Source organism: Paenibacillus jilunlii (assembly GCF_900102965.1).
GTDB lineage: Bacteria > Bacillota > Bacilli > Paenibacillales > Paenibacillaceae > Paenibacillus_AQ > Paenibacillus_AQ jilunlii.
Genome location: NZ_FNGM01000001.1, coordinates 289,096 through 346,612, shown reverse-complemented (window position 1 = coordinate 346,612; position 57,517 = coordinate 289,096). Strand labels below are relative to the sequence as shown.

Sequence of the window (57,517 nt, the reverse complement as noted above, 5' to 3'; positions counted from 1 at the left end):
GCCGTCAGGCAGCTTGCGTTCACACAGCCATTCCTCATAGCGTCCGGCCAGCGCTGTGAAATCAGCCTCAGCCTGCTCTAGTTCTGCCGCGAGTGCAAGTTCCTGCCCCGTAAGCGAGTCCAGCTCAACCCGGCAGGCCTCCCGTTCGGCAGCCAGTTTTTCCACGCGCTGCCGCCATGCGTTCCAGGCGTCCATGAGCCTGCGCAGCTCTTTCATGCCGGCCTCCAGCCCGCTGGCGTCAGGGCTTACGCCTCCCGCCGGCCGCTGCCGCTGCCCCGGCCGGCCAAGCCCGCTCTCCGGCTCCGCGCCGGAGAGCAGCAGCCCCCGCAGCCGCCGCATCTCCGCTGCGGCTGCATCGCCCTCCCCGCCGTGCCCCGGCGGGGCCGCGTCCGCCCTGCGCTCCGCGCGCAGGGCCACCCACAGGGCCAGGTCCGCTGCGGCCAGCAGGCCGAGCGCGGCCCAGGCGCTGACCGGCGGTGCGCCGGTCAAGCGCAGCGCTGGCGGCAGCAGCAGCGTAAGCGCTGCGCCCGCCAGCAGGAGGCGCCGGTAGCGCTGCGAGCGGCGCCCGGCACTGCCGGTGCCGCTGCCTGCGGCACCGCGGCCGCGCAGCGGCTCTCCGCCGAGCTGCGCTTCGCGCCAGCGCTCGGCAGCCAGCTGCAGCTCGTCCCAGAGCTGCAGCAGCTCGCGCGGGCTGCGCGCAGCTAAGCCCGCGAAGTCGGCGGCACCGGCGGCGTGCTCGCGCGCCAGGGCCCGGTCTGCCGCCTGCAGCGCAGCGGCGGCAGAGGCCAGGCGGGAGCGCAGCGCCTGCCGCTCCGCTTCCCGGGCCTCCATGCGGCGGTCATACGCGCTGAAGCCCGCCGCGAAGCGCCGTGCGGCTTCCCGGTCTGCCGCCGTAGCGGAGAAGCCCGCCAGCTCGGCCATGCCCCAGCCTGCCCCAATGCCGCGCAGAATGCGTTCCAGATGCACTTGCAGCGCATCAAGCTCAGCCGCAAGGCGCTCTGCTTCGGCTTTTTTGTCTTCATAGCTGCTGCGCCGGCGGTCCAGAGCTTCGAGATGCGGTCCTTGAGCTTGAAGCCGTTCATCCGGCGGATGCTTTGCCAGTTCAGCGGCAAGCTCGTTGTGCTGCCTCTTAAGACGGAATACCAACCCTTCGGCATTCTGCACTTCTGCCTCCAGAGTCCGCCAGCGGGCGGCTCCATGCTCAGGAAAAGAAGCGATCACCGGAAGCTCCGCCAGCTCCAGCTTGGCTTCGCTCCATTTCAGCCATAGCTCGCGGATCTCCTGGGCTTTGCGCAAGTGAACGAGTCTGCCGGCAGCAATCCGCCGGCGGTCCTCCAGCTGCTCTAGCTGCAGCTCTACAGTTTCCAAAGCCGCAAGATTCTGGTTATACCGGGGCAGATAGGAGCGGCTTTCGGCCACCTCCCTCTCCAGCTTCTCAATCGACTGCAGGATTCTGGCTGCTTCCTGCACCTTCCCGCGCGGCTTGTAGAGCTTCTCCGCGTCCTGCTGCAGCCGCCGCTCGGCCCGCATTATCTCACCGCCGCCCCCCATGCCGGCATGGAACAGATAGCTGCTCATTTCCTCGGACTGCAGCGCGCCAAGCTCCTGCAGCTCATCCAGTGAGACAGCAAACAGCTGGCGGAACATACTGCGGGAAATGCCGCCAAGCAAACGCCGCTCCAGCTCCGTCTGGCTGGCTTCTTCGATTCTTCCGTCGGGATAACTAACCGTAATGTGCAGCTTTTCGCTTCTGCCCGGTGTCTCTCCGCCTGTCATATACCGGCGGATTCTCCACAGTCCGCCTGCGCTGTCACGCGCGGCAAGCATTCCGCCATGCTGTCCCCCTTGCGCAGGCTCATAGCGTTCCAGGGGATTCATTCTGCCCGGAATGCCGAAGAGCATAGCGCGTATGAACTGCAAGGTAGTGCTTTTACCGGCTTCATTGCGGCCATAGAGCAGGCTTACCCCGCTGTCCAGCTTCATTTCACGGTTATGCAGGCGGCCATATCCGCCAATCTGCAGCTCCTCTATTTTCACCCGGCATCTCCCCGTTCCCACCGGATAGGCTTCACCGCCTGAGTCCGTGCCTTTTGTTCTGTGTCGTGCTGTAACTCTTCGTCGTTCTTTTTCTGCATTATGCTTTCGGCCTCTGAGACAGGAGACATACTTAGCCCATCCGTCAGCATTCCGGCATCTATCTGGAGCTGTTCTTGGCGTATATTTTCTCCCATCCGGTTTTCTCCCCCGGCCGGCATGGTTTCAGCATGCTCATCCAGCCCTGCAAGCAGGGTAATTCCAAGCTCGGCTGCATTTCTCAGCCAGCCCAGCTTCTCCTCCGGTGAGACAGAAGCAAGGATCCTGCGCAGCTCACGGCTCTCCAGCAGCGGCTTGAGCGCACTGTCCATCAGTTCCTCGAATTCGGCAGAAGAATGTTCACTCCGCCCGGCCAGACGCAGCATTTCGCCAAGAAAGCTGTCCTCCTGAACCAGACGCCCGCGGTCAATGGCCAGTCCTGTTTCCAGTGCGAAGCCTTCGGTCCAGACCAGACCTGCGTACTCTTTGCGTTCTGCGCGCAGGGCCTCCCGCCGCTGCAATTCAGCGAGCAGATCCTCTGCTGCCCCCTTCCCGGCCAGCGCTTTATGCACAGGGCCTCGTCCGGTCAGCCGGAAGCGCACCACCGACATCAGCTCCGGATACTCGTCCCTGACCTCCTCCACGGCCTGTTCCACGGCCCCGGTCCACTGCGCTTCATCCGCCAAGCCGTCAATGGAGAGTTCACGGACATGCCAGCGGACCCCATCCAATTCGTGAAAATGGAGTGCTGCCTGACCTTCCCCGTTCACATCCACGACATAGCATCCTTTGGGGCCTGTCTCTTTGACACTGCGTCCCTGGATGTTCCCCGGATATACAATCGGCGGCTGCTCATTCAGAATACTGCGTTTATGTATATGACCCAATGCCCAATAGTCGTATCCGCGCCCGATCAGATCTTTGCGGCTGCAGGGAGAATAAGTCTCATGCTGGGGATCTCCGTCTACGTTCCCGTGCAAAAGAGCAATATGATACAAATCGCTTCCCGGTCTGCGTGTAAATTGCAAAGCTGTATTCTCTGTCACCTTGGCGCTAGGATAGGAAATTCCGCTGACTACAGCAACCTCCTGACCATCACTGCGGCGCCGCGCAATAGCTTGTCCTGGTTCACTGCCGCCGAATACGGTCACATGCCCCGGAGGCTCGGTGCTGAGGCGGGGCCCGTCCAGCGGATCATGATTGCCATGAATCAGGAACACTGCAATGCCGTGTCTCCCCAGCTCCTGAAGCGCGTCCTGAAAGCGCAGCTGCCCTTGCAGTGAAGCGTCTGAGATATCGTAGACATCCCCGCTGATGACCACAAAATCAACCTCTTCCTGAACCGCTACGCCAACAAGCCGCCCGAGGGCGGCGAAGGTGGACTCCCTTAAATAGGAGCGTATAGCCTGCGGGAGCTGCGCCAGTCCGGCAAAACGGCTGTCCAGATGCAGATCTGCGGCATGCAGAAAACGAAAAGGAATCATAGCCTCACCCTTTCGTTCCCGGCTGATACTGCAGATAGGTTTTTTTGAGCTCATTGGCTACACGTGTTAATGAATACAAGCTTTTCGCTTTATCCCAGGCCGAACGGGACAGCTCGTAGCGGTATCCGGGATCGCTGATCACTTTTTCCAGAGCATCCGCGAGTGCCACCTCATTATCCGGATCAACCAACAGGCCGTTTACTCCGTCTTCAATCTGCTCCGGAATTCCGCCTACATTGGTGCCTACCAGCGCCAGACAGCTGAGCGCCGCCTCCGCAAACACCGATCCGAAGGCTTCCGCGCGGGAGGGCAGCACAAAAATATCAAAGAACGGCATAAATTCTTCCGGATGCAGCGTATAGCCGTAAAAAATCGTTTCATTATAAATGCCCAGATTCTGTGCCAGCTGCTCCAGTTCTGCACGGGAAGGACCATCACCGATAATATGCAGCACATATTCATGATTGCGTTTTTTCAGCTCGGCGCAGGCTTTGAACAATGTGTCTATTCCTTTGGCCGGTACCAGGCGGGTTACCGTTACCAGCTGCGGGATGTCGTTGTCATGCGGCACCGGCTTAAATCTTTTCTCATCAAAACCATTCGGAATCACTCCGATTCTGTCAGGCTGGTCAATGTATGGGGCCAAGTAATCGGCAAAAGACCGTGACACCGTCATGAGCCGGTCGCTGACATGCTCCAGTTCGCGGTAAATCGAGACGAGAAATTTATGCTCCAGTCCGCCTTCAAGGATGGCTCCATTCAGAATCAGCTCGCGTTCATAGCTGGAGTGCAGCGTTTGAATCAGAGGAACCCCGGGATAGATTTTTTTCATTGCCAGTCCGGCAATCGGATGATGGGCATGGATCAGATCATAGTTTTTGCTCATGCGCAGCTTGGTCCACCATATATAATCTTTGTAGGTCTGAATATATTTTTGTACAACAGGACTTTCGCCGTAGAGGGTCCAGTCAAAGGTTTCAAAACTGACCTCTTCCCGCCCCTTGCCCCGGATGCGCTTGGGCAGCCAGAACAAATCCATGTCCCAGCGGCTTGAACGGAAGCGTTCCTGCAGATACGGAATCATAGAAGATACACCACCGGGTTGCTCCGGCGGGAAGAATAGCGCTTGCAGCAAATTCATAAGGCATTCCCCTTTACAATTGCCATTTACGATGAGACCCGGCAATTATGATATAGTTGTATATATGTACATTTACAGATACGCTTAGTTCCCACACCTTAATTTTATCGGTATCCACCTGAAACAGCAACTAATAAGAACTTTTTAGATTTTGACAAGAGGAGAAATGATGTATGAATGAAGAACGGCTCCCCGCCGCTTATACTGCCGCCATTAGAGAGATGCTGGGGCAGGAGGCGGACGCTTTTCTGGAGAGCTACACTGCCCGGCGGACCCAGGGACTGCGGTTCAATACGCTCAAAAGCAACTCGCTTTCAGGCCGCGCAGCGGCTGAACACGCAGCAGATCTATTCCCCCTGACGCCAGTGCCCTGGTGCCCTTCGGGATATTATTATGAGGAACCCGCCCGGCCGGGACGGCATGCTTATCATACCGCCGGATTATATTATATTCAGGAGCCCTCCGCAATGTCCGCAGCCGAACTGCTGGCCCCCCGCCCCGGTGAGACCGTGCTTGATCTTGCAGCAGCTCCCGGCGGCAAAACTACCCATATCGCCGCACTGATGCAGGGACAAGGACTGCTCGTTTCCAATGAGATTCACCCGGAACGGGCTAAGATTCTGGCGGAGAATGTCGAACGTCTCGGCATCTCCCACGCTGTTGTAACCTGCGCATCTCCGGGTGAGCTGTCCCGCCGTTTTCCGCAGGTTTTTGACCGGATTATGCTGGATGCGCCCTGTTCGGGCGAAGGAATGTTCCGCAAAGACCCTGCCGCCATCGGCGAATGGTCTGTGGAGCATGTAGAGATATGTGCGGCAAGACAATGGGATATTCTCCAGGATGCCTATATTATGCTGAAACCGGGGGGCAGCCTGGCCTACTCTACCTGTACTTTTAACCGCAAGGAGAATGAGGAGACTATATCACGGTTTCTGGACAATTACCCTGATATGGAGCTGATTGCTGAGAAGCGCTTGTGGCCTCATCTGGAAAAAGGCGAAGGCCATTTCGTCGCTTTGCTCCGCAGGGCTGCCACTGAAGACGGGGCGCCCAGCCGCAGTAAACGCAGCAGCGGGCGCGGAAAGACCAGCCGCAAGCCGGCTTCCACCGCCCGCGATGCCTACCAGCAATTTATGAGCTGGGCCTCCGGAGAGCTGCCGGGATTTACCGGGCAAGGCGTGCCTCTGCTCTTTGGAGAATCCCTGTACCTGCTGCCGGAAGCGTTCAATGCCAGCTTGCATACAGGCCTCTTGGAAGGGCTGAAGGTCCCCCGTGCGGGACTGCACATTGCCCATCTGAAGAAAAACCGCATTGAACCCGCACACGCCCTCGCTATGGCTCTCCAGCCGGAACAGGCGGCACGCAGCTACGATCTGGCGGCAGACAGTCCGGATATTCAGGCTTGGCTGCGCGGCGAGAGTCTTCCAGTTCCGCCCGATCTGCACGGTTGGACATTAGTTACCGTAGACGGACTTCCTGTCAGCTGGGGCAAAGCCAGCTCCGGGCAGCTAAAAAACCATCTGCCCAAAGGGCTGCGGATTCTCAAAGCCCATACTGACGGGCAATAGGCAGCTGAACAGCCCCTCACGCGCATATTGCGGTTCATTTAAGCATAATATAAATCAAGCGACCCTACACCCTCTTTAAGGGGGTGTAAGATCGCTTTTTTCTGCTGTGAATAAACAGCCCTCGGCTATTCAACAAAGGCAATTCTGCCGTTAGTTCCGGGCAAACCAGTACTCGGCGCTTCAGCAACAGCATTTCTGCCGTTGTTTCTACTCGTTCCCGCCTTCGGCGCTCCGATTAAAAAGTTTGCGTAAGGAGAGCACTTATCTTCTTGGCTGTTCGTTAGCTCGTTAAGTGGAAAAAGTAGGAGAAAAGTATCACTAATTTGCTTGAGCATCGAGCAACCCGACAAGCTAAGTGGAAAAAGGTACACTAAATCAGCCCGTTTCGCTCCATAGCAGGGAATATTGCCGAATTAAGTTTCCTTTTTCCACTTAAACCTCACAATTGTTGATTTCTGAGGAATTTAAGTTCCCTTTTTCCACTTGGCTTGCCACCACAGGGCTCCAACTATGGCACTTCTGCCATTGTTTCTGCACAAACCCAACCCACGGCGCTCCAATTATGGTACCTTCTGCCGTTGTTTCTGCATATACCAGCCCACAGGGCTTCAACAACGGCGTTTCTGCCGTCGTTTCCGGGCAAACCGACGTTCAGGTCCATATTCGTCCTTTAGTCGAACCAAAGAAAAAGACCCTTATCCCCTTACACATCCTATCACAACAGAAAAAACTCATAATTTCCTCAATAACTCAAAAATCCGGCAGGAGTCATTCCCGCCGGATTTATCCGCTTCATATCAAATTTAAAGAGGCCTCAACCAGAAGATCCGGACAGGAATATCCATCAGGACAAGCAGTACTTCACCAATGCGTCGCGCACGCCATGAGCATTGTTGCTGCCCGTGACCGCATCCGCTGCCGCCTTGACCTCCAGGGGTGAGTTGTCCATGGCAATGCCAAGGCCGGCGTAGGTCAGCATGGATATGTCATTATAATAATTCCCAATGGACAGAACCTCTTCCTGCGCAATCCCCAGCTGGGAAGCCAGATTCATCAGCGCATTGCCTTTGGAAGCATCCGGATGCATGAAATCAACGAAAAACTCCCCGCTGCGCACAATATTATATTGATGCGTCCAGGTGCTCCATTCGCGCTGGGCCTCGTCCAGAATATCCGATTTAGTGAATACCGTAAATTTGACAACCGGTTCGCGGAAATCCTCCCAAGCCGGGAGCGATGCAGGCGTAATCCGGAAATGTTCGTACATATACGTCGCTTCTTGGGTCAGGTTGGCCACATTGTCCACATACATGTCAAAAGCAGTATTCACATCATAATGAATATCACGCGCACGGCAGTAATCAATATAAGGGTCCAGTCCGCGGGCATCCAGCCCGTAGATATGCAGCACCTCACGGTCCTCCACCCGAACTGTAGCCGCTCCATTGTGTCCCAGCACATATCCGGCCAGCCCCATCTCCTCCATGAAAGGAATCGAATTCTGCGGACTGCGGCCTGTGCACAAGACGATTTGCCCGCCCTGCCGGGTTACCTCGGCAATGGCCTCCCTATTTTCCGGGCTTAGCTTGTGGTCGTCATTCAGCAGTGTCCCGTCCACATCCAGTGCAATCAGCTTGTATTTCATACCCCACCATCCTTGTCTTTCTTTATCTGTGTATATTTCATTTCATTGTATCTAAAATCTGTTAACCGGAGCAGCTGCTTTAATCAACCTGGGATAAAAATCCGGCTGTTCATCCTCTTAAGCTTCAGCCTTCCCTCCGCCCAGCAGCTTTAGCTCTTCGGCCGTCAGCTCCCGGCAGGCCCCGGGAGCCAGACGCTCATCCAGCTTCAGCGCGCCCATGGAGACTCTTTTTAGGAAAACTACTTTTTTGCCTACCGCCAAAAACATCCGCTTCACCTGATGGAATTTCCCCTCGGTAATTGTCAGTGAAATCTGCGACAGGGTCTTGCTTCCGCGTTCTCTGCCCAAAATGGTGAGCTGTGCAGGCAATGTCACATAACCATCCTCCAGCTCAATCCCGGCGGCAAAAGCAGCCACATCTGCGGCATCCACCTCGCCCTCAACCGTAGCCTCGTACGTCTTCGGTACATGCTTTCGGGGAGAGAGCAGCTCATGGGCCAGTTGTCCGTCATTGGTCAGCAGCAGTAAACCGACCGTATCCTTATCCAGCCTTCCGACCGGAAACGGTTCGAACTGTGCATATTCCGGCTTGAGCAGATCCAGCACTGTACGGTCCCGCTTGTCTTCTGTAGCAGACAATACGCCCGGCGGCTTATTCATCATCAGGTAGATGAACTCACGATAGACCACCGGCTCGCCGCTAACCTCGATTGTGTCGGCATAGGGATTAACATGGAAGCCGCTATCTTTGATTACGGCACCGTTCACAGTAATGAGTCCCTGCTTGGCCTGTTTGCGGATATCACTGCGCGAGCCTATCCCCATGTGGGACAGCACTTTATCGATCCGTTGTTTTTTGGAAGAATTTCCTGTTGCACTCATCCCTACGTCCACCTCCAGCCTGCGGGATATTCATTCTTCAGCATACCGTCCTGCCACTTGCCCCAGCCTGCGCTGTAACCGTCGATACAGACCAGCACATAACCCTTCGGAGAGCTGCCGGATCGTACCGATAAGCGTTCCGCAGGGATCGAGAGTGTCTCGCCCTTCAGATAGGAGACAGCTTCACCGCTGTTGCCCGGCAATGAAAGGCTGCGGATACTTTCGGCAGGATGCAGCGCAGTAGCAAGCGGATGTCCGGGAATGAACCGGCCGCTGCGGATATGCCCGGCATACCAGCCGGGACGAATTGTCTTCAGCCCGTCCAGCGCAGCCTTCGGCAGCGGCGAGATGTACAGATGGTCACCGAACAGCACCGGATAACCGGTAGGCTGCCAGCCCAGCTGTTCTTCGGCGAATACGGAATATGCAGCTAGTGCCGCTTCTTCTCCCATACCCTGAGACTGGCGTCCCGGAGCAGCGCCGCCGGATTTGTTCGCCGCGCGGCCTCCTTTACCCCCGCGTCCGCCGTCCGCTCTCGCAGCAGCGGCCTTGGTTGAGGATTGCGCCTTGCCCCCTTTGTTCCGCGGGGAAACAGGCAAGGCCTTGTCCCTCCCGTTCAGCTTCAGAACAGCGGCCTCTTCCGGAGAGGCACTGCTTCCGTCATGGCGCAATACGGCCATAAAGTGCCCCTCGCCCTTAACTTTATGCGGCCACAGCCGGGCTGCTCCCGGCAGCCCGCCAAGGCCTGGCGCAAATGATCCGGTTCCACCAACAGGAATAAGCGAAAACTCCGGATGGCTGGCTAAAAACTCCCCGATTATGCCTTCATTCTCTTCCATAGCAAAGGTGCACGTGGAGTAGACGAGCGCTCCTCCCGGCTTCAGCGCTGCTGCGGCTGAAGCCAGAATTTCACGCTGCATCGCCGCATATTTCAGCGGCGTGTCCGGCTCCCACTGCTTGACCATATCTTCATCCTTGCGGAACATGCCTTCGCCCGAGCAAGGCGCATCGATCAGGATGCGGTCAAAAAATCCGGGAAAAGCCGCAGCAATCCGCCCGGGGCTTTCATTCAGCACGATGCCGTTGCGGACACCGTACAGCTCCAGATTCTTCGCCAGTGCCTTGGTCCGGTCCGGATGCAGGTCATTGCTGACCAGCAGCCCCTCACCCTGCAGCTTGGCGGCAATCTGTGTGGATTTGCCGCCCGGAGCCGCACATAAGTCAAGCACCCGGTCGCCGGGCTGCACACCAAGCAGTTCCACCGGCGCCATGGCGCTGGGCTCCTGAATATAATACATTCCGGCATGGTAATACGGATGTTTGCCGGGTCTTGCCCCTGCTTCCGTATAGAACCCGGACGGGCACCAAGGAATGGGTGCAAGTGTAAAGGGGGAGAGTGCAAGCAGCTCCTCCACAGAAATTTTTAAAGTGTTGGCACGGATGCCGCCATAAGGAGTCTCTTGGTACGACTCCGCAAATTGCTCATAATCCGATCCCAGCATGTCCTCCATGCGCTGCATAAAAGTGCCGGGCAGCTCAACTGCCATGATGCCTTCCTCCAATAATCAAGGAACACCCCTGCGGGTGCTCCTGTGATAGCCTTGCTATTCATTATGCCTTATTTGCGGCGGGATGACTCCGGCCGCTGCGGACCGCGGCGCTGAGGGTGGCTGGGAACGATATCCCGGCCCGCAGCAGCCACTTCCTCTGCAAGCTCCGGGTCCAGCAGCTCAATCGTCAGATCATAATACCCGAACGGCTGCTCCGCGTAGGTTTCCAGCTTCCGCGCGTAATCACCAGCCTCGCCGGCCAGCTTGGCAAGATTAATGCCCAGGGTATCCGCAGGATACCGCTGCAGCACCTCATACGCCCGGTTCAGCATAATCAAGGCGCCGCGCACGTTGTTATTGCGGAAATGATACAGTCCTACCGCTGTCTGCAGCAGCGCCTTGTAGAGCGGGTCCTTGTCCCGGGCCAGCCACAGCTCTTCAAGCACCTCATGGCATTCAAAATAATCCCGGTCCCGGTTGAAATAGACCAGGTATGCCAGATACAGCCGTTCATAGGCCATCCGGCAGACTATCCTTTTTGGCATTCGACAGCAGTTCGCGCACATGTTCCAGCAATTCCTTCATTGCGTCCATATCCTGCGCCTGCCAGATCTGATTGAAGCGCTCCTGGCTCTCAATCGCTTCATTGACCAGGTGGTAGAAGTACAACTGGTGAATTGCCTTCAGCAGTTGGGTTGTTGTATTCGAATTTTCCTCAAAGGTTTTCTGGGCCTCCAGGATTTCTTCGCGGATGCTGGACATTTCGCTGTCCAGAATGGAGGCGGCTTCCGCAGCCGTCTTCAGACGCAGCCGCATTTCGTCGGGCAGACTTTCCCGGTATTTGTAGTTCAGGGAATGCTCGATGGTTGCCCAGAAGTTCATAGCGAGCGTGCGGATTTGAATCTCGGCGAGCACGATCTTTTGCCCCAGGGCCGTCTGCACCGGATATTTAATAATCATATGGAAGCTGCGGTAGCCGCTTTCCTTATAGTTGGTGATGTAATCCTTCTCATAGAGGACCTCCAGATCCTTGCGGGCACGGATATATTCCGCCACTCTGCGGATATCCTCGACGAACTGGCACATGATGCGGATGCCGGCAATATCCTCGATTCCCGTTTCCAGATCCTCCATTTTTACATTTAAGCGCTGGGCCTTCTCCAAAATGCTTGACAGCCGCTTGACGCGTCCGGTTACGAACTCAATCGGTGTGTATTCTTCTCTTTTTTTAAGCTCCGAGCGCATCGTTTTGAATTTAACCTTCAATTCCTCCACAGTTTGTTCATATGGAAGCAAAAATGTTCCCCAGTCCCTGACGTCCATCGCCTTCGTCCTCCTGTCCATTCATCCTTCAGTGATGATCAGCGCCCACCGCTTCTAGGATATGAGAGAATCCGTCCCGCCGCAGCAGCTTCCGTAATCCGGCATGCACTTTGCGGTTAACCTCTGGTCCTTCATAGATGAGAGCTGTATAAATTTCGACCAGACTCGCGCCTGCCCGGATCTTGTCATATGCGTCCTGGCCGGTAAAAATACCGCCTGAACCGATAATCGGCAGCTTGCCGCCCGTCTGGCGGTAAATCCTGCTGATAATTTCAGTCGAACGGTCGCGCAGCGGTTTCCCGCTTAGGCCGCCTGTCTCGCCTGCCTTGTCACTCCGCAGCCCTTCACGGCTGAGCGTGGTATTGGTGGCAATCACACCGTCCATTCCGGCCTCAGCGATCGTATGTACCATATATTCCAGTTCGCCGTCACTGACGTCAGGTGCGATTTTGACCAGCAGGCTTTTGGCAGCGCCGCTCTGCTTATGCTGAAGCTCCATTTCCTCCTTGACCTGCGCCAGAAGGTTCGACAACTCGCTGCCGTGCTGAAGACTGCGCAGATCCGGCGTATTCGGCGAGCTGATATTAACCACAAAAAAATCACCGTACGGATAAAGCGTACGGATACACTGGCGGTAATCCTCATGCGCGGATTCATTCGGCGTCGTTTTGTTGCGTCCGATGTTCACAGCCACCGGAATTCTGCGTTTCTTAATCGCCTTCAGCCGTCCCGCCATGGCTTCGGCGCCTTTATTATTGAAGCCCATCCGGTTGATCAGCGCTTCGTCCGGCAGCAGCCGGAACAACCGCGGACTGTCATTGCCCGGCTGGCCCTTCGGTGTGACAGTGCCCACTTCCATAAAACCAAAGCCGATGGAAGAGAACCCGCCCACCGCTTCAGCGTTCTTATCAAGGCCTGCCGCAAGTCCCACCGGAGTCGGGAAATGCAGGCCGAACAGATCCACCGCAAGGTCGGCTGTTTCGGGAACGCCGTACATAAGCCGCATAGCCGCACTCCCGCCAGGCACCAGATCTGATTTGTTCAGTCCGCCTATGACGAGATGGTGCGCTTTCTCCGGGTCCATTTTAAAGAAAATAGGTTTGCCTAAATGTCGATACAGCACCGTTCTCGCTCCTTCAAGGGAACCCTTAAGTGATGTCAGGTGAATCCCCGATTCTGTAGGTTTCTTCTTAATTTTAGCCGTTTCCGGGGGAAAAGAAAAGTTTTTTACCGGGCGGTGCTTCCCGGTGAAACCCAGAGTATAGTATTTTTCTTGTAAACGCATTACAATGTAAGGGTAATCAACGATAAAGAGAGAAAGAAGGATGGCCAATATGTCTACAAAGCGCAAACCCCCGACACTGCAGCAGAAGAAAGAAGAAGTCAACCGCAAAGCAATCCTATGGATCAGTGTCAGTCTGGTGCTTCTGATTCTTCTAATTATTGTGTTGTTTATTGTTGCCGGAAATTAATTGAGCCAATGGTAGACTTTGTTGGGGTTGGTCTGATCCAGCGGTGTGCGTGACGGGTAACGCTCCCCGGGCAGCAGCAGTTCGTCAGGCAGAACCCCTTTACTAATTTGGACCTTCGTCCCCATCGGCACCATTGCGAACAGCTCCTCCACATCCTCGCGTTTCATCCGGATACAGCCCAGTGACTCATCCTTGCCGATGCTGTCCGGCTCATTCGTGCCATGAATGGCATAATTGGTATCCGAGAGTTGCATGCCGCGGCTGCCGAACTCCCCATTGTCATGCCCGTTCGGATTGACCACCTTGTCAGAGATCACAAACTCCCCTTCCGGCGTCTTCCCGCCCCCAAGGCCAACCGCATAGTTCCTTAGAATGATATTGCCGCTGGTAACTGCCAGGCGGTGATTTTGTTTATCCACAATAATGGCAAGCGGCTGGCTAAAAAAGGGCGGCTGCCCCTTGCTCCGGTTGGCCGTATCTTCCACACTGCCGTTTCCTCCAGCTGCAGCTGTACCGTCTGGTGACGCAGCCGGGGAAGGCTGCGCCGAAGCCTGGAGCGGCTGCTGGGCAGAGGCCGCGCGTAAGGCGGCGAACTCCTGTTTCATGAGCGGCGTTGTTCCGCCCAGAATATTCCCCGGAAAAGGCCGGGTCAGCTCCTTCAGCGATTCCGGCGGCTTACCCTTGCTGCTGTTGTAGGAATGTATCGCACTCCATAGCGCTGCCAGCTCTTCCTGCTTCTCCTGCCAGAGCTCCGCCTGCTTCTTCAGCCCGCCGGCTTCCGGCGGTTCGCAGGCACAGACAGCCGGATTATAAGACTGGTAGACAATCTTCCCCTTGCGGCTCTGCTCCAATGTAGCCACAAGCGGCAGGTGCTTCTTCCAGATGAGCCATCGCCCTGACTTTTTCATGGCCAGCACAGCGGTTTGGGAAGGCGCCTTCTGGCTCTTCAGGATTGCAGCCAATGCCTGGCCTGCTGAAGCTGCATCTTCACCGGCTGCCGTAAACGCCAAGACATCCGGGACCGAAGGTGCCTCTTCATCAGCCGGCTCTGCTGCGACAGGCTCTTCGAGATCCCCGGCAGCAGCCTCCGGGACTGAAAACCCGGATTTGTCCAAATTCACACCAGGGGCTACTGCCGACGGGATCAGCATGAGCAGCAGGAGGAGCAGCACCAGCAATCCCCGGCGCAGCCTCAGCCTGGACTCATGCCGCTGCCGATTTTCCCGGATCAGCCCTTCCTCATATTCCCGGAGCATTTCCGCCGGTACCTTGCTGTGCTCAAAAGCTTCATACACTTCACCTGCCTGGTTGAAGCAGTAATTCGCTTTTCCATGCTGTCCGTTCTTATAATATTCCTTACCAAGCAAGTACCATGCCATCTTGTTATCGGGATGCATCTGAACATAGACTTTGAGATGCTGCGAGTTTTTCATCGGGGCCTCCGCGGATTGTGGAATACTCAATCTTTATATTTTATATCGGCACGCTCATGAAAAAAAGACATCCCCAGCCGCATTTATCGCAGCAAAAGGAATGTCTTTATGGAAATATAAGGATTAGAAATAAGGTTTACCTCATTTCTAATCCTTATATTTTGCGCAGATACGAATAACCCGGAGGTTTAGCCTTCTTTGTTAAAAGGTGCGTCTGCAATTTTGATGGAGTCCGTAGGACATCCGTCGGCAGAGTCCTGCAGATCATCGAACAAGTCGTCGGGAATCGCGGTCACCCCGTGGTTGCCGTCGTTTTCGTAGATCACTTCCGCCAAACCTTCATCATCATAATCAAAAATATCAGGGGCCGTTGCGCCACAAGCACCGCATGCGATGCAGGTATCTTTTTCGACCCAAGTGTATTTAGCCATTTCTTCTCTGCCTCCCGTTGAACAATACAGACCTGTTGCAGCAGCCTGTTATTTTGTCATATTAATATAAATAGAAAACAATTTCAATGGATTTTCAGTTCGTTTCCAATTTTGACGCATCTTGCGGATTGGCAATCAGCCGATGGGATAGGACTTAAATCACTCCTCCGCAGGGCCCGTCTTGTGAAGATTATCCTTTTGCAGGGAGGTTCCCCGCTCCTTGTGGTTGCGCAGGCGCGCCGAATGGCTGTCGCTCAGCATACCGGCCGTAAGGACTGCGTTCTCGCCGAACTTATTGCGCAGCATGTCCATCGTTTGGTTAAGCGACTCCTTCTTGGGCTGGCGTTCATAATTGAACAGATCCAGCTGGATGGCAGAGTCCTCTTTGGCGGTCAGCCCTTGCAGCGTAACGCCCAGCAGCCGAACCGGTTTGTCACCCTTCCAGTGCCGGGCGAACTGGTCACATGCCGTCTTGTAAATATCCTCGGCGCTCTCCGTAGGCGTCTCCAGCTGGCGCGAGCGCGTGATCGTCTTCATATCCGGCGTACGGATGGTGAGCTGTACCCCAGACGCCACCAATCCCTGCTTCCGCAGGCGCCGGGCCACCTGATCGCTCAGATTCAGCAGAATCGGCCTTGCTTCAGCCAGCCCGACGACATCGCTCGGAAGTGTCGTGGTATGCCCGATGGACTTGCTCTGCTCCCTTTCCGGATTCACCACGCCATGATCAATGCCGTTCCCTGCCCGCTTCAGCCAGGAACCCATCACCCCGAAATGCTCCACGAGCATCCGTTCATCCGCTGCCGCCAGCTGTCCGATGCTGTAGATGCCGAGCTTCCGGAGCTTCTCTGCGGTTTTGCTTCCGATCCCGAACATCTCGTTGCAAGGCTTGTCCCATAGAATATCCGGCACGTCGCGCAGCCGCAGGATAGAGATGCCATTCGGCTTCTTCAGATCGGAAGCGATCTTCGCCAGCAGCTTATTGGGGGCGATACCGATGGAGCATGGCAGCCCAAGCTCTTCCATAATGCGCCGCTGAATACCTTCGGCAATCTCCAGCGGGGTCCCGAATTGGCGTGAACCGGTAATATCCAGATAACATTCATCTATCGAGACAGCTTCCAGCAGAGGAGTATAACTGTAGGCTATCTGCATAAAAGCATTAGAGTACTTGCGGTAGAGATGAAAATTCGGCTTAATCAATAGAAGCGAAGGGCAAATGCGCAGTGCTTTTTGCACCTGCATCCCTGTGGAAATCCCCAGTCTGCGCGCTGCATAGGAGCAGGTCACAATAATCCCCCTGCGGAGCTCCACGCTGCCGGCAACCGCCGTTGCTTTTCCTTTATATTGGTCCGGGTCTTCCGCCTCATGTACAGAGCAGTAAAAAGCATTCATATCCACATGCAGAATCACCCTGCCGCTTGCCGGATAATATTGATCCACATTCTGCACAATATCTACCTTCTTATCTTAGGGTTTCCATTGTTGGTTTCAGCATACCTCTTCTCCCGGCGCAAGGTCAACCAGGTGTTCATCCCCCTAAAGTTCTTTGTTACATTCCCGCGTAAAAATGCTATAATATAAAAATTCAAAAACTTTTAGGAGGACTCTCATGTCTAAGTCCATTTCCATCTTCGATACGACGTTGCGTGACGGCACCCAAGGTGAAGGCATCAGTCTGTCGGCAGATGACAAGCTGAAGATTGCCAAGAAACTCGATGATCTGGGTGTGCATTATATTGAAGGTGGCATCCCGGGGAGCAACAACAAGGACATTGAGTTTTTCAAAAGAGTCAAGGAACTGCATCTGCATGCCAAAATCACCGCATTCGGCAGCACCCGGCGCAAGAATTCCAGCACCGAGCATGACGAGAACCTGCAGCGGATGATTGATGCCGGTGTTCCGGCGGCTACTCTGGTCGGGAAGTCATGGGACTTCCATGTTCACACCGCACTGCAGACTACCCTTGAAGAGAATCTTGCCATGATCGGCGAGTCCATTGCCTATCTGAAGCGCAAAGGCCTTGAGGTCATTTTCGATGCAGAGCACTTTTTCGACGGTTATAAGAACAATCCCGAATATGCAGCTGCCGTCCTGGGAGCGGCCCGTGAAGCCGGTGCGGATTGGCTGGTCATGTGCGATACGAACGGCGGAACCCTTCCGAATGAAATTCAGGAGATTGTATCCGGCATAGCTCTTCAGCTGCCTGGCGCCCCGCTCGGCATTCATACCCATAACGACTGCGAGCTCGCAGTCGCGAATGCACTCAGCGCCATCAGCGCGGGTGCACGGCAGGTGCAGGGTACAATCAACGGTTACGGTGAACGCTGCGGAAATGCCAACCTGTGCTCGATCATCCCTACCCTGCAGCTCAAAATGGGGTATCACTGCATCCCCGGTGATTCCTTGCCTCAGCTAACGAATACAGCCCACTATATCAGTGAAGTGGCCAATGTGAACCTGCCGGTGAATCAGCCTTATGTAGGCAATGCCGCGTTTGCGCACAAAGGCGGCATCCATGTATCGGCCATTCTGCGTGATTCCCGCACCTATGAGCATATCGCTCCCGAGCTTGTGGGCAACAAGCAGCGGGTGCTGGTCTCCGAGCTGGCGGGCCAGAGCAATGTCCTGTCCAAAGCACAGGATATGGGCTTAAGCCTCGACCCAAGCAGCGAGCAAGCCCGCAAGGTGATCGACAAGATCAAAAATCTGGAGCATCAGGGCTATCAGTTCGAAGGTGCAGACGCCTCTTTGGAACTGCTGCTGCGCGAAGCCACCGGCGAGATGAACGAGCTGTTCACCTTTGAATCCTTTAAGATGCTTGTGGAAAAGACCGCCGGAAGCCCCGTTGTCTCCGAAGCCTTTGTTAAACTCAGAGTCGGCGGAGATAATCTCTATACCGCTGCCGAAGGCAACGGTCCGGTCAATGCGCTGGATAACGCGCTGCGCAAGGCGCTGCTGACTTACTTCCCGCAACTGAAAGACATGCATCTCTCCGACTACAAGGTGCGGGTGCTTGACGAGAAGGATCAGACCGCCGCGAAGGTTCGCGTATTAATCGAATCCAAGGACTACAGCGACACCTGGAGCACTGTCGGGGTATCCAGCAATGTGATTGAAGCAAGCTGGGAAGCGCTGGTGGACAGTATGCGCTATGCCCTTCTGGGCCAGATTTCGCTGGAGAATGACACGGAAGTAAGCAGAGCGCCCAGAGGACTCGTCAATCACTAATTTAGAGGATATAGTCTATATTTCAAGACAAAGCCCCTCGCACCCGGGAACATCCCGAGGGTGCAGAGGGGCTTTGCTGACTTGCCGCATCCCTTTTGTTCAGGAACCGGTCAGGGCGATGATCTTCTTTTCAAGCTCTTCCGGGGACAGGAGTCCGAGAATCACCTCGGCGATGACTCCGTTTTTGTCCACAAGCACATTAGTAGGGAATACGGCACCTTTATATTTGTCAAAAACTTCACCTTTAAGATCATACATAACGGGAAACGCCAGCATATACTTCCTGACAAAACGTTCCGCGTTAGGCTTGTAATCCTGGCTCGTTACGTTGATCCCATAAACGTCGAGCACATCTTTGTACTTCAATGCCAGCGCATTCAGCGCAGGCGCCTCCTGCTGGCAGGGCTCACACCAGGAAGCCCAGAAATTCACCAGCACCGCTTTTTCTCTGGCCCCTTCAACGGAGTAGCTCTCACCATTTACTCCCTGCAAGGTGAACGCGGGTGCCAGCAGGCCCTTGCCCGCCCCGCTCTCAGTTTTGGAGCTTCCCTGCTGCTCCATGGCTGGGACCGATTCCGGCTCCGACCGGGTTGTACGCTCTATCGCCAGAAAAGCCAGGAAAACAATGACCGCTATAACCGTTATATTTCGTTTATTTACAGCTTTCATATGTGGTTTGTCCTTTGCAAATGGGATGTTTTTCTCCTATTGTACCCCCAATTGCGGCAGTTTCAAACCAGCATAAAAAAAGAGGATTTCGCCAATGACGAAACCCTATGAAGAGAGAGGGGTGAACAAGTGACAGCATTCCAGGGAAACCTCCAGCCGATTACACTGAATGCCTCCGTGCAGCAGGCGCTGGGGAAGCACATGCTGACCTGTGATCCGCATGAAGCATGCGGAGTCCTGCTGGGTGCTGCCGCAGCGGGCGGCATGCACATCGACAGGTATCTGCCGATGCGCAACGTAGCGCCTGACCCGCTGCACGCTTTTGTCCCTGACCCGCAGGAATGGGTTGCCGCTCTTTATCTAAAGCCTGCACCCGTTGGAATATTCCATTCCCATCCGCATACAGCACCTTGGCCTTCCAGCGCGGACATCCGGGGCTTGTCTTCGCTCGGCGCCGAATTCCAGGTCTATCTGATCGGTTCTCCGGGGCTCAGCAGCAATCCCCCCCGATTGAACGGTTTCTTGATTGACCGGCAGCCTGATTCCACTGGCAAACCAAGCTATAAACTGCTGCATTCAACCCTTAAGCTCTGCTGAGATAGGCATACAGGTCACCCAGTGTTTCTACCTGCTTTTTCTGGGAAATCTCCCGCAGATAACATACCCAAAGCTGTGCCGTCATCTTGGCATCCTCCAGCGCATTGTGCCGGCCCTGAACCGGTATTCCATGTACGGCCAGCAGCTCATCAAGCGTGTAATTGCTCCGGTGGGGCTCCAGCCAGCGGGCCAGCATCATGGTATCGAGCACTCTGTGGGTAAGCTGAACCTTGGAGGTCTTCCACAGGGCGGCATTCAAAAAAGATTTATCATGATTGCTTCCATGCGCCACCAGCACCTGCTGTCCCACAAAAGACATGAAATTATGCAGCCCGTCAATCAATGAAGGCGCCGCCGATGTCATCTCTTCTGATATCCCCGTTAGCTTTGTAATGTCCTCCGGAATTGAGGTTTGACAGTTCACCAGGGTATAGAAGCATTCCTCTTCCTTAATTTCCTCTCCTACGACCTTAACTGCGCCAAAAGACAGAATCTCGTCGCCGTGCTGATGGGAAAAGCCCGTCGTTTCCAAATCAAAGATAACCGTCTCCAACTCCGAGAGCGGGGTATGCAGTACTTCAGGGCGCCGCTTCTCGCGCATCAGTGACCGGATAAAAGCCATCTGCTGCGCGGTTTGCTGGGCCGTTTCCCCGCCCCTGATGGACGCGATGGCGGACGGCATTCCGCCCTGCCTCAGATTGTTCCAGAACCCCCCGCCTTTGTTCGGCTCCTTCATGACTGCCTCCTTTCCGCTGACCGGAGCTGACGCTGCAGGGCTTTGTGCAAACGCCTGACAAGCAGCAGACTATCCCGCAGCTCAGACAAAAGCTGCTTATTCTTCAGATCACTCCCAGCAATATAGTCACTGCTGGATAATAAGCCGTCCTGAACCGTATAGGGTGTATTCACACGCATACGCAGCGCAGTTAAAAAAGCACGCCTGATATCCTCCAGATGCTCATACTTTCCGAGCTTAGCCAGCTGCTCCAGCCTCTTCAGCGTTGAGCTGTCCTGTATACCGTGCAGCAGCGTCAAATGTCTGACGATATTAACCAAAGGAATATAGACACCATATTTAACGTCAAAACCTCCCGCATAATCGCCAAAACGCTCCGTGAGCACCTGGCCCAGCAGATTAAGCGTGGCTTTGTGACGGACAGTATTGCGAAGCACCGCTGTAGACAGTTTGTCATTATTTACGAAACCTGCATGCAAGGCTTCCCGCCACTCCGTGGACAATGCTGTGCTTCCTGCTACATGGCGCATATCAGAGGAAATAATGAGATAGCGGATCGGTTCCCATTCCAGCTGACTCATCCAGCTTTCCAGCTGCAACTTCCATTCCGGCAGCGTTTTGCGCCACAAGGGTTCAGAACACATCACCTTGCCGTCGCATTTCTCATAACCTGCTTCTTCAAGCACATTGGACAGCATCACACCAAAGGCTTCAAAATAAGCTTTTTTAACACCATCCGGTTCTCCTTCAACAATTAGGCCGTTATCCTGATCACTCCATAGGGTAGCTTCCTGTCTGCCGGCACTGCCGAACACAATAAAGGAATAGGCGCAGGGAGGCGGGCCGTAGCCCGCCTCTTTCATCTGCGCCTCACATATGCTGACCGCTGTCCCGGCAATCCGGTCATGCATGGCATTGACCCGGGACAGCCATTCCTCAATCGGAATAACGTTTAACTGCTCCAGCAGTACTGTTTGACAAGCAATACGCTTTGCCTTAAGCTCCTGCGGCGAACCGGCTGTTGCGATGGACAAATATCTATTATCCTCATTCCAGTCTGCCGTCTCCATCGAAGCCACTCGGTCCGCCTCCCAACAAGTGAAGTTATTAGTGTTTAAGGGTCTTGGATTCCGATTCTGCAATCAGTTTCATTTGTTCCGGATAGCCGTAAGTCCCATGCTCACTGATGTCCAGACCCATCAATTCTTCTTCCTCTGTAACACGGAGTCCGATAACCAGCTTCATGACATAGAGGATGATGAAGGACATTACAGCTACGAATATGAAGGTGCCTGCGACCCCGAGAATCTGAACACCCAATTGGTGGAAGCCTCCGCCGTAGAACAATCCAGCGTCCCCGACAAGTGCACCTTTAGAGATCAGATCAGGTGCTGCGAACAAACCTGTGGAAACCGCACCCCACATCCCTGCAATACCATGCACGGAGAAAGCATAAATCGGATCGTCAAGTCCTGCACGTTCCAGCCACTGCGAAGTCATGAATGTGAATGCGCCGGCGACAAAACCAATCAGTATAGCAGCCCAAGGCTCTACATATGCGCAAGCTCCAGTAATGGCAACCAATGCAGCCAGCACCCCGTTCAGCATAGCCGGAATATCCGACTTGCCAAAGTACAACCAGGAAGCGATGAGCGCAGCCAAACCGCCTGCGGCTGCAGCAATGTTAGTTGTCAAGGCCACATGGCCGAAGAATCCGCCCATAGGGGACAATGCGCTGCCGGGGTTGAATCCGAACCAGCCAAACCACAGGATAATTACACCGAGAACAGTGAACACTTGGTTATGGCCAGGAATGATAACCGGTTTGCCTTCTTTATTGAATTTACCAAGACGGGGCTTAAGCAAAATGGTTGCAACAACCGCCGCCGTAGCACCTGTAAGATGGACAACTGTGGAACCTGCATAGTCCTGCATACCCAGCTCTGCCAGCCAGCCGCCGCCCCATACCCAGTGTGCAACCACCGGATAAATCACGACGGAGAACAAAATACCGAATACGATATATACACTTAGTTTAGCACGTTCTGCCATACCACCGGATACGATAGCCAGGGAAACTGCCGCAAATGCCATCTGGAAGAGGAATTTAACATTTAGAGTGACATCGGAGAATGCCAGGGAATCAAACGATGCAGCTTGAGTATCCCCGCCGTACAGGAAGCCTGTTGTTCCGAAGAATCCATTACCGTTACCGAAGCCGAGCCCAAAGCCGATAGCCCAGAAACACAGGCTCGCGATTGCCAGCGTCAATACAGTCTTACCTGCAACGTGGCCTGCGTTCTTCATCCGGACCGAACCGGCTTCAAGCATTGCAAACCCTGCTTGCATAAAGAATACCAGAATGAAGGCCAGGAACGTAAACGCCGTATCCAGACCGATTTGCAAATCCGGTGCTGTCGGGCCGTCAGCGGCAAATGCGCTAACCGGATAGACCATCAATGTGATCATAGCCAGAAACATCATTATCATCTTTTTTCTCATTCTTTACCCCACTCCCCAGTGTTATATTTTCTAACAAAGCGTGAAACTCTTAATGTCATTATAATCAGAAGTCAGGTAAATTGACAAGACTATTTTTTTGGATGTTTTAATTTATTTATGGAAGCTCATGTTTTCTTCAAGAATGGACACTCTTCCCCTTTTATTAGTTATTTTTTTGAATCAAACATGCAGTAAAGTGATCAAAAATAATCCGCAGAAGACAATTTACTCTCTAAATGATATCGTTATTTTTTGTACTTTGTTCCTTTTGTTCTTGTTGTTCCTTAAGTAAGCAGTGTTTTTTCAATATAAGTTAACACCATATGTAATATATTTCGCCAATATTAAAATTCTCTCATGTGGATCGTATTCGCTTAAGGCAGGGGCAGCCGCCCAGGCATCTTATGCAGTTCCCATCATATACTTTAAGTAAGTATGACGTTTGACTGTACGGTTTGTGATTTGCTATCATTAAGTATGCTCTATTATTATAGAAAGAAAATATATCCTTCCGATCAAACGAATTCATTCAACGAGGTGAGAGACCATGGGGATATGACCCTTTACCGGATTGGCGAACTGGCCAAAGCCGCCCATACCAGCGAACGGACCATTGATTATTACACGAAGCTGGGATTAATTGCGCCGGAATCAAGAAGTGTGAAAAATTACCGGTTGTACAGCCATGAAACCCTTGTCGCTTTGGAGCGTATTAATCAACTAAAGCAAGAGAAATATACATTGGATGAGATCAAATCCATGATGAGCAAGTGGAAAGCAGCCACACCCGAAGCCGATGTTTCAGACAAATTGGCCGACCTGGAGCTTCAAATGCAGCGGCTTGAGCGGGAAGTTAAGGCGCTTGAGCCCATGATTCACGGTTTGAAGCCCGTTCAGGCCAGACGTGCACTGGCTGCGCTTCTTCCACAAGGAGTTGCCTGCATGGAGGCGATCAAGCTCTTGCTCACGCAAGGACCGCCAATGTAATCAGCTTATTAACTATAGTGGAGGAATGACATATGATGCCATTGATGTATCTGTTGGTAATAATCGCTTTTCTATTTTCATTGTGGGCACAGTTCCGGGTGAAGGGCAATTTCAATAAATGGGCCAAGGTGGCCAATACAAGCGGGATGACCGGTTATGATGCGGCGCGGCGGATGCTCGACGCAAACGGTCTGGGGGATGTGCCGATTGAGCCCGTCCGCGGCGCGCTTTCTGACCACTACGACCCCATTCACCGGGTTGTGCGTTTGTCAGAGCCGGTATATTACGAACGTTCCATCGCAGCCATTTCTGTAGCGTGCCATGAGGTTGGCCACGCGATCCAGCACAAAGTACATTATCCGATGCTTACGCTGCGCCACCGGATGTTCCCGGTAGTCAATATCGCCTCCGGTGTCGCACCTTTTATGCTGCTGGCAGGTTTTCTATTCAGCTCCTTTAACCTGATCGGCCTCGGCATCATCTTCTTTTCGGCCGCCGTTGCCTTCCAGCTTGTAACGCTTCCCGTAGAATTCAACGCCAGCAACCGGGCGCGCCAGGTTATGGTCGAGCAGGGTTATATCCGCAACGAAGAAGAACGCGGTGTGGCGAAGGTGCTGAATGCGGCAGCCCTGACTTATGTAGCCGCAGCTCTGGTCTCCTTACTTGAACTGCTGCGCCTGATCACCATGTTCCTCGGAAACCGCGACTAAGCTTGGTTGGTAACGTTACACACCACAATAGCGTGAACCAGATTAATTCTTATACTTTAACAAATACCCCGGAGGCTAAGAGCCTACCGGGGTATTGTTATTTCTGTCTCTGAAATAGGTCAGCAGAAAGGTCCGAAAGGACCGGGCCACCAAGGGCAGCTTGCCATCAGCCCGGTGGATAAGCCCGACCGTCCTGGTTACCGGAGGCTCTACGACCCGCACCTGTGCAGGCTGCATGGGATTGGTCTGATACAGAGCCATCTCCGGGAGCAGGCTTACCCCCATGCCCGCAGCAACCAAGCCGCGTATGGTGTCCGTCTCGCCGCCTTCAAAGGCGATTTGCGGTTTGAACCCTGCCTGGAGACAAGCCTGCCATACGATCGGCCTCAGTGAATATCCCTGGCTGAACAGAACAAACTTCTCCTCCCGCAGCTGTTCCAGCCGGATGACCTTCTCCCCGGCCAGCGGATGGTTCTGCGGAAGGATCGCGAACAGTTCCTCGGTCATCACAATATCCCCGGCCACATGCTCATCATTCTCCGGAAAAGGGGAGACAAAGGCCAAGTCCACTTCTCCAGAAATTACATCCTTAATGAGGGAAGGATAGGAGCCTTGCTTAAAGCGGAATTTCACATGCGGATAGTATTTGCGGAATTCCGCCACTATCGAAGGAATCAAATGCGTTCCCAGGCTGTGCGGAAATCCGATACGGATCTCACCGCGTTCCGGGTCCAAAAATTCATGCACCTCCGCCACAGAACGCTCCAGCTCCTTGAGCACGGATTCCACCCTTTTGCAAAAGAGCTGCCCCACTGGTGTCAGCTGCAGGTTACGCCCCTTTTGCATGAACAAGTCGACACCAAGCTCCTGCTCCAGCTGATGAATCTGGCGGCTTACTGCAGATTGTGCGACATGCAATTCCTCCGCAGCCCTTGTTACATGTTCTTTCTGAGCAACCTTTAGAAAATATTGCAGCTGTCTGAGCTCCACTTGAGCACCTCTCCTATCGTCGGCTTCTTTTGAAAATACGAATAATCAGTCCATAAAGGAAAAAACCGGCGGCCAGGCCGCTGAGATGCGCCATCCAATTAACGTATGGAGTAGCGAAGGACATAATGATCCCCATCACCAGAAGGCCGTAAAGTGTCTTGCGCGAGTTCTCATCCATCATCCCTCTCTGCAGCAGGGCAATATAGAGAAACGCGCCGTAGACGGCATAGATTGCTCCTGACGCGCCCACAGAGACTGTTGCCACATCCACAACCGAACGGCTGCTGAAGATCACGGACAGATAGTTGGCAATGTAGCCGCCGGCCATGTAGAGCAGCGCATAGCGCCACCAGCCCATCAGCCGCTCAAGCGGCGGAGCAAACACCAGAAGCGCAAAGCAGTTAAAGAATAAATGGGCAAACCCGTTATGCAAAAAGGTCGCCGTCACATAACGCCACATTTCGTCCATTTCCGGACCGGCATTCAGCGTAGCCCCATACTTCAATAATGTTTCCAGATTCGTCGAGCCGCCATTGGCGGTAAGCACAATGAACATCAGCACATTCAGCAGAATCAGAATACAAGTCACAGGATAATAGCGGATGTATCCTTTCCATTTCTCATACCTTATAAAGATCATAGCACCATCCCTTATGTATCATAATGGGTCCTCGTTGGACATTAAGCTTCTAAAAAGATTATAATTTATTGTGGCAGTAAGAATCCAATCATGTAATTCAAGGAGGAAACAAGGATATGACGCAAGAAAGAACAGGTGCAGCCACTTTCAAGGGCAACCCCATTACTCTCGTAGGACCAGAGCTGAAAGCCGGCGATACCGCGCCCGATTTTGTGGTAAGCAAGAATCTTCTGGAAGACGCGTCCCTCAGCGATTATGCCGGTAAAATCAAGCTGATCAGCGTTGTGCCTTCTCTGGATACCGGTGTATGCGATGCGCAGACCCGCCGCTTCAATACTGAAGCTGCAGAGCTCGGTGACGATGTGGTCATACTCACCATCAGCATGGACCTCCCTTTCGCCCAAGCCCGCTGGTGCGGCGCTGCCGGCATTGACCGGGTCATTACCCTGTCCGACCATAAAGACGCCTCTTTTGGACAGGCCTATGGGGTCCTGATCAAGGAATTCCGCCTCGATATGCGCTCCATCTTCGTTATCGATAAAAATGATACCGTGGCCTATGTAGAATATCTGGCTGAAATGGCTGAGCATCCGAATTATGAAGCCGCTGTAGCAGCTGTAAAAGAACTGCTGTAACCCAGCGGATAGACAAATTATCAGCGAATATACTTGAATCTGTGTAAAAAAGCGGCAGAAGGTCATCCTTCTCCCGCTTTTTGTTTATAAGCCAAATACCAAAGATTATTTGAGGAAAACCCGAAACCGCATACAATCCGAGAACAAAAGAATGCCGTGTTCTTCAGTCTACTTTATATTTGCCCAGCTTCTTATCCAGTGACTGATATAAGCGTTGAATAACACGGTAATTGGCTCCGAGATCTCCGAGCGATCCTCTGGAGGCGGAATAGATATCAACCGCACAGCGAACCGGAGAAGTGTTCAACACGGACACGGTTATGTCCAGCGTCCGGCCGAAGCCTGTTCTTTTTTCCAAGGTGATTTCCCCGACGGACTCCACTTCATGCAGAACTTTGTAACCAGGAATCTTCTTCAGCGTCGAGGATACTTCATCCCACGCCTTGTCTCTGGAAAGATTGTAGTAACGTGTCTTTAATGCCGGGTCTTTAGCACGGTCGCTTGTACCGTCATGACTGCGAAATAAACCGACCAAGGTTCTTTTCAACGACAAAATACTTCCCCCTCTTCAAATCCCAAGTTCATTAGTCTAAGTGTAACATTCTTATCCCCGGAACAAAAGGGCATTGCTCACTTTACATAATTGATGCTATACACAAAAAGGCACCCCGTATCCGCAGCCAAGCGGGAAAACAGGGTACCTTGTCAATAACAGTAGAAAAACCCGCCTATGCCGTCCGGCTACAGTGTCTTCTGAACCTGCTAGAGCAGGTGGGTGACCGCAGAAGTCGTTTTTGAATTCCCCAGGTCGTATAGACAGGGCTGTTCAGCTGCGCTTCATATAGATCTCCCAAGACATTATCATTGGTTCAAAACAACGAGCAACCGTAACGAACATCGCAGGAATTACACTTATTATATTGCGTTTTGACGAAAAAGTAAACCTGTATGCGCTTTAATTAACACCGGAATCAAAACCCCGCCCTTTAAGCACAGCTTCTGTCTCACTATTCTTAAATGCGCTTGAGATCTTTATCGCTCTCATCTTCTGCCTGATCGTCATCATCGGCTTCTTTCTCTGCAGCCTCCAAGGCAGCCAGTTCTTCCTCTTGTTTCTTCTTCTCCACCTGCTCTTGAAGCTTGTTGTATGTGGCATAGAAATTAAAGAAGGCCAGCATTGAAATCAGTGTCGGAATACAGATTGCATAAAGCACCGGATACCGCAGGCCTATATAGACGAGAACCGCTGCACCAATAAGCGTCGAGAACACTCGAATCGGCCGTGCGATGGTCAGCAGAATCGAATTCGTCACCACTTCCTTGAAGGTCATTTGATAATGAACCACAATCGAGAAGAAATTGAACATGGAGACGAATAAAATAATCATCAGCACCAGCATAAGAATGCCCACAATTCTAAAATTAGCCATTTGTGTCATATATACGGTCACATCCACGTACATAATGACAGTCAGCAGGGTATAGATGGCGCCTCCAAGCATACTCTTCAAATAGTTCTCTTTGTACCCCTGAAAAAAAGTGCGGAATGTGCTGACATCCGTATTGCCCATCACCCATTTGCGCACAACGGTAAACAGCGCTGCCGTTGCCGGAAATACAGTGAAAGGCGCCAAAATGCCAAGTGCCCAGTTGAGTGTAATCTGTTCGTTGGGTCCCCCTGCACCTGAACCCAGCATGATCATTTTTGTCACTGCGATGAACAGAAACGGAATCGAACATAGCGCCCATAAAATATTACTGAAGGCAATACGTGATATCCACTCCGTGATGCGGTATAAACCGCCCATAGCTCCCTTAAACTCCAATTCCCTTCCTCCTGTCTGTCTCGCGCATACTGCGTACCTTAACTATACCCTATTTGGCCCGGACTTTTCCAGCGCCCAAGTTTACGATTCTGGGTCAATGTCTAAGCAGACTTGGTGAAGCGTCCATATATTAGAATCGTAACCACAAAATTACCACTTCCGAAGGAGGTTGACCTCATGTCTTCACCTTGCTGTTACAATCCTTGGACTTCGACCGGAACGATTCTTGTCCTCTTCATCCTGCTGGTGATCATCACTCGCACTTTTGTCTAAATAAGTAAGCAAAAAGAAGACGAGGAAGCCTTGCGGCATCTCGTCTTCTTGTGTCAGCTGTACTACTGATTAGATATCGTAATCTTCGCGCTTAGCCGGACGTGTGCTTGTGCTGCTTGGACGTGTGTAAGGCTTGCGGTCTCCGCTGCGTCCAGCACCGCCATCACGGCCTGCACCGGAATCACGGTTGCCTTTGTAGCCGCCGCCATAGCCGCCGCTGCCGCCGCCGTATCCACTGCTGTAACCGCCACGGCTGCCGCCGCTTGCATTGTCACGGTTGCCACGGTATCCGCCGCCGCTTCCTGAACCAGTGCGGTTGCCGCCATAGCCGCCGTTCGGTTTGCGTCCGCTGCGGATGTCATTCTTGCCGCCACGGCGTTTGACACGGATCGGATCTTCCGGTGTCAATTCGACCTGGGCATCCTTGGTGTCGCCGGTAAGCAGCTTCATAGCCGCAGTCAACAGCTGAACCGAATCATATTGCTCCAGAAGCTGAATGGCGATGCCTTTGTATTCGTTCAGCTCGCCGCCGCCTTCAACCATGGCCAGCAAACGTTCAGCAGTAATACGCTGCTTGCCTTCGATAGCCTCAGCCATTGTCGGCAGCGGTTTGCGTGTAATACGGTGACGCGTAACACGTTCAATCAAATGCAGGTGATCCATCTCGCGTGGAGTTACGAAAGACCAGGCAGTCCCTTCCTTGCCCGCACGGCCTGTACGGCCGATACGGTGTACATAACTCTCAGGATCCTGCGGAAGGTCAAAGTTGATGACATGAGTTACACCGGAAACGTCGAGTCCGCGGGCCGCAACGTCTGTAGCCACAAGCACATCAATGCTGCCGTCACGGAATTTGCGCATTACGGCATCCCGCTGGTTCTGGGACAAGTCGCCATGAAGGCCGTCTGCGGAATAACCGCGTTTCTGCAAACCTTCAGCAAGCTCGTCAACCCGGCGCTTGGTGCGGCCGAATACGATCGCCAAATCAGGGGATTCCATGTCAATCAGGCGGCTTAGAGCTTCAAACTTCTGGCGCTCAGGAACTTCAATATAAGCTTGGTCGATCAGAGGAGCGCTGATTTGTTTCGGGATCACGGAAACATGCTGCGGATTCTTCAGGAACTGCTGGGCAAGGCGTTGAATGTTAGGAGGCATTGTAGCTGAGAACAGCATCGTCTGGCGTTCTTCAGGTACAAGCTTGAGAATGGACTGGATGTCTTCCATGAAGCCCATATCCAGCATTTCGTCAGCTTCGTCCAGTACGATGGTCTGAACATCATCCAGGCGGATCGTTTTGCGGTTAATGTGGTCCAGGAGACGTCCAGGGGTACCGATGATGATCTGCGGTCTCTTCTTCAGTCCGCGGATCTGGCGGCCGATATCCTGCCCGCCGTAAATGGCCAGGGAGCGGAGTCCTTTGAATCGGGTCAATTTGCCGATTTCTTCAGCTACCTGAATAGCAAGCTCACGTGTCGGCGTCATGATAAGTGCCAGGATTTTCTCTTCTTCCCGGGCAATTTTGGAGATGAGGGGAATCCCGAAAGCAGCGGTTTTACCTGTACCGGTCTGTGCCTGGCCGATCAGGTCAGATCCGGTCATTGCGATTGGAATCGCCTGCTCCTGAATGGGTGTTGCTTCCTCAAATCCTAGCTCTGTGATTGCTTGAAGTACTTTTGGCTCCAGGCCGAATTCTGCGAATGTTTTCAAATTATTCATGCTCCTTCTATACAGTGGACATTCCACATGCTTGTCTGTATTCTTAAGTAGCGGTAAACACATTTATAGGCTGTCCAATCATGCCGGATTCTCTGCATGGTTTAGCTCGCATTGGGACCAAAAGATGTCCAAAGATCAGGCCAGTGAATATGCCTGAACAATTGTATATTGCATCCGAAGCAATGCAAAAATACAATTGTAACGTTCTACTCAAGAATATCCTATACATTATATCACAAACCCGATCAGGAATGCCAGTGTATTCCTTTCTTTCATTACTTACATTACGTGTCAGAGGTGAATTGGCTTGTCAAGACTAAAACAAATCGGAAATTACCTTGCGGTTATCTTCGGTTCAGCGATGATTGCATGCGGCTTCAATCTGTTTTTGATCCCTCACAGGCTGCTGAGCGGAGGAGTCTCAGGGCTCGCCATGCTCGTGGGTTACTTTACTCCATTTAACATCAGTTTGCTGTACCTGCTGTTCAATGTACCTTTGCTGGTCGCAGGCTGGTTTCAGCTGGGCCGGAGATTTATCGTTATGAGCATTCTCTCGGTAGGTGCAACTACCTGGCTGATGGCCCTCATTCCAACCGCAACCGTAGCGTCGGATATGCTGCTGGCCTCGGTTTTTGGCGGAGTGCTCGTGGGCGTGGGCGCCGGAGTATCTTTCCGGGTTGGCGGCTCTTCCGGAGGATTTGATATCCTGGGGTCCATCATCACGCGACACCGCGATTTTCCAATAGGCAACGTTCTTGTGGGAATGAATGCCCTCGTCATCCTTGCCGCAGCCTATTTTGACAACAACTGGAATTTAGCTTTGGCTTCCATGGTTTCCATCTATGTATCCGGCAGAGTGGTGGATCTGATTCACATCAGCCATATCAAAGTTACGGTATATATTGTAACAACCCGGACCGATGAGCTTCTGAAACAGCTGCTGGTGCTTCAGCGCGGCGTTACAAAAATTAAAACTGAAGGTGCTTATTCTCATGTCGAACGGGACATGCTAATGACAGTAACGACACGGTATGAGCTTGCTGAGCTTAAACGGATCATCAAGAACAGCGATCCCCAGGCTTTTGTAAATATTGTAGAAACGGTCGGGGTCATGGGCTCCTTCCGCAAAAGATAGGCTCCGAAAAAAATGCGCAGGCTTTTAAATTGTGATATATTAGAGTCACGCAGGACCTTACAAATTTCATGAAGATTGTGATTTACCCTCTTTTTTCCTGGCACTTCGTTTTCCGATGAACCTGAATTTCAATTCAGCACTATTCGAAAAGGAAAGGGTGATTGTTGTGGAAATGGAAACGGTAAAACTGTCAGCAATCGTCATGAGATGGTATCCGGATATGATACCTTTTCTGAAGCAGGATGAATTGAATTCCGTAATTGTTCTGCGTGACGGTCTAAGTATTCTTGAACCGGAGGATGCTATGGATATAATCCATTACAGCATTTGCGAGCATCAGAATTCTGCGTATCTTCAATAAGCAAGCCCGCTTGGACATCAGTTTGGATAGCTGCCGCTTTGGGTTCGGCCCCGTGCCGGACCCGGGCGGCATTTACTTTTTAAATACAGCGTTTAGAATCTGTACAACCCGTTTATAAACAACAAGAGCGGTTATTATGCGACCAAAATTTACGGGGATTGTTACAAGTCTGTTCTTTTTGGCCGCCGCCGTTCCTTTATACTTTAAAGGAATGTACATAAAGGGAGAGAATAAACAAATGAACATCACCTGGGCACTACTGATGATGGCTCTGGGAGGCGTCGGCGTTCAGCATCCTGCACATGAAGCTGATGTGGCCGCAGCACTGCAGTCCGCCATGAATCCGGCCATCACCGCACAGCAGACAGCAAATCCTGACGCAACACAGAACACTGCGGGCGGCAATGCCGCAACACCTTCTCCTGGCGCTTCGCCCGGGACAGAGGCTTCACCAGGCACGGCTGCCGATGCAGCAGACACTGCCATTCATACAGATCCCCAGCCCGATGCCCCCAAGGTTAAGGGTATTTACGTAACAGCTTACAGCGCCGGCGGATCCCGGATGACGACCCTGCTGGACCTGCTAGACAAAACCGAGCTGAATTCAATGGTTATTGACATTAAGGATGATGCCGGATACATCACATACAAAACGGATAACCCGGAACTTCAGAAGCTGGGCCATCCGCAGCCGTTCATCGGCGACATCAACCAATTAATGGCCCGCTTGAAAAAACATGACGTATATCCGATTGCGCGGATTGTGGTGTTTAAAGATTCTGTGCTCGCCAAGAAAAAACCGGAACTATCCTTTGTAAATGCCAATGGCTCTGTCTGGACGAACAAAGGCGGAGACAGCTTCGTCAATCCATATAACCAGGATGTCTGGAAATACAATGTGGAAATTGCCAAAGAGGCTGTGAAGCTTGGCTTCAAGGAAATCCAATTCGATTATGTGCGGTTCCCAGAAGGCTTTGAAAAACGCGCGGAAACGCTCAAATATACCAAAAGCAACCGTCCGCGTGTCGAGATTATTGGTGATTTTGTGAAATATGCCAAAGCAGAGCTCGGGCCGCTCGGTGTCCGCGTGTCGGTGGATATTTTTGGATATGCCGCCTCGGTGCCTGCTGCTGAAGGAATTGGCCAGGACTTTGTAAAAATATCGAAGAACGTGGATGTCATCAGCCCTATGGTCTACCCAAGCCATTACTCGACCGGATGGTTTGATGTAAAAGATCCCGACAAGAACCCGTACGCCACCATCAAAGGCTCTATGGTTGATACACATAAGAAGCTGGACCCCCTGGGCAGCTACAAGCCGATCATCCGGCCCTGGATTCAAGACTTCACCGCAAGCTGGCTTGGAAGCGGGCATTATGTCAAATACGGCAAGCAGCAGGTAGAAGACCAGGTCCGTGCCCTTAAAGAAAAGAACGTCGATGAATTCCTGCTCTGGAATGCCAACAACCGCTACACGGCCGGCGTAGATTACGGCAAATAAGCAATTAAGCTTCCTGCAATTATCAGACCCCTAATTTAACATACGCAGCACTGCCGACCCCACTTTGTGGGGTCCTTTTACTGGAGAATTAACTCCAAATCTTTAATAAGAATTAAGAATAATGGGCTTAAATATAATGATACCTACTACTTCAATGAAACAAAAAGCAAGACAATTTCTGTATATTTTATTTCCCATCCTCATTACACAAATTGCCCTGTCAGCTATAACCTTCTTCGACACGAACATGTCCGGCAAATTCGGTACGGACGATCTGGCCGGTGTAGCTATTGGAACCAGCCTGTGGGTTCCGGTTCAAACAGGACTCAGCGGGATATTAATGGGGATAACACCGTTAGTGTCCCATTTGATGGGAAGTAAAAAGGAAGGCGACGTAGCATACCAGGTCACTCAAGGCATATGGCTGTCTCTGCTCGTGTCGCTGCTTGTCCTGGTATCTGGAACCTTCGCGCTGTCACCGGTGCTTCATTTCATGAATCTGGAGCCGCAGGTTCATGATATTGCCTTTCGTTTCCTGTGTGCGATCTCAGTCGGAATTATTCCGCTTTTTGGTTACACGGTTGTCCGCAGCTGTATTGATGCTCTGGGCCAGACACGGGTCTCCATGTTCATTACGCTGATTGCCCTGCCGGTCAATGTAGGGCTCAACTATCTGCTGATCTTTGGTAAATTCGGTTTCCCCCGCCTTGGCGGTGTTGGTGCAGGGGTTGCATCAGCGATTACGTATTGGGTGATCTTCGGCATCGCTCTGATGTTTGTCTACCGCTCCGAACCCTTCCGGAGCCTCCGGCTGTTCCGCAGCTTTCACTTTATGTCTCTGCGCAGCTTCAAAGAGCTGCTAAAAATCGGCGTACCGATCGGCTTCTCCATCTTCTTCGAAACGGCGGTCTTTTCAGCCGTGACACTGCTCATGAGCCGGTTCGACACAATAACTATTGCGGCCCATCAAGCGGCCATTAATTTTGCGTCCACCCTATATATGATCCCGCTAAGCATTTGTATGAGCCTGACGATTCTGGTCGGCTTCGAGAACGGGGCCGGCCGGCAGAAGGATGCGCGCCAATATGGAATCATGGGCATTGGAACAGCGGCTGTCCTCTCACTCGCTACAGCTCTTGTACTGCTGTTCGCAGGCAGCCATGTTGCCGGACTCTACTCCGATGAGCCTGAGGTCATTTCACTCATCAAGCATTTTCTGATCTACGCCATTTTCTTTCAGATTTCCGATGCCATCGCCACTCCCACACAGGGGGTCCTGCGGGGCTACAAGGATGTAAATCCGGCATTCATCATCTGTTTTGTTGCCTACTGGGTAATCGGCCTTCCCACCGGATATCTGCTGGCTACTTACACCAGCCTAGCGGCATACGGCTACTGGGTCGGCCTCATCGCAGGTCTGGCCATCGGGGCTATCCTGCTGCTGTCCCGCCTGGTTAAAGTGCAGCGGCGATATGCTCACAACAAGCCGAATACTGCGTAGAATACCGGCAGCTTAAACCTCTAAGCCTCATCGAAGCGTCTGCATGATTCCTGCTACAAGCGGCTTTTTAAATTTCCGAAAAAATACAGCTGCAGCCCTAGACGAGAAAATATAGTCTTAGACTGCCGCTGTATTATTAAACCAATGTCTCTCGTTAGTAGTTCAAATCGTCTAACTATTTGCCTCTTACAGCATCTTTAATATAGCTCTTCGCTTCAGCTTGGGTTAATTGTATAGATTTAATAGATACATCGAACTCTTCTCTATTTGTCTCATTGTATAATATCTTTTCGCCAAGTGAATTAAGCCCCCCAATTAGTTCGTCTCCTAAAGAAGGGATTCCACTCCGAACCTCAATTACGGAGAAATCATTGTCTTCGGTCTCTACAGCAAAAAATCCTAAACGCCTATATTCTACATAAACTCGGCCCTTCATTAATCATTCTCCCTTCACACCACAAGAATACCATATATTGGTACTGAATTGTCCGTTAAAGCTTAATGAGATTATGGCAGTCTAAAACTTTATTTTCTCAGTCCACAACTTTTTTCAGTCTAATAGTTATTTCTTTAACACAAAGGGCGTTCCAAAAGCCGTTTTATGGCTTTGGAACGCCCTTTATTGGGTTAGCCTAAGGGTTCACTTAAGGCGTAATAGTGTAAGGCAACTGAAAGGTCCACAGGCTCGTGCCATTCTCCGCCGAATCGCTGCCTACACCAAAATCGTTGTCATTAATAATGGCGATGGTGCTGCCGTCCACCAGTGTCAGGCCTTCAATCTTTTCATAAGGAAACTGGAAGGCCACGGCATCCAGCACCGTGCGCTTGGAAGGAGGCATAATAGCCGCTGCTGTCAGATTGGAAGTGCTCATCTCTTCCAGCGTCTTGCCGCCAGCTGCAGCCTGGTCATATTTGCCCAGAATATTGGTAGCATCGGATAAATCGATCTGGAAAATCCGTTTCAGCTCGGCCTTATCTCCTGCGTTCTTATCCCGCTCATCAACAAGGAGTGTATGGTCATTGACGGCGTACAAATCGGAGATCACGATATCCGACTGCTTGAGGTCCTTGAACTGTGCAGCATCCTCTGTGACATAAACGTATTCTGCGGTTGGAGCAAGTGTGGCCAGGTCTATCTTGATAATGCGCAGCTGACGGGAGTTATCTGTACTCTTGTCAGGATTGCGCAACGGGCTTTGCATCGCCATGAACATCGTGCTGCCGTCGGGTGTAATGCCTACCGCTTCTGCACCGCGGTTTTGGCGGAGCTTGTTGTAAACCTCCGGCAGCACCTCGCGGGCAGGTACCAGCGGCGTGCTTATTTTGTTATTTCCCCAGCCCTTGGGTACGATGCGCTCAATCAAGGTGCCGTCCCGCTTGACGTGAACGATGGACGGGCCGTATTCGTCAGAAATCCAGAAGGTATCATCCTTGGGATTATACGCCAATCCTTCAATATCAAGACCATAAGGATCATAGCTCAGCTCCTTTTCGCCCTTAGCATCATACGGTGCCTCGTCCCGGCCCTTGATGTTGCCTACACCCGTTATGTTGGCGGTCCCGCTGACCGGATCGATGCCATTCACCTTCAGCGGAATTTTGTCCAGAATCTTGATTTCTCCTGCGGATGCCTCAATCTTGTAAATGGTAGGCGTATAGTCAGACAGCGGGAAGGTCCGCCGCGTAGTGTCTTTCACTTTCAACTCGCCGTTCGGTCCCCGGTCCGCCGTAGAATAGAAGATATTAGACGGGTCACCGGGCAGATGGGTCAAGGAGGAGCCTACTCCCATCTTGATTCCCGGGGCCAAATCCGCTGCCTTCAGGTTATATTTACCGGTTAACTTGGGTTTGTCTGTAAAAGCCACGCTTATGCGGAACTGATCCCAATCCACGTACTTGTCCATCAGATTAGCCATGCCGCGTACCGGCACAAACAGGCTTCCGTCCGCTGATCTCATTTCCGCCGCCGGTGCTTCCAGTGCCTGTCCGTTATTGCTGTACTTGATCTTGCTTTTGCCTGCCGCCTGCTGCGAATCCGCGACGGCATTACCGCTGCCAACAGCTAATGCAAGCACCGCTGCGGTCATGACGGCATATGGCTTTCTCTTCATCTGAATAACACCCCTTCATGTCATTTATTACTGATTTTTTAAATATATCATCCCTTTGTTTTCTGTATATTTTTCCAATTCTATGATTAGGTTAAGGTTGGACTTTCACCAACTGGATAATGCGCGCCTCTGGGCACGCCAACAAAAAAATGACGCAAAACGGTTGCCCGCTTATACGTCATTGTTTTGTGTCTGGAGCCGCCGGAGAGGCTCTTTGGCCGGCTAGCGGTTAGCGGCTCTTCACGAGCAGCTCCACCGCGTCTTTTATGACTTGGTTCGGAGAATTCCCTTGTTCCAGCTCCTCCTGTATACAGTGCTCCAGATTGGCTCCGATGACGGCACCTGCCGTACGGTCTACTGCCGTTCTTATGGCGGTCAGCTGGATAACAATCTCCCGGCAGTCCTGCCCTTCCTCCAGCATGCTTAACACTCCCCGCACCTGTCCTTCAATGCGCTTTAGTCTGTTTTTGATCCCTTTATCGTACTCCATTGCTATCCACCTCCTTTAGATGAACAGATTGACGCCTGAATCCTCAGCAGCGCCCAAATAACTGGCTACACCGCCAAATTCAACGCCTGCGATTAGCTCCTCCTGCTTAATGCCCATAATATCCATGCTCATCGTGCAGGCCATCAGCTTCACTCCTGCATGGATTGCACCCTGCATCAGTTCTTCCAGAGAATCCACATTCTTGCGTTTCATGGTGCGGCGGATTAATCTGGCTCCTAGACCGCCCATGTTCATTCTGGACAATGGCAGCTTTCGGGTTCCTTGCGGCATCATCAGACCAAACAGCTTATCCATCGCCTTCTTTTCAACCCGGGGCCCCTGCTCACGCCGCAGCAGGTTCAATCCCCAGAAGGTAAAAAACATCGTAACCTGCTTGCCCATGGCTGCCGCGCCCGAGGCGATAATAAAGGAAGCAATTGTCTTGTCCAGGTCACCGCTGAAGACAACCATGGTCGTCCCATCCTTTACGTCCCTCACTTCTGACATTGGCAAGGAGAATGAGGCTTCCGCTGGCTGCTGTATCCCTTTACGCACTAAAGCCTGAACCTTGCCTCCTGAGACCTCTACAGACTCCAGCGTATTCTGTGTTTTGAGGCACCACTGGCGGATATCTGCAGCAAAGCCGAAATCAGTCGCTGCAATTTCAAGCTGCTGCCCGTCTTTCATGGACTGCACGGTCTCATACACCTTGAGTATAGGGCCAGGACACTGTAAACCGCAAGCATCCAGCACCAGCCGCTGACCAGCAGGTTCTGGCTTTTTTTGATCCACCGCTGCCAGCAAAGAAGTGCCCGCTTCACCTGGCTGTTCCCCTGCATGTGGAGCAGTCCCTGTGTCTCTGTTCATGACAGCGTATGTTTTATAACCTCCGTCAACATTTTTTACATGAAAACCGTGCTGTTTAAGCATTCTTGCCGCGATGTACCCTCTGAGACCGACTTGACAGGATACCGCAATCTCTTGGTCAGGAGGAATTTCTGCCAGACGGTCCCTCAAGCCGGAAAGTGGAATATGGATGGACCCGGGAATATATCCGGCGAGACGCTCTACCTCATCCCTGACATCAATAATGAGCCCGCCAGTCCGGGAAAACTCATCCACCTCATGCCACTGAAGATTCTGCACCATACCTTCCATCACATTTGAAGCCACATATCCGGCCATATTTACAGGGTCTTTGGCAGAAGAATAAGGAGGCGCGTAGGCCAGCTCGATATCCGCCAGTTCATCTGCCTTGAGATTGCCGCGGATCGCGGTGGCAATGATATCAATCCGTTTGTCGGCGCCTTCACTTCCCACTGCCTGAGCTCCGTAAATATCTCCCGTATGGGGGTTGAACAGCAGTTTAATGGCAATGGGTGCTGCACCAGGATAATAGCCTGCATGTGAATTCGGATGAATGTGGATAGCCTCATATGGAGCCCCCAGGGATTTGAGCATTTTCTCATTATTCCCGGTTAGGGCTGAGGTCAGGCCAAAGGTTTTGATAATCGCTGTGCCCAAAGCACCCTCATAGGCAATGGACCGGCCATTGATATGATCAGCGGCAAGACGGCCCTGACGGTTGGCCCCCCAGGCGAGTGACACCATCGTTTCATAACCTTGAACCCGGTCCTTGACCTCAATAACGTCACCGACTGCATATATAGCAGGATCACTGGTCTGGAGTGAGGCATTCACTTTCACAGCTCCCCGGACCCCGAGTTCAAGTCCGCTGTTTCTGGCCAGCTCATTCTCCGGTGTTACTCCGATCGCCAGAATAATCATATCCGTAGCAAGCTTTGCACCGGAAGCAAGCTGAAGCAGCCTGCCTTCCTCTAAGACGGCCTCGACGCCTTCATCTAGTCTGAACTCGACTCCATGCAGCCGCATATGCTCTTCAACAGGTCTTGCCATTTCCGGGTCAAGCGGGTTCAAAATTTGCGTCCCCCGGTCAATAACCGTCACTTCAAGACCAAGCTCCCTCAGATTCTCCGCCATCTCCAGTCCGATAAAACCCGCTCCAATCACCGTGGCATGCTTAGGATGCTGATGATCGACATAAGCCTTAATTCTGTCAGTGTCCGGAATATTTCGCAGGGTGAACAGGTTATTGGCACCGGTGATGCCCGGAATTTGCGGCACAATAGGCTTTGCCCCGGGAGAAAGAATCACAATATCATAAGGAATCTGCTGGATCTCTCCTGTGGCTGCACTCCGGGCAATGACATGCTTGCTTACGCGGTCAATAGACGTAACCTCCGTCAGAGTCCTTACATCTATATTGAACCGTTGCCGTATCCCTTCGGGAGTCTGCAGGAACAGCTTCTCCCTGGAATCAATCCTGCCGCCAATGTAATACGGGAGGCCGCAATTGGCAAAAGAGACATGCTCCCCCCGCTCCAGCAGAATAATCTCATCCTGCTCATTTAGTCTGCGCAGGCGTGCAGCCGCTGAAGCCCCGCCCGCTACTCCGCCGACAATGATAATCTTCTTCCCCATTTATATCTTCCTCCTTAATATACCCTATGGGGTATATAATATACGGGTGGGGGTATACAGTCAAGTCAAAAAAAGACCGCCTGTTGAAGGCGGTCCGGATGAAGCCTATTCTTTTATTGGGAAAGACGGGACGCCAGCTCGTACAGCTCAGTGTCGAAGTCTTTTTTGGTATTCACTACGAGATCGATATCGGTAAGTGTCAGCTCGCCTTTGATAATGCCGCAGGCTTTATCCGAATGGCCTTCAATCAGGGAACGGACAGCAAAGTCGCCCAAACGGCTGGCCAGGTTGCGGTCACCAGGTGTCGGCGTGCCGCCACGCTGAATATGTCCCAGCACTGTAACGCGTGCATCCAGCGAGGAATGACGGTCTTTCAGTGCCTGAGCCACATCTTCGCCCTTGCCTACGCCTTCAGCGACAATCACAATACTATGGCGTTTGCCTCTGGCGAAGTTGTCGCGCATACGGTCGGCTACCTCATTCAGATCATAAGGCATTTCCGGTACCAGAATCGTTTCGGCACCGGAAGCAAGACCCGCGTGCAGCGCGATATCTCCGCAGTGGCGTCCCATAACTTCAACGATGGATGAACGCTCATGTGAGGACATCGTATCACGAAGCTTATTGATGGCATCAACTACAACACCTACCGCAGTATCAAAGCCAATGGTATAGTCCGTGAACGAAATGTCATTATCGATGGTACCCGGCAAAGCCATGGTGTTAATACCCAGCTTGCTGAGCTTGTTGGCTCCTTTGTAAGAACCGTCACCGCCGCAAACTACCAAACCGTCGATACCCATCTCGTTCAGGATATCTGCACCCTTTTGCTGGCCTTCAGGGGTCAGAAATTCCAGACAGCGGGCAGACTGCAGAATCGTGCCTCCGCGCTGGATAATATCACCTACACTGCGCAGATCCATCGGAAAAATGTCGCGGTTGAGCAGCCCCTGGTAACCGCGCTGGATTCCGAACACTTCAATGCCGAAGTAGATTGCACTGCGCACCACAGCGCGAACTGCAGCGTTCATGCCCTGGGAATCTCCTCCGCTGGTTAATACTGCGATTTTTTTCACGTTTGCCATCCTGTTTGTTCCTCCTTAAAATTGTGCGGAGCCCGTTTTTAATCAGATCATGCCCCACAGCCTCTAATACATATGCCTGCGGATCCAACGGCTGTTCACGAAGAAGAACAGTCTTGTCAGTGGACTTCTTCTCATGAGACGTCTGGATACAGAGCGAACCTCCCGCTGTTCGCTGACTTTCGGATCGGATAAATACAGTGCCAGCAAGCCTTCGATGACCATGCGATGCATGGAGGTCTCGGGCAGATTCCGGACATCCCTGCGGGCCCACTCCACAATGGAGGCGATCCGATTCAGCATGGTATCGCTAGTGTCATAATAATTGCAGAAATTGAGATCTCCGCCGGCCCGGTCTTCATCCTGATCGATCAGGTAGTCCAGCATAATGTGCAGTCCGCATAAATGCGGAAAGTATGCCGCCCGGATGGAAGCCGCTGCCGAGGTGCTCAGCTTTGGATCACAAGAAGCCAGAAAAAGCATAAAAACGCCGAGGGTAGAGCCCGTTGCTGCCGCAAACTCATTCCACTGCAGATGCGGGGCCACCTTGCCCTCCACCTCCCACCATTCCTTCAGGGCAGCCTCCCTGAGTTCGGGGCGGATGTGTTTGTAAACCTGCAAATCCGTATAGAGTACGGCCAGACCACGCACCTCTTCAACCGCCGCGGCATAACCGGGCAGCTGCGCAGTCATCTCCTGGCATTTGCGGACAAGCCTGTGCAAATATCCGCCATCGTTCTGCTCACTGCGGAGCGCATAATAATTAACAGGCTCAGCCTTGGGATTGATAGCGTCCAGCATGGATTGATGCAGCAGTCTGAAATCGGCAGGATCAAGAGAAGTGCTGCGGTCACATAGGTTGTCCAGATAATCACTGATCGTTTGATAAGCAACAATAAGCGGAATCAGTATATGCCGCATCGACAAATTGCCGGCGGCATATATTCCGCCGCCCTGGCAGTGAAACTCTTTGGTCTCAATGCTGGCAAGCGCTTGCTTCCGCAGCTCGGGATCGGGAATCCCTTCCGCATCCTGGCGCCAGAAATGAAGACATTCCCGCACTTCCGGCAGCACGTACTTGTAGACCCTGCTCATCAGCCCAATCGGGCCGCGAGGGCTAAGGTAACGGCCTTGCTCAAATTCATTCAATGACAGTGCCTCCACATTGTTGTCTCCTTATCCAAATCACCATTATTATAATATGCAGAGCGTATTTGTACAAACAACAAAATCACTTTCGCAAAACTTTGAAAGATTCAGAAACAATAATTTCCCGGACATCTGAGGTATGCTTTATGCTATACTAGAACGCGTTCATCACTAAAGTATATGGATACCAAACCGTATTTCATATTCGGAGGAGTGCAGGCATCATGTCACCAGGACGGAGCAGCGGCCAGTACAGCGATCAAAACTGGCTGCGATCCTTTATGTTCACACTTTTCGGCACCAGCGTGCTTGTCGTCTCTTATTTTCCTTTATTCTACACCCATTTAGGCTTCACCAGCCCGCAGATCGGAATCCTGTATTCCATCGGACCCCTGATCTCCATTCTGTCCAACCTGTTCTGGAGCATGGTCAGCGACCGGCTGGGCACCATCAAAAAAATCATGGCCATTCTTCTGGCAGGCCAACTGGTTACTGCACTCATCCTGGCAAGAGCCACAGATTTTGGGGTGGTTATGCTTATTTTGTCCCTTTTCTATTTCTTCTATTACCCGCTATTCCCTCTTGCAGATACGATGGCGATCAAAATTGCCCAGCGTCATGGGCGCAACTTCATTACCATCCGGGTTTTTGGCTCGCTGGGCTACTCCTTTTTCGCGCTGACGATCGGTTATGTGCTGAGAGCATTGGGCTCGTCCTCCATCATAGCCGTCTGTATTGTAATCGTAATCATTGCGCTTCTAATCACCATTGGGCTGAAGGATGCCAAGCGGACCGAAGAGAATATGCAGCACGCTGCTGATCCAGCAGCCGGGCCGGCCAAGGCTGGAGGACTGAAACAGATTTTGCTGCAAAAAGAAGTGCTGTGGTTTTTCGGCAGTGTATTCGTTCTGGCCATTGGCTACAGAATGAATGAAGCGTTCCTTACACTCAGCCTGAAAGCGATGAATGCAGGTGATGAGATCGTCGGCTGGTCGCTGCTGGCCTCAGCCTTGAGCGAAATCCCCGTCTTTTTTGCCCTGAGCAGATACGGTGACAGGTTCAAGGAGCTGCCTCTGCTCGCTTTTGCCAGTCTGATGTTCGCCGCACGTTTCCTGTTCATGGCGCTGGCGAATGAGCCTGGTGCCGTTGTTGCAATCCAGGCCATGCACAGCGTCTCCTTCGGCATATACTACGTGACGGCCGTCCGGTACATTACGCGGATTATCCCGGATCATCTCCGTGCAACCGGTATGGCGGTCTTTACGGTCGTCTGGTCCAGCGCAGCCGGTCTGCTGAGCGGCACCTTTGGCGGACTTATCTATGAAGATGCCGGACGCACCGTTCTCTATGTGGTGGCAATGAGCTTTTCGCTGCTGGCCTTTGCCGGTTTTTTCTCCAAACATCTGGTGGATACAGGATTCGGTTTTGGACGTTATTCGCGCAGAAAAGATTATTAGACTCTTGCTTCGCCCCGGCGGCAAGCCCAAGTGGAAAAAGTAAACTTAAATTTCCCCAATCCCCCACCTCCGTATGCCATAGTTGGAAAAAGGATAACTAATCCGGCCGTTCCCACCCTTTCAGGTGATTGCGCTCAAAATAAGTCTACTTTTTCCATCTACCTCCTCTTAAGCAGGCCATTGCTCCAATCTAAGTAAACAAATTCCACTTGAATCTCCTTTCCCGGGGCCTTGGCCGTACAATTACCTCCAAGTGAACCACAATTTTGAGCTTGTATCTTTTCCTGTAAAACAAAAAAACACAGTTCCCGTAAGAACTGTGTGCTTTGAATTTCTGGTTACCACTCTTGCAAGTGCTGCCATTTCAAAAATATATGTTGTGACCGACAGTCATGCTGTCCAGCCGTTTCTTATAATTTAACTACGTTAGCTGCTTGAGGACCGCGGTTACCATCAGTAATATCGAATTCTACCGCTTGGCCTTCATCCAAAGTCTTAAATCCGTCGCCTTGAATTGCTGAGAAGTGAACGAATACATCTTCGCCGCCTTCTACTTGAAGAAAACCATAGCCTTTTTCTGCGTTAAACCATTTTACTGTACCTTTCAAATGAACAACCTCCTAAAAATACCGCCATATATGACGTATGCTTACATTATACCCCAACTCTGCCTGCAAAGCAATCCACGATTTCCCTTATCCAGTGATAATATTTGCTTTTCACTTACCCCGTGCGTTATCATTGAGCCAAAAGTCAAAAATCGCCAGGGTGGTAATGAAAATGATCAAAAAACATGAAATATACAAAACAGACAAATGGAATATGATGACGGTAGAGGTTCAGGGGCGCTATATTGTCCTCCGGGAGATTTCCGACCAGTGGGGAGAAGAAACGCATACTTTTATGAGCCGTCCGGCCATGATGCAATGGGTCAACAACCGCTTCAACAAGGAATCGTACAAGGATAATGAAGAAGAGTACAAGAACATCATGGCCGCCTTTAAAGAGGTCTAGCCGCAGATGGATAACGAGAATTTAGTCATCTATATTATTGTTGTTCTATGCCTGGGAGCCGTACTGGTCATGGGCAGGGAAAAGGTGCCGCCGCGCCTCAAGCGCGGCATGGCACTGACTGCGGTAATTCTGATTGCCTTGGCTTTTGTCTTCATTATTTATAGCTTGGTGGCATAACTTTTGCGGCTCATTCTTAAGGGCGCGTATTCAAACCCTGACATTGGAGTATAAATACACGTCATAGGATAAATAATCAGGATTTGGCAGGGCATACTAAGTCAACCTTAAAGTGCTAAGGAGGCTTATGTTATGTCCTTTACTGTCAAGTCTCTCCCGTTACTGCTTGCCTTAAGCCTGCTGCCGGGAGATTTGTCTTTATACGCCGCACCGCAGAAGAATATGCCTACTACATCCCATCATCCGAGGAGGATTTCTATGGAACAATTATTGAAGAGAAGTGAAGTGCCCGCCGAGAACCGCTGGAAGCTTGAAGATATGTTTGCTTCGCAGGAGCAATGGGATGCGGAATACAAGGAAGCCAAGGAGCTTATTCACAGCGCCTCCGGTTTTCAGGGCAAGCTGGACTCACCGGATGCACTCAAAAAGTGCTTCGAGCTGGACGACAAGCTGTCCCTGCTGACCGAGCGCCTGTATGTCTACGCGCATATGCGCCAGGATGAAGATACGGCGGCTCCAACCTATCAGGCCCTTTCCCAAAAGGCAAAGAAGCTTGGAGTGGAAGCCGGAGAAGCTACTTCTTTTATCACACCGGAGATTCTGGCCTTGCCTGATGAGAAGCTGGACCAGTTCATTGCCGACGCTTCCCTCTCGGATTACACCTTCACCCTGAAAGAAATGAAGCGGGAGAAAGCGCATATCCTGTCCAAAGCGGAGGAAGCACTCCTTGCACAGGTTGGCACGCTGGCCCAGGCCCCGCAAACTGTGTTCAGCATGCTCAACAATGCCGACCTCAAGTTCCCGAAGATCAAAAACGAGGAAGGCAAGGAAGTAGATCTGACGCACGGAAGCTACATTCAATTTCTGGAAAGCCCCGACCGTGAGGTGCGCAAAAATGCATTCAAAGCGGTCTACGAAACGTATGGCAAGCAAAAGAACACCATAGCAGCAACACTCAGCGCGAACGTAAACAAAAATGTCTTTTACTCGCGTGTGCGCAAGTATCCTTCCGTGCTGGAAATGTCCCTCTACGGAGACAATATTCCCAAAGAGGTCTACACCAACCTGATCGATACGATTCACGAGAGCCTGCCGCTGATGCACCGTTACATGAAGCTGCGCCAGAAGCTGCTCGGCGTTGACGAGTTACATATGTATGACCTGTTCGCACCGCTGGTGGATGAATACAAGCTGGATATCACTTTTGATGAAGCCAAGAAAATTACCAAAGAAGGCCTGAAGCCTCTCGGCGAGGATTATCTGAGTGTGCTGCAGGAAGGCTACGACAAAGGCTGGATTGATGTCTACGAAAATGAGAACAAACGAACCGGCGCATACAGCTGGGGAGCTTACGGCACGCACCCATATGTGCTGCTGAACCATAACGATAACCTGAACAGCATGTTCACGCTGGCGCATGAAATGGGCCACGCCCTGCATTCCTACTATTCGGACAATGCGCTGAAATACAGGGATGCACAGTATACCATTTTCCTTGCGGAAGTGGCATCTACGACCAACGAGGCGCTGCTGATGGATTATCTGCTCAAGAAATCCACAGATCCAAAAGAAAAGATGTACCTGCTCACTTATTATGCCGACCAGTTCCGCACTACTGTATTCCGGCAAACGATGTTTGCTGAATTCGAAAAGATCATTCACCAGCGCGCCGAAGAAGGCGAATCGCTGACGCCTCAGGACCTGTCGTCCATCTACTATGATCTGAATGTCAAGTACTACGGCAAGGATATGGTGGTTGACAAGGAAATTGAGATGGAATGGGCGCGGATTCCGCATTTCTACAACAGCTTCTATGTATACAAATACGCTACCGGCTTCTCGGCGGCAACCAGCTTCGCCAAGCAGATTCTGGAGGACGGCAAACCGGCGGTCGACAAGTACCTCGGCTTCTTAAAGAGCGGCGGCAGTGATTATTCAATCAACATTCTCTCCAAGGCAGGCGTCGACATGTCCACTCCTGCCCCGATCCGCGAAGCGATGAGTGTGTTCGAAAGCGTGATTGAGCAGATGGAACAGTTGACCAAATAAGCCATTAAGCTTAGTATTACTGTAATCCCTTGCCCTTTGCGGGCAGGGGATTTATCTTGTCACCCATGCTCAAAGGAGGAAGTTTCATGAGATTGCAATGGTCACTGATATTAGGTCTGATCTTCGCCCTTCTGACCGCTGTGTTCGCAGTCATCAATGTTGACCCGGTTGAGGTTAATTTCTATTTTGATGTGGTCAGTATTCCGCTGATCCTGGTCATTCTGGGCTGTGCACTGATCGGCGGGGTTATTGTCGGCTCCTACGGCATTTTCCGCCAATATAAGCTGCAGAAGCAAATCAAGGGCCTTACAGCAGAGCTGAACAAGCTCCGTGATGCGGGGAATTCCCTGGATGCGGTGTCGATGGATCAGGATAGCTTATCTGCCAACAGCACATCCCAGCTCTAAGCTGACCTGCACGAAAATCAATGTGAATATAAATCCATAGTTTCATAGAAAAGCTATATAAATGACCCTAACCCAAAATTAAAAATAACATGTGCAGTTTATATCGCTTATAAAAAACAGGAGGACTATAATCTTGCTTACCATTCAACCTAACGAGGCGTATATCTTATCGGTTCTAAAAAAACTGCTGGACACCCCCAGCCCCAGCGGCTTCACGGCACAGGTCATGAAGCTTGTGGCCGAGGAAGCGGCAGCGCTGGGCGTCCCCTTGAGCTGGAACGAAAAAGGCGGAGTGATTCTGACCGTCCCCGGACTTGACCCTACACGCACCATCGGCATCAGTGCCCATGTGGACACACTTGGAGCCATGGTGCGCTCCGTTAAGCCAAACGGCACGCTGCGCCTGACCTCTGTCGGCGGCTTCACCATGAACAGCATCGAAAATGAATATTGCGTCATCCATACCCGTACCGGATTAACCTACACCGGCACGATTCTGAGCAGCCACCCCTCGGTCCATGTCTACGCGGATGCGCGTGATTTCAAACGTTCGGAGGAAAATATGGAGGTCCGCATTGACGAAGTGGTCTCCACCAAAGACGACGTGCTGAAGCTCGGCATTGCCGTCGGTGACTTCATCTCCTTTGATGCCCGGGCGGTGATCACGCCGAGCGGCTATATCAAATCCCGCCATCTAGACGACAAAGCCAGTGTGGCGGCATTGCTGGGTCTGCTGGAGAGCATTAAGCGCGAAGGCTGGAAACCGCTGCACAATCTTTCCCTGCTCATCTCCAATTATGAAGAGGTCGGTCACGGCGCGGCCTGGATTCCCGGTGAGATCAGCGAGATGATCGCCGTTGACATGGGCGCCATGGGTGATGACCTGAGCTGCAAGGAGACCGATGTCTCCATCTGCGCCAAGGATTCCTCCGGGCCGTATGACTATGCCATGACCGGCAGGCTGATTGAGCTGGCGAACGGGCTGGCGATTCCGTTTGCGGTCGACATCTACCCGCAATACGGCTCCGATGCTTCCGCCGCCCTGCGGGGCGGGAACAATATCCGCGCCGCGCTGATCGGGCCCGGCGTGCATGCCTCCCACTCCATGGAGCGCACCCACAAGCAGGCTGTGCTGAACACGGCCAAGCTGCTCGCGGCTTATGTGGGCGCGAACTGAGTTTGTCCGTGCAGCCTTGCGCCGGGCATGGCAGCGCAAGCCGCGGCTGGCCGCCGTTCTCTTAGCGGCGGCCCTTACGGTGGCCATCGTGCTGTGGACGAGGCCGCAGCAGCCGAGGGAGGCCTTCCATGGCCTCCCTCACGTATACAGCTACCTGCAGGCGGACAGCTCCGCCCAGGTGCAGCTGCATATGATGTCAGCTCAGCCTGCTGACATCCTACTGCGCAGCGCAGGTTCAGCGCTGCGCCCGATTGCCGCCTACGGGATTAACGGCGGCTTCTTCTACGGCAGCGACCTGCTGTCGGTCGCGGTCATGAATGACCGCCCGGTGAACGGAGTTCAAGGGGCGTATGGCTCGGGCTGGTTCAACGCCAAATACCCGCGTGGAACACTGGTCTGGGACGGGGCCAGCGGAGCGCTGTCGGTTCAGGTCGTCTCCTCGGGAGAGGAGCTGGACGTCACGGACCGCGGGCATTACTGGGCGCAGGGCGGCATCAGCATGAACCTGCAGCATGAAGGGCTGTGGCAGGCGGCGGCCGCCGCAGAGCATCTTCCCTATGCTGACGAGCAGCGGATGCGTTCGGGGCTGGTGTACAATGCGGACGGGAAGCTGTGGCTGATCGTCACGCCAACGCGCTGTACGGCAGAGGCATTCCGTACAGCCATTCTGGAGACCGTCCCCGGCGGGGGGCGGGAAGGGATTTTCCTCGACGGCGACGGCTCCTCGCAGATGAACGCTGAAGAGGCTCTGCTGACCGGCGACTCGCGCCCTGTCGTGCAGATGATTGCCTTGGCAGGAGCGAAGCAGCCCTAGGATAAGTATTTTATACAGGGTACGGATTCAGTGATTCCCGCTGAATCCGTACCTTTTTAAATCAAGCGGGAGCCTGCGGCAAAAGTCACCCGATGTTCAGCGGGCATGTCTGATACCGGGGGTCCGTATTTTTTTTGTCCCTGTTCAGAATACGGAGTGCTGTTCCCGACTTGGCAATCAAATAGCGGACGTTCACCGTTTCAATTTCCTCTATCGCATCCGCAGACAGGACGGCTGTCAATCGGATGCGCGCAGCTGTTCGTTCCGTGACTCTGATCCGAAGGGGAATAAAGGAAACGAGGCCGGTATCGCCTACAATAACGTACAGCCTGTTGTTCCGCGAGACGGTCTGCAGATTGCAGAACATCCGGTTGCTCATGGCAATTCCCCAGTATCGCCGGAAATAAGCGATCACCTTGGCCCTTGTGCTAAATCTCAGCGGCAGCCGCTTATACTCTACTCCGCCCACTGTAATCACCCTATTGATATCCGCAGAATCATACACATTGAACCAGGCCGTCTCCGCAGTGGCGATGAAGGCTTTTAATTCACTGTCAGTCTGGGCTGCTCTCACCATAATATCTCCTCCTCGCAATATAGTATTACAAGCTGAGGAATATGCTTGTGTACTGGTCCACGGGGAAAAGACTATAATCTTCCTGCAAATAAAGCATTCGAATCGGCACCTGTAAGCGGAAAACGGCTGCACCGTCCTGAAGAGGACGGCACAGCCGTTACGGAAAAATATATTCACTCAGTCCCACACCTGCTCCAGCTTATCCGAATAGTACAGGATAGCTTTGCGGTAGCTGCCGATCCCTTTGTCGGAGGAAGTCTCCGCAAGCAGGGTCAGCAGCAGCTTCATGGCTTCCTTATGCCCGCCCAGGTTATGCAGGGTCATGGCCAGAAAAGCTTGAAATTCCTTCTGCTGCGGGAATTCCCGCACCCCCTCCTCAAGCACTTCCTTGGACCGGGCATATTCGCCCAGCGTTCTGTAAGTGCTGCCAAGTCCCAGGAGTGCGCCCATCCGCTGCTCAGGAGGCAGGCCAAGCAACAGGCTCCGCTCGTAGTAGGGGACCGCCTCCCGTTCCAGGCCAAGCACATCATGGGTCCAGGCCAGCTGATACTGCAGTTCAGCGTTCTCCTCATCCCCGCCCAGCAGGGCAAGGAGCAATTCTCTTGCCTCTTCAGCTTTCCCGGCGGTGCGAAGGGCCACCGCGGTTTCAATGTAATCTGTCATACTCATCTGCCTCCTCGCTGCGTCTGGTATGACGCGGAAAACGCCGCTGGATAGCCGCAGCTATAAAAGCAAGCGTACTATGCTTTTCCGGCGATTTTCTCCGCAAGCTCGTTCAAATATGTCCAGCGTTCCATCAGGCGTTCCAGTTCGGCTTCACCCTGCCGCTGCTTTTCCACCAGTTCCTGAAGTTTCCCGGAGTCCGCAAAGGCGGCTTCCATCTGTGCGCTGATGTCCGACAGATGCTGCTCCGCCTGCTCAATCGCCTCGTCGATCCCTTCATATTCACGCTGCTCCTTGAAGGTGAACTTCAGCTTTTCTCTTGCAGGAGGTGCGGCTTGCGCCGTCTGCTGCTGTACCGGTGCGGAGCTGTTTTTTGCCGATCCCGCTTCTTTGACGGGGTCGCCAACGCGTGCCGGAACGTTTTTGGCCATCCATTCCTCATATTCACTGTAGTTTCCAACATGCAGCCGGATGCTGCCATTCTCAAAGGCAATCAGCTTATCCACTGTGCGGTCCAGGAAAAACCGGTCATGGGATACTGTGAACACCACCCCGGGGAACTCGTCCAGATAATCTTCCAGTACGGCAAGAGTCCCGATGTCCAGATCATTGGTCGGCTCGTCCAGCAGCAGCACATTGGGTGCGCCCATCAGGACACGCAGCAGGTAAAGGCGTCTCTTCTCTCCCCCGGAGAGCTTCGAGATTGGGGTCCACTGCATCGCCGGCGGAAACAGAAACCGCTCCAGCATCTGTCCGGCTGTAATGACGCTGCCGTCCGCTGTGCGGATGATCTCCGCCTCCTCCTTCACGTACTCTATAACCCGCATGGTATCGTCCATATCCTGATGCTCCTGGGTGAAGTAGCCCAGCTTGACGGTAGCCCCCAACTCAACTTCACCACTATCCGGCTGAAGCTTTCCGGCAATCAGATTCAGCAAAGTCGATTTACCGCTGCCGTTCGGACCTACTATACCTACCCGGTCCTGCGGTACCGCGATATAGGTCAGATCTTTAATCAGCGTGCGTCCATCGAGCGATTTGGCCAGGTCCTTCATCTCGATGATTTTGCGGCCAAGGCGTGTCGAAGCCACGGAAATATCCAGCGCTCCCGCCGATGCGGAACCCTGGCTTTCCTTCAGCTTCTCGAAACGGTCGATTCTGGCCTTCTGCTTGGTGGAGCGGGCCTTCGCCCCGCGGCGGATCCAGGCCAGCTCGGTGCGCAGCAGATTTTTGCGTTTCTGCTCCTCCGACGCTTCACGCTCCTCACGCTCAGCCTTCAGCTCCAGGAACCGCGAGTAGTTCGCTTCGTAACGGTACAGCTGCCCGCCATCCAGCTCCAGCATGACACTGGCTACCCGTTCCAGGAAGTAGCGGTCATGGGTTACCATCAGCAGCGCCCCGCGCCGCTTCTGCAGGTATTGCTCCAGCCAGGCCACGGAGTCCGTATCGATATGGTTCGTCGGCTCGTCCAGGATCAGCAGCTCGGAAGGTGTAATCAGGGCCGCCGCCAGAACCACACGCTTGCGCTGTCCGCCGGACAGCGATTCCATCCGTGCATCAAACTGGGTAATGCCCAGCTTCGTCAGGACGGTTTTGGCTTCACTTTCCAGCTGCCATGTCCCGGCCGCATCAATCGCTTGTCCAATCTGCACCAGCCGGCGCTCCAGGGCGGAGTCGCCCGGGCTGGCCTCCAGAAGAGCCAGTGTCTCCATGTACTCCCGCATGGCAGCCAGCTCAGGCTCATCTCCGGCAAAAACCTGCTGCAGCACGGTGTTATCCGGCTCATACGGCGGATTTTGTGCCAGATACTGTACCCGCACCGCATTTCCGATAGAAATTTGTCCGTCATCGGGTGTATCCAGACCGGCAATAATCTTCAAAAAGGTGGATTTCCCCGTTCCATTCACACCGATAACGCCAATCTTGTCCCTGTCATCCATACCAAACGACGCATCCCGGAACAGTGTTTTTTCCCCATAGCTCTTGGAAAGATGTTCCACGGTCATAATATTCATACTCTGTCCTCGCTTGCCTTATATTTGTAACCGGTCTGTGTTCCTTATTGCTCTGCCGGCAAATCTCCAAGTGATGCGTTCATGTTGCCGACGGCCCCTCCGATAAAGAGGCTGGCTGCAAACTTCGCCCGTTTGTGTGCTTCCTCCTCCGTGAAGAAGGGATCAAACAGAATATCCATCTTTAGCCGGTCCAGCATGCCGATGTACGACTGTGCCATCAGCTCCGGTTCGGACGCCCCGCCTTCCAGCAGCACCTTCATTACAGCCTGCATGTACTCTTCCATAAAAAGCGCCATGTAGGCGACCAGCTCAGGGTTGTTGTTCGGCGCCCGAAAAAAAAGTTTGGTATGCTGCTTGCGCTCATAATAATAAAATAGATGATGCTCAGCAATAACGGACAGCTTCCCGGTCAGGCTGCTGCATGCCTGGAGCTTGGCTTCCAGCTGCTGGAGGAATCCTTCGCAGTCCCGCCGGGTGACGGCCAGGAACAAATCCTCTTTATTTTTGAAATACAGATACACCGTGCCTTTGGCAATGCCTGCACGTTCCGCTACTTCCGAAATCTTCGTTTCGTAGAAGCCGCCTGAACCGAAGAGCTCGTAAGCGGCATCCAGAATGGCTGTATGTTTTTGAATGGATGCGCTGCTCACCGGTTCACCTCCTTCAATATTGCGAGTATAAGGTTACTTTTGTATGAGAAGGCCCAACATGGGCCTCCCTGCATCACAGCCCGCCGACCAGCAGGGCGGCCAGCCCGCCCAGAACAGAGCTGACGGCGTTCACAGCATCGTTGTTCATCCAGCGCCAGCCCCGGGCATGCACCGTGGGCTGGCCGCAATGCTGCGAAGCTTCCACCTCGCGGCCGCACACGGTGCAGCGGTTCATGCGCTGCACCGTAGCCCCCAGCACCGAGTCGGCGAAAGCGCCGACGAGGCCCCCGAGGAGTCCTGCCAGCGTAAGCAGCAGGACGGAATGCTCCGGCATGCCGGAGGCTGCCCGCAGCAGCCAGGAGGCAAGGCCGATCAGGGCGCCGCCGGCAGCGGCGGCCAGGGTGCCCGGCAGCGAGACGCCGCCGGAGGTGCCGGGCGGGAGCATCCGTCCCGTCAGCACAGAGCGGGGCGGCTTCTTGGCGAGGGTGCCAATCTCCGTCGCCCAGGTGTCCGAGGTCACGGTGGCCATGACGCCGATGAACAAATATCCCCATAGCTCCAAGGGATAAATGGCGTTCAGGAGCACCAGCAGCATGCCAAGCCCGCCATTGGCGAACACCTGGCCGGCATCCCGGCGTCCTGTTTTGTCATAAGTGGCTTCCAGCTCCGCCTTATTCTCATGATGAAGCTTCGAGAGCAGGCTGGAGGAGATGAAGAACAGCAGCAAAATGCCAAACCAGAAGGCATTCCCTGCCCCGAAATAGAGGGTTCCCATCGCAATCGCCGCAAGCATCCCGGAGAAGCTGAGGGACTGCTTATAATAAGCCGCTCCTGCTACCAGCAAAGCCCCGCCGAAGCCGATCACCCATTGCAGCACATCAAGTCCTGTCGGCATGTGTTAACCGATCAGGCAGGTGCCCAGCAGAGTCCCGCCCCAGAACAGCTCGAACGAATCGCCTGAAGCCACCGGACCTACGCCTGCCGGAGTACCGGTAAAGATAAGATCATCCTTGCCCAGCCCATAACGGGCGGCAATAAACTCCACGATTTTTTGCAGCGGAAAAATCATGTTCTTGACGTTTCCGCGCTGCACTTCCACACCATTCTTGCGTACAGTGTAATCGGTCGCTTCCAGTTCTTCCGTCTCCGGAAACGCAATGTACGGAGTCAGCGGAGCTGCGTTCTTGAAGCCTTTGGCTGGCGTCCAGGGCAGCCCTTTCTTCTGCAGATCATTATGGATGTCACGCAGGGTGAAATCCAGCCCGAGGGCCATTACATCCACCAGCTCCTGCACACTCATGCCAGGGACATAATCCCGGGCAATCCTGAGTACAATCTCACCTTCGTAGTGAATCAGACCGGCATCCTTGGGAAGCTGAATGATCGCCTTGTCGAGGGGGACCGCCGCATGGGAAGGCTTCAGAAAGATCAGAGGCTCCACCGGCACCTTGTTGCCCAGCTCCTCTGCATGCTGCTTATAGTTTCGTCCAACACAGTAGATATTGTTAACATCAGCGCCCATTCATTCTTCAGCTCTCTTTCCCGTCAATTGTATGCTTAAAGCTAGGCCTCCAGAAACGTGTCGCCCCAGATGTCAGGACGGTTCGTGCAGATCATGATCTCCGAATGCATCGCGGCCAGGCGGCGCATTTCCTTTGCTTTGTTCACCGTCCAGGCCATTACCCGTATCCCCTGCTCGGCAAGAAGCTTCGCCAGACCGGGATTCAGCCGGTCAAAGCTGATGGACAGAAATGAACAGTCCAGCTCCTTAAGCTTCCGCGCAGGGTCACCTGATCTGGAGTCGTAGATCAACCCTGTACGGAAGCGGGGGTCCAGCTCCTTGATCCGCTGCAGCGCACCGGCATCGAACGAGGTCAGAACCACTTCGTCGCGCATGCCGTGTGCATTCACGAGATCAATGACCGCCTGCTCCAGCCCCGGATACATCTCACCGCTGGTCTTGAGCTCAATGTTCAGCCTCAGCCGGCCGGAGGCCAGTTCCAGCACTTCCTTCAGCGAAGGCACACGTTCCCCGCGAAAAGCACGCCCTTTCCAGCTCCCCGCATCCAAGCGCCGGACATGCTCGTAATCCATATTTTTGACCTTGCCGTGCCCGTTGGTGGTGCGGTCCAGTGAAAAATCATGAATCACTACCGGCACGCCGTCCCTTGTGAGCTGAACATCAATTTCCATCCAGCGCACAAACGGCAGCGCAATCGCCATCCGTACGGCAGCAAGCGTGTTCTCCGGAGCTTTTCCGGAGAAGCCGCGATGGGCCACACACAAGTTTTTCATCATATGCACCTCCGGCGGAAGTATGGTCTATCTCTGAACTTTACTTGACAGCCTGAACTACGCTTCCGTCACTGCCGATCTTCACCAGACCGGAGGACAGGGACTCTACTTTGTGCAGCAGCAGCTGGCCGTCCACCTCATTCATGGGCACCGGCTGAGCCAGCTCCGCATTCATCGGCTTAAGCTTCAGGGAACACTGTCCCTCTACGCTGCATTCCGCTTGAAACACGGCGGTATCCCAGGTGGCCCGGGTTTGGGAACGGGTAAAAATAAAGTTGCCGGTGCTGTAGGCGATCCATTTGCCCTTGTAAGGCTCGATCCCTTGCAGCACATGCGGGTGCCCGCCAATGACCAGATCCGCACCCGCATCAATAAAGCTGTGCCCAAGAGACTGCTGCACGGAATCATATTGTTCCATCCGCTCTTTGCCCCAGTGCACGGCCACAACGACCAGGTCGGCCTTCTTTTTGGCGGCGGCGATAGCCTTCAGCGCTTCCGCACTGTCATACACCGAAGCTACTCCCGGCTTGCCAGCCTCCGCCTTCCACTCCATCACAGGCATCACCCGTGTGAATCCTAGCAGGGCGATACGGATGCCGTTACGCTCAAAATACTTGGCGCTGTACGCCTCTGCTGCATCCGCTCCGCCCCCCACATAGGGAATGCCGCGCTTGTTCAAGTGCTCCAGTGTGTCCAGCAGGCCTTCCTCTCCCTGATCGAGGGTATGGTTGTTGGCCAGATTGACGGCATCCACACCGGCCGCTTTTAGGGAGTCCAGTGCCTTGGGCTCTCCTTTGAATACAAACTGCTTGTTTGCGGCACCTACCCCTCCGGTGGTAATGGGGGTCTCCAAGTTGAGGACAGTCAAATCATCCTTCTTGAACATGCCGTCCAGTGCGGCGTAAGAGTAGTCATAGCCTTTTTGCTTCAGGAGCTGGCCCGCCTTCCCTGAAAAAATGACATCACCGGCAAAGTTCAGCTTGACGGTTGGCCCGGCATTCTCCGGCAGGCCGGAGATTAAGCCGCTGTCAGCAGCCTGTGGGGTTCCTGTGTCCCCTGGATCGTCCGTCTTTTCCGGGACGGCGCTTTCTTCCGGCGCGCGGGTAGGAGCAGTGTCCGTAGGAGCCGGTGTTATCTCCGCAGTCGGTGAAGGCGAATTGGAAGGCTCTGGTTCAGGTGTCGCTTCAGATGCCAGCGATGGTGTTAAGGTTGGCGGAACGGATGCAGCAGCCTCTCCTAGATCAGGTGAAGGCGAGCTGGCCACTTCCGCGACAGGCGGAGGCTGGCCGTCTTTTCCATCCCCTCCCATAAAAGAATAGGTAAGCAGTGCAGTAATCATTAAAAGCAGACTTACGTTAATCCATGCCCAAGCCGTTCTGCGCCGGCGTTTTCTGCTTTGCCTGGTATTTGTTCTGGTACGTGAACGCGGCGGATACATAGCAGCAAACAATCTCCTTTGCCCTAAAATTGTTTCTATTATAGCATAAGTCACTCCCACTCCTCCAAAAAGAGAGACAGGTAAAAGATCCGCTAATTACAAGTGGAAACGGCTACGCCGTCCTTATAAGGACGGTACCCGTTTCAGCGAGAAATAGAAGGATTATTTATAGCGCGAAGCATATAAATTCTTATATTTGCACAAAACGGCTGCGCCGTCCTTCAGCTTCACTGGACCGTGCTGCCGTCTTTGATTTCGTCTTGCATTACCTGGAGAACGCCCCCCATGAATCTACAACAACTCAAGTGGAAGAATGGGGGCTCATCTGCCCTCAGTCGCCCAGTTTCTAGCTAAATCAAAGGTATTTATACCTCTCATTTCACTCAACTGCCCATTTCTGACCAAATCAAAGGTATTTATACCTCTCATTTCACTCA

General features: G+C 52.9%; 55 protein-coding genes and 1 other RNA gene (1 of these 56 cut by a window edge). 19 read left to right on the top strand and 37 right to left on the bottom strand.

The window, feature by feature from the left end:
* The 3 genes in view from BLQ82_RS01595 to BLQ82_RS01585 are tightly spaced (at most 4 nt apart) and all read right to left on the bottom strand, a layout consistent with a single transcriptional unit that may run on beyond the window.
* Positions 1 to 2,037, bottom strand: the 5' portion of a protein-coding gene (locus BLQ82_RS01595; RefSeq protein WP_074647616.1) for an AAA family ATPase. 1,446 nt of this gene lie to the left of the window's left edge; only the first 2,037 of its 3,483 coding nucleotides appear in the window; the start codon lies at positions 2,035 to 2,037; its stop codon lies beyond the left edge, outside the window.
* Entirely contained in the window at positions 2,034 to 3,557 is a 1,524-nt protein-coding gene (locus BLQ82_RS01590) for a metallophosphoesterase family protein (RefSeq protein WP_244280668.1), read from the bottom strand. Before BLQ82_RS01590 ends, BLQ82_RS01595 begins: the two co-directional genes overlap by 4 nt.
* A gap of 4 nt (positions 3,558 to 3,561) precedes the next feature.
* Positions 3,562 to 4,698: a glycosyltransferase family 4 protein gene (locus BLQ82_RS01585; RefSeq protein ID WP_062526726.1), complete on the bottom strand. Its 1,137-nt coding sequence runs from the start codon at positions 4,696 to 4,698 to the stop codon at positions 3,562 to 3,564.
* Positions 4,699 to 4,871: 173 nt separating this feature from the next.
* Between BLQ82_RS01585 and BLQ82_RS01580 the strand changes: the two genes are divergently transcribed.
* Positions 4,872 to 6,266 carry an RsmF rRNA methyltransferase first C-terminal domain-containing protein gene (locus tag BLQ82_RS01580; RefSeq protein ID WP_062526725.1) on the top strand — a complete coding sequence of 465 codons (1,395 nt, stop codon included), beginning with the start codon at positions 4,872 to 4,874 and terminating at the stop codon, positions 6,264 to 6,266.
* Positions 6,267 to 7,110: 844 nt separating this feature from the next.
* Here BLQ82_RS01580 and BLQ82_RS01575 read toward each other — a convergent pair.
* From BLQ82_RS01575 to BLQ82_RS01550, 6 genes are all read right to left on the bottom strand, one after another.
* Entirely contained in the window at positions 7,111 to 7,911 is an 801-nt protein-coding gene (locus BLQ82_RS01575) for a Cof-type HAD-IIB family hydrolase (RefSeq protein WP_062526723.1), read from the bottom strand.
* A gap of 117 nt (positions 7,912 to 8,028) precedes the next feature.
* On the bottom strand, positions 8,029 to 8,793 hold the full coding sequence (locus BLQ82_RS01570) for a pseudouridine synthase (protein ID WP_074647613.1): 765 nt from the start codon (positions 8,791 to 8,793) through the stop codon (positions 8,029 to 8,031).
* Positions 8,794 to 8,795: 2 nt separating this feature from the next.
* On the bottom strand, positions 8,796 to 10,340 hold the full coding sequence (locus tag BLQ82_RS01565; RefSeq protein ID WP_062526719.1) for an RsmB/NOP family class I SAM-dependent RNA methyltransferase: 1,545 nt from the start codon (positions 10,338 to 10,340) through the stop codon (positions 8,796 to 8,798).
* A gap of 71 nt (positions 10,341 to 10,411) precedes the next feature.
* A complete protein-coding gene (locus BLQ82_RS01560; protein WP_062526717.1) occupies positions 10,412 to 10,864 on the bottom strand; it encodes a DUF309 domain-containing protein in 453 nt (150 codons plus the stop codon).
* Entirely contained in the window at positions 10,854 to 11,666 is an 813-nt protein-coding gene (gene yjbM / locus BLQ82_RS01555; RefSeq protein WP_074647611.1) for a GTP diphosphokinase, read from the bottom strand. Before yjbM ends, BLQ82_RS01560 begins: the two co-directional genes overlap by 11 nt.
* Before the next feature lie 28 nt (positions 11,667 to 11,694).
* Positions 11,695 to 12,789: a quinone-dependent dihydroorotate dehydrogenase gene (locus BLQ82_RS01550; RefSeq protein ID WP_074647801.1), complete on the bottom strand. Its 1,095-nt coding sequence runs from the start codon at positions 12,787 to 12,789 to the stop codon at positions 11,695 to 11,697.
* A 211-nt stretch (positions 12,790 to 13,000) separates the two neighbouring features.
* On the opposite strand from BLQ82_RS01550, the gene BLQ82_RS31730 reads away from it, so the two are divergent.
* On the top strand, positions 13,001 to 13,138 hold the full coding sequence (locus tag BLQ82_RS31730; protein WP_167330823.1) for a hypothetical protein: 138 nt from the start codon (positions 13,001 to 13,003) through the stop codon (positions 13,136 to 13,138).
* Here the strand turns inward: BLQ82_RS31730 and BLQ82_RS01545 are convergent.
* The 3 genes from BLQ82_RS01545 to BLQ82_RS01535 form a co-directional block, all read right to left on the bottom strand.
* Complete coding sequence (locus BLQ82_RS01545) at positions 13,135 to 14,571, bottom strand: L,D-transpeptidase (RefSeq protein ID WP_062526713.1); 1,437 nt, start codon at positions 14,569 to 14,571, stop codon at positions 13,135 to 13,137. The genes BLQ82_RS31730 and BLQ82_RS01545 overlap by 4 nt on opposite strands.
* Positions 14,572 to 14,759: 188 nt before the next feature.
* Positions 14,760 to 15,002: a ferredoxin gene (locus BLQ82_RS01540; protein WP_025705212.1), complete on the bottom strand. Its 243-nt coding sequence runs from the start codon at positions 15,000 to 15,002 to the stop codon at positions 14,760 to 14,762.
* Between the two features lie 159 nt (positions 15,003 to 15,161).
* The gene (locus BLQ82_RS01535; protein ID WP_074647608.1) at positions 15,162 to 16,454 is read right to left on the bottom strand and encodes a DNA polymerase IV; all 1,293 of its coding nucleotides are present in this window, start codon (positions 16,452 to 16,454) and stop codon (positions 15,162 to 15,164) included.
* Positions 16,455 to 16,614: 160 nt separating this feature from the next.
* Here BLQ82_RS01535 and cimA point away from each other — a divergent pair, with 160 nt between their 5' ends.
* Complete coding sequence (cimA, locus tag BLQ82_RS01530; protein WP_062526709.1) at positions 16,615 to 18,234, top strand: citramalate synthase; 1,620 nt, start codon at positions 16,615 to 16,617, stop codon at positions 18,232 to 18,234.
* Between the two features lie 99 nt (positions 18,235 to 18,333).
* On the opposite strand, the gene BLQ82_RS01525 is transcribed toward cimA, so the two are convergent.
* Positions 18,334 to 18,903, bottom strand: a complete 570-nt coding sequence (locus tag BLQ82_RS01525; protein ID WP_062526707.1) for a TlpA family protein disulfide reductase — start codon at positions 18,901 to 18,903, stop codon at positions 18,334 to 18,336.
* Between the two features lie 129 nt (positions 18,904 to 19,032).
* Here BLQ82_RS01525 and BLQ82_RS01520 point away from each other — a divergent pair, with 129 nt between their 5' ends.
* Complete coding sequence (locus BLQ82_RS01520) at positions 19,033 to 19,500, top strand: M67 family metallopeptidase (RefSeq protein ID WP_062526705.1); 468 nt, start codon at positions 19,033 to 19,035, stop codon at positions 19,498 to 19,500.
* Here BLQ82_RS01520 and BLQ82_RS01515 read toward each other — a convergent pair.
* From BLQ82_RS01515 to BLQ82_RS01505, 3 genes are read right to left on the bottom strand one after another with little or no spacing between them, the layout of a single operon-like run.
* Positions 19,487 to 20,236, bottom strand: a complete 750-nt coding sequence (locus tag BLQ82_RS01515; RefSeq protein WP_062526703.1) for an exonuclease domain-containing protein — start codon at positions 20,234 to 20,236, stop codon at positions 19,487 to 19,489. The genes BLQ82_RS01520 and BLQ82_RS01515 overlap by 14 nt on opposite strands.
* Positions 20,233 to 21,306: a DUF294 nucleotidyltransferase-like domain-containing protein gene (locus BLQ82_RS01510; RefSeq protein ID WP_062526896.1), complete on the bottom strand. Its 1,074-nt coding sequence runs from the start codon at positions 21,304 to 21,306 to the stop codon at positions 20,233 to 20,235. Before BLQ82_RS01510 ends, BLQ82_RS01515 begins: the two co-directional genes overlap by 4 nt.
* A 37-nt stretch (positions 21,307 to 21,343) precedes the next feature.
* A complete protein-coding gene (locus tag BLQ82_RS01505) occupies positions 21,344 to 22,738 on the bottom strand; it encodes an ammonium transporter (RefSeq protein WP_062526701.1) in 1,395 nt (464 codons plus the stop codon).
* 555 nt (positions 22,739 to 23,293) lie between these two features.
* Between BLQ82_RS01505 and BLQ82_RS01500 the strand changes: the two genes are divergently transcribed.
* Positions 23,294 to 23,725: a MerR family transcriptional regulator gene (locus BLQ82_RS01500; protein ID WP_062526699.1), complete on the top strand. Its 432-nt coding sequence runs from the start codon at positions 23,294 to 23,296 to the stop codon at positions 23,723 to 23,725.
* Positions 23,726 to 23,757: 32 nt separating this feature from the next.
* On the top strand, positions 23,758 to 24,435 hold the full coding sequence (locus tag BLQ82_RS01495; RefSeq protein WP_020428939.1) for a zinc metallopeptidase: 678 nt from the start codon (positions 23,758 to 23,760) through the stop codon (positions 24,433 to 24,435).
* Positions 24,436 to 24,510: 75 nt separating this feature from the next.
* Here BLQ82_RS01495 and gltC read toward each other — a convergent pair whose 3' ends face one another.
* Complete coding sequence (gene gltC / locus BLQ82_RS01490) at positions 24,511 to 25,425, bottom strand: glutamate biosynthesis transcriptional regulator GltC (RefSeq protein ID WP_020428941.1); 915 nt, start codon at positions 25,423 to 25,425, stop codon at positions 24,511 to 24,513.
* Between the two features lie 13 nt (positions 25,426 to 25,438).
* A complete protein-coding gene (locus BLQ82_RS01485; RefSeq protein ID WP_062526697.1) occupies positions 25,439 to 26,065 on the bottom strand; it encodes a rhomboid family intramembrane serine protease in 627 nt (208 codons plus the stop codon).
* Between the two features lie 116 nt (positions 26,066 to 26,181).
* Here BLQ82_RS01485 and tpx point away from each other — a divergent pair, with 116 nt between their 5' ends.
* On the top strand, positions 26,182 to 26,700 hold the full coding sequence (tpx, locus tag BLQ82_RS01480) for a thiol peroxidase (RefSeq protein ID WP_062526695.1): 519 nt from the start codon (positions 26,182 to 26,184) through the stop codon (positions 26,698 to 26,700).
* Positions 26,701 to 26,863: 163 nt separating this feature from the next.
* Here the strand turns inward: tpx and BLQ82_RS01475 are convergent, their stop codons facing one another.
* From BLQ82_RS01475 to BLQ82_RS01465, 3 genes are all read right to left on the bottom strand, one after another.
* Positions 26,864 to 27,253, bottom strand: coding sequence for a DUF1499 domain-containing protein (locus BLQ82_RS01475; protein WP_020428947.1), 390 nt, complete (start codon positions 27,251 to 27,253; stop codon positions 26,864 to 26,866).
* Between the two features lie 164 nt (positions 27,254 to 27,417).
* Positions 27,418 to 27,609: non-coding RNA, 6S RNA (gene ssrS, locus BLQ82_RS01470), on the bottom strand.
* 104 nt (positions 27,610 to 27,713) lie between these two features.
* On the bottom strand, positions 27,714 to 28,526 hold the full coding sequence (locus BLQ82_RS01465; protein ID WP_062526693.1) for a YesL family protein: 813 nt from the start codon (positions 28,524 to 28,526) through the stop codon (positions 27,714 to 27,716).
* A 177-nt stretch (positions 28,527 to 28,703) separates the two neighbouring features.
* Here BLQ82_RS01465 and BLQ82_RS32495 point away from each other — a divergent pair, with 177 nt between their 5' ends.
* Positions 28,704 to 28,799, top strand: a complete 96-nt coding sequence (locus BLQ82_RS32495; RefSeq protein WP_025705196.1) for a hypothetical protein — start codon at positions 28,704 to 28,706, stop codon at positions 28,797 to 28,799.
* A 69-nt stretch (positions 28,800 to 28,868) separates the two neighbouring features.
* Here BLQ82_RS32495 and cshA read toward each other — a convergent pair whose 3' ends face one another.
* Positions 28,869 to 30,506, bottom strand: a complete 1,638-nt coding sequence (cshA, locus tag BLQ82_RS01460) for a degradosome RNA helicase CshA (protein WP_062526692.1) — start codon at positions 30,504 to 30,506, stop codon at positions 28,869 to 28,871.
* Positions 30,507 to 30,822: 316 nt separating this feature from the next.
* Here cshA and BLQ82_RS01455 point away from each other — a divergent pair, with 316 nt between their 5' ends.
* The 4 genes from BLQ82_RS01455 (at position 30,823) to BLQ82_RS01440 (ending at position 35,013) form a co-directional block, all read left to right on the top strand.
* Positions 30,823 to 31,650 carry a YitT family protein gene (locus tag BLQ82_RS01455; RefSeq protein ID WP_074647605.1) on the top strand — a complete coding sequence of 276 codons (828 nt, stop codon included), beginning with the start codon at positions 30,823 to 30,825 and terminating at the stop codon, positions 31,648 to 31,650.
* Between the two features lie 172 nt (positions 31,651 to 31,822).
* Complete coding sequence (locus tag BLQ82_RS01450) at positions 31,823 to 32,011, top strand: hypothetical protein (RefSeq protein ID WP_174469026.1); 189 nt, start codon at positions 31,823 to 31,825, stop codon at positions 32,009 to 32,011.
* A gap of 238 nt (positions 32,012 to 32,249) precedes the next feature.
* Positions 32,250 to 33,512: a putative glycoside hydrolase gene (locus BLQ82_RS01445; protein WP_062526690.1), complete on the top strand. Its 1,263-nt coding sequence runs from the start codon at positions 32,250 to 32,252 to the stop codon at positions 33,510 to 33,512.
* 136 nt (positions 33,513 to 33,648) lie between these two features.
* Complete coding sequence (locus BLQ82_RS01440; RefSeq protein WP_062526892.1) at positions 33,649 to 35,013, top strand: MATE family efflux transporter; 1,365 nt, start codon at positions 33,649 to 33,651, stop codon at positions 35,011 to 35,013.
* A gap of 175 nt (positions 35,014 to 35,188) precedes the next feature.
* On the opposite strand, the gene BLQ82_RS01435 is transcribed toward BLQ82_RS01440, so the two are convergent.
* The 6 genes from BLQ82_RS01435 to BLQ82_RS01410 form a co-directional block, all read right to left on the bottom strand.
* Positions 35,189 to 35,449: a hypothetical protein gene (locus tag BLQ82_RS01435; protein WP_062526688.1), complete on the bottom strand. Its 261-nt coding sequence runs from the start codon at positions 35,447 to 35,449 to the stop codon at positions 35,189 to 35,191.
* A 208-nt stretch (positions 35,450 to 35,657) separates the two neighbouring features.
* Positions 35,658 to 37,124 (bottom strand): esterase-like activity of phytase family protein, encoded by a 1,467-nt coding sequence (locus BLQ82_RS01430; protein ID WP_062526686.1) that lies wholly within the window; start codon positions 37,122 to 37,124, stop codon positions 35,658 to 35,660.
* A 229-nt stretch (positions 37,125 to 37,353) separates the two neighbouring features.
* On the bottom strand, positions 37,354 to 37,614 hold the full coding sequence (locus BLQ82_RS01425) for a metal-sensitive transcriptional regulator (protein ID WP_042266591.1): 261 nt from the start codon (positions 37,612 to 37,614) through the stop codon (positions 37,354 to 37,356).
* A gap of 15 nt (positions 37,615 to 37,629) precedes the next feature.
* A complete protein-coding gene (locus tag BLQ82_RS01420; protein ID WP_062526683.1) occupies positions 37,630 to 40,116 on the bottom strand; it encodes an FAD-dependent oxidoreductase in 2,487 nt (828 codons plus the stop codon).
* Between the two features lie 113 nt (positions 40,117 to 40,229).
* Positions 40,230 to 41,201 carry a 6-phosphofructokinase gene (gene pfkA / locus BLQ82_RS01415; protein ID WP_020428967.1) on the bottom strand — a complete coding sequence of 324 codons (972 nt, stop codon included), beginning with the start codon at positions 41,199 to 41,201 and terminating at the stop codon, positions 40,230 to 40,232.
* A 63-nt stretch (positions 41,202 to 41,264) separates the two neighbouring features.
* Complete coding sequence (locus BLQ82_RS01410; RefSeq protein WP_062526890.1) at positions 41,265 to 42,347, bottom strand: tetraprenyl-beta-curcumene synthase family protein; 1,083 nt, start codon at positions 42,345 to 42,347, stop codon at positions 41,265 to 41,267.
* Positions 42,348 to 42,571: 224 nt separating this feature from the next.
* Here BLQ82_RS01410 and BLQ82_RS01405 point away from each other — a divergent pair, with 224 nt between their 5' ends.
* Entirely contained in the window at positions 42,572 to 43,804 is a 1,233-nt protein-coding gene (locus BLQ82_RS01405) for an MFS transporter (protein WP_062526681.1), read from the top strand.
* A gap of 410 nt (positions 43,805 to 44,214) precedes the next feature.
* Here BLQ82_RS01405 and BLQ82_RS01400 read toward each other — a convergent pair whose 3' ends face one another.
* The gene (locus BLQ82_RS01400; protein WP_019911834.1) at positions 44,215 to 44,412 is read right to left on the bottom strand and encodes a cold shock domain-containing protein; all 198 of its coding nucleotides are present in this window, start codon (positions 44,410 to 44,412) and stop codon (positions 44,215 to 44,217) included.
* Positions 44,413 to 44,584: 172 nt separating this feature from the next.
* Between BLQ82_RS01400 and BLQ82_RS01395 the strand changes: the two genes are divergently transcribed.
* From BLQ82_RS01395 to BLQ82_RS01375, 6 genes are all read left to right on the top strand, one after another.
* Positions 44,585 to 44,818: a hypothetical protein gene (locus BLQ82_RS01395; protein WP_020430876.1), complete on the top strand. Its 234-nt coding sequence runs from the start codon at positions 44,585 to 44,587 to the stop codon at positions 44,816 to 44,818.
* 6 nt (positions 44,819 to 44,824) lie between these two features.
* Positions 44,825 to 44,995: a hypothetical protein gene (locus tag BLQ82_RS31725; protein WP_020430875.1), complete on the top strand. Its 171-nt coding sequence runs from the start codon at positions 44,825 to 44,827 to the stop codon at positions 44,993 to 44,995.
* Positions 44,996 to 45,253: 258 nt separating this feature from the next.
* Complete coding sequence (gene pepF / locus BLQ82_RS01390; RefSeq protein WP_062526679.1) at positions 45,254 to 47,044, top strand: oligoendopeptidase F; 1,791 nt, start codon at positions 45,254 to 45,256, stop codon at positions 47,042 to 47,044.
* 86 nt (positions 47,045 to 47,130) lie between these two features.
* Positions 47,131 to 47,451, top strand: a complete 321-nt coding sequence (locus tag BLQ82_RS01385; protein WP_062526677.1) for a LapA family protein — start codon at positions 47,131 to 47,133, stop codon at positions 47,449 to 47,451.
* Between the two features lie 133 nt (positions 47,452 to 47,584).
* Positions 47,585 to 48,628 (top strand): M42 family metallopeptidase, encoded by a 1,044-nt coding sequence (locus tag BLQ82_RS01380; protein ID WP_062526675.1) that lies wholly within the window; start codon positions 47,585 to 47,587, stop codon positions 48,626 to 48,628.
* Complete coding sequence (locus tag BLQ82_RS01375; protein ID WP_062526673.1) at positions 48,612 to 49,442, top strand: hypothetical protein; 831 nt, start codon at positions 48,612 to 48,614, stop codon at positions 49,440 to 49,442. Before BLQ82_RS01380 ends, BLQ82_RS01375 begins: the two co-directional genes overlap by 17 nt.
* An 85-nt stretch (positions 49,443 to 49,527) precedes the next feature.
* Here the strand turns inward: BLQ82_RS01375 and BLQ82_RS01370 are convergent, their stop codons facing one another.
* The 8 genes from BLQ82_RS01370 to BLQ82_RS01335 form a co-directional block, all read right to left on the bottom strand.
* Positions 49,528 to 50,019, bottom strand: coding sequence for a DL-endopeptidase inhibitor IseA family protein (locus BLQ82_RS01370; RefSeq protein WP_062526671.1), 492 nt, complete (start codon positions 50,017 to 50,019; stop codon positions 49,528 to 49,530).
* 177 nt (positions 50,020 to 50,196) lie between these two features.
* Complete coding sequence (locus BLQ82_RS01365) at positions 50,197 to 50,682, bottom strand: tetratricopeptide repeat protein (RefSeq protein ID WP_062526669.1); 486 nt, start codon at positions 50,680 to 50,682, stop codon at positions 50,197 to 50,199.
* Between the two features lie 77 nt (positions 50,683 to 50,759).
* Positions 50,760 to 52,697, bottom strand: a complete 1,938-nt coding sequence (locus BLQ82_RS01360; RefSeq protein ID WP_062526667.1) for an ABC-F family ATP-binding cassette domain-containing protein — start codon at positions 52,695 to 52,697, stop codon at positions 50,760 to 50,762.
* A 44-nt stretch (positions 52,698 to 52,741) separates the two neighbouring features.
* Positions 52,742 to 53,347: a TetR/AcrR family transcriptional regulator gene (locus tag BLQ82_RS01355; protein ID WP_062526665.1), complete on the bottom strand. Its 606-nt coding sequence runs from the start codon at positions 53,345 to 53,347 to the stop codon at positions 52,742 to 52,744.
* Positions 53,348 to 53,420: 73 nt separating this feature from the next.
* Entirely contained in the window at positions 53,421 to 54,221 is an 801-nt protein-coding gene (locus BLQ82_RS01350) for a DUF92 domain-containing protein (RefSeq protein WP_062526888.1), read from the bottom strand.
* A 24-nt stretch (positions 54,222 to 54,245) separates the two neighbouring features.
* The gene (locus tag BLQ82_RS01345; RefSeq protein WP_062526663.1) at positions 54,246 to 54,869 is read right to left on the bottom strand and encodes a fumarylacetoacetate hydrolase family protein; all 624 of its coding nucleotides are present in this window, start codon (positions 54,867 to 54,869) and stop codon (positions 54,246 to 54,248) included.
* 41 nt (positions 54,870 to 54,910) lie between these two features.
* Positions 54,911 to 55,642: a glycerophosphodiester phosphodiesterase gene (locus BLQ82_RS01340; protein ID WP_074647601.1), complete on the bottom strand. Its 732-nt coding sequence runs from the start codon at positions 55,640 to 55,642 to the stop codon at positions 54,911 to 54,913.
* A gap of 40 nt (positions 55,643 to 55,682) precedes the next feature.
* Entirely contained in the window at positions 55,683 to 57,080 is a 1,398-nt protein-coding gene (locus BLQ82_RS01335) for a CapA family protein (protein WP_062526661.1), read from the bottom strand.
* Positions 57,081 to 57,517: the final 437 nt, after the last annotated feature.

Bases quoted from the DNA above. Each gene is read 5' to 3' on its own strand.
- BLQ82_RS01405 (WP_062526681.1), top strand. From the start codon at position 42,572: ATGTCACCAGGACGGAGCAGCGGCCAGTACAGCGATCAAAACTGGCTG.
- BLQ82_RS01510 (WP_062526896.1), bottom strand. From the start codon at position 21,306: ATGGAGACGGCAGACTGGAATGAGGATAATAGATATTTGTCCATCGCA.
- BLQ82_RS01560 (WP_062526717.1), bottom strand. From the start codon at position 10,864: ATGGCCTATGAACGGCTGTATCTGGCATACCTGGTCTATTTCAACCGG.
- BLQ82_RS01515 (WP_062526703.1), bottom strand. From the start codon at position 20,236: ATGAAGGAGCCGAACAAAGGCGGGGGGTTCTGGAACAATCTGAGGCAG.
- BLQ82_RS01570 (WP_074647613.1), bottom strand. From the start codon at position 8,793: ATGAGTGCAACAGGAAATTCTTCCAAAAAACAACGGATCGATAAAGTG.
- BLQ82_RS01585 (WP_062526726.1), bottom strand. From the start codon at position 4,698: ATGAATTTGCTGCAAGCGCTATTCTTCCCGCCGGAGCAACCCGGTGGT.
- BLQ82_RS01345 (WP_062526663.1), bottom strand. From the start codon at position 54,869: ATGGGCGCTGATGTTAACAATATCTACTGTGTTGGACGAAACTATAAG.
- BLQ82_RS01370 (WP_062526671.1), bottom strand. From the start codon at position 50,019: ATGGTGAGAGCAGCCCAGACTGACAGTGAATTAAAAGCCTTCATCGCC.
- BLQ82_RS01435 (WP_062526688.1), bottom strand. From the start codon at position 35,449: ATGAAGGGCCGAGTTTATGTAGAATATAGGCGTTTAGGATTTTTTGCT.
- tpx (WP_062526695.1), top strand. From the start codon at position 26,182: ATGACGCAAGAAAGAACAGGTGCAGCCACTTTCAAGGGCAACCCCATT.
- BLQ82_RS01540 (WP_025705212.1), bottom strand. From the start codon at position 15,002: ATGGCTAAATACACTTGGGTCGAAAAAGATACCTGCATCGCATGCGGT.
- BLQ82_RS01565 (WP_062526719.1), bottom strand. From the start codon at position 10,340: ATGGCAGTTGAGCTGCCCGGCACTTTTATGCAGCGCATGGAGGACATG.
- BLQ82_RS01365 (WP_062526669.1), bottom strand. From the start codon at position 50,682: ATGACAGATTACATTGAAACCGCGGTGGCCCTTCGCACCGCCGGGAAA.
- BLQ82_RS01580 (WP_062526725.1), top strand. From the start codon at position 4,872: ATGAATGAAGAACGGCTCCCCGCCGCTTATACTGCCGCCATTAGAGAG.
- BLQ82_RS01425 (WP_042266591.1), bottom strand. From the start codon at position 37,614: ATGGAGTACGATAAAGGGATCAAAAACAGACTAAAGCGCATTGAAGGA.
- BLQ82_RS01420 (WP_062526683.1), bottom strand. From the start codon at position 40,116: ATGGGGAAGAAGATTATCATTGTCGGCGGAGTAGCGGGCGGGGCTTCA.
- cimA (WP_062526709.1), top strand. From the start codon at position 16,615: ATGTCTAAGTCCATTTCCATCTTCGATACGACGTTGCGTGACGGCACC.
- BLQ82_RS31730 (WP_167330823.1), top strand. From the start codon at position 13,001: ATGTCTACAAAGCGCAAACCCCCGACACTGCAGCAGAAGAAAGAAGAA.
- BLQ82_RS01445 (WP_062526690.1), top strand. From the start codon at position 32,250: ATGAACATCACCTGGGCACTACTGATGATGGCTCTGGGAGGCGTCGGC.
- BLQ82_RS01440 (WP_062526892.1), top strand. From the start codon at position 33,649: ATGATACCTACTACTTCAATGAAACAAAAAGCAAGACAATTTCTGTAT.
- BLQ82_RS01485 (WP_062526697.1), bottom strand. From the start codon at position 26,065: ATGATCTTTATAAGGTATGAGAAATGGAAAGGATACATCCGCTATTAT.
- BLQ82_RS01450 (WP_174469026.1), top strand. From the start codon at position 31,823: ATGGAAACGGTAAAACTGTCAGCAATCGTCATGAGATGGTATCCGGAT.
- BLQ82_RS01525 (WP_062526707.1), bottom strand. From the start codon at position 18,903: ATGAAAGCTGTAAATAAACGAAATATAACGGTTATAGCGGTCATTGTT.
- BLQ82_RS01360 (WP_062526667.1), bottom strand. From the start codon at position 52,697: ATGAATATTATGACCGTGGAACATCTTTCCAAGAGCTATGGGGAAAAA.
- BLQ82_RS31725 (WP_020430875.1), top strand. From the start codon at position 44,825: ATGGATAACGAGAATTTAGTCATCTATATTATTGTTGTTCTATGCCTG.
- BLQ82_RS01500 (WP_062526699.1), top strand. From the start codon at position 23,294: ATGACCCTTTACCGGATTGGCGAACTGGCCAAAGCCGCCCATACCAGC.
- pepF (WP_062526679.1), top strand. From the start codon at position 45,254: ATGGAACAATTATTGAAGAGAAGTGAAGTGCCCGCCGAGAACCGCTGG.
- BLQ82_RS01385 (WP_062526677.1), top strand. From the start codon at position 47,131: ATGAGATTGCAATGGTCACTGATATTAGGTCTGATCTTCGCCCTTCTG.
- BLQ82_RS01375 (WP_062526673.1), top strand. From the start codon at position 48,612: ATGTGGGCGCGAACTGAGTTTGTCCGTGCAGCCTTGCGCCGGGCATGG.
- BLQ82_RS01505 (WP_062526701.1), bottom strand. From the start codon at position 22,738: ATGAGAAAAAAGATGATAATGATGTTTCTGGCTATGATCACATTGATG.
- BLQ82_RS01545 (WP_062526713.1), bottom strand. From the start codon at position 14,571: ATGAAAAACTCGCAGCATCTCAAAGTCTATGTTCAGATGCATCCCGAT.
- BLQ82_RS01590 (WP_244280668.1), bottom strand. From the start codon at position 3,557: ATGATTCCTTTTCGTTTTCTGCATGCCGCAGATCTGCATCTGGACAGC.
- BLQ82_RS01340 (WP_074647601.1), bottom strand. From the start codon at position 55,642: ATGAAAAACTTGTGTGTGGCCCATCGCGGCTTCTCCGGAAAAGCTCCG.
- BLQ82_RS01335 (WP_062526661.1), bottom strand. From the start codon at position 57,080: ATGTATCCGCCGCGTTCACGTACCAGAACAAATACCAGGCAAAGCAGA.
- BLQ82_RS01395 (WP_020430876.1), top strand. From the start codon at position 44,585: ATGATCAAAAAACATGAAATATACAAAACAGACAAATGGAATATGATG.
- BLQ82_RS01430 (WP_062526686.1), bottom strand. From the start codon at position 37,124: ATGAAGAGAAAGCCATATGCCGTCATGACCGCAGCGGTGCTTGCATTA.
- BLQ82_RS01575 (WP_062526723.1), bottom strand. From the start codon at position 7,911: ATGAAATACAAGCTGATTGCACTGGATGTGGACGGGACACTGCTGAAT.
- yjbM (WP_074647611.1), bottom strand. From the start codon at position 11,666: ATGGACGTCAGGGACTGGGGAACATTTTTGCTTCCATATGAACAAACT.
- BLQ82_RS01495 (WP_020428939.1), top strand. From the start codon at position 23,758: ATGATGCCATTGATGTATCTGTTGGTAATAATCGCTTTTCTATTTTCA.
- BLQ82_RS32495 (WP_025705196.1), top strand. From the start codon at position 28,704: ATGTCTTCACCTTGCTGTTACAATCCTTGGACTTCGACCGGAACGATT.
- pfkA (WP_020428967.1), bottom strand. From the start codon at position 41,201: ATGGCAAACGTGAAAAAAATCGCAGTATTAACCAGCGGAGGAGATTCC.